Source organism: Embleya sp. AB8 (assembly GCF_049739465.1).
GTDB lineage: Bacteria > Actinomycetota > Actinomycetes > Streptomycetales > Streptomycetaceae > Embleya.
On record NZ_JBMHHY010000003.1, the window covers coordinates 115,344 to 173,014 of the forward strand.

Here is a 57,671-nt window from a genome sequence, read left to right on the forward strand (position 1 = left end):
GGCGCGGCAGCAGTACCGTGCCGGCGCGCACCGCGAATTCGGTGCGCCCGGCGGAGAACTCGGCCAACAGCGCCGGCCAGGACGCGTCGTGCTCGTCGACGTCGGCAAGCCCGAATCGTTGCGGGTGCGCGGCCCGGGCCGCGCGGATCAGCCCCCATACCGCCGCCGGGCCCGGGTCCGGTACGGGATCCTCGCCCTGCGCGGACACCGCGTTGCGGGTGACCACGACCAGACGTGCCCCGGCCAGGGCGGTTTCGCTCGGCCAGGCCCGTACGGTCTCGCGCACCGCGTCCAACGCCGCCCGAACCGCCTCGGGGTCGGGCCCGCCGATCGCATCCGCGCCGGTCGGCACCGGCAGGACGACCACGTCCGGCGCCGGCGCGCCCGCCGTGACGGCGGCGATCAGGTCGGTGAAACTCGGGTACACGTCCGCCGCCGCCCACGCCTGCGTCCCCAACACGGCCCACCGCACCCGCCCCGCGGCGAGCAGGTCCGTCGGCTCGGTCGGCGCCCACTCCGCTCGGGTCAACCAGGGCCGGCCACGTCCGGCCGCCCGCACCTGGCCGGCGGACCACGGGCGCAGCGTCACCGCGTCGAGGGTGGCGAGCGAACGGCCGTCCTCGTCGGCCAGTTCGACCGCGACGGTGTCCCCCTCGCCGGGGCGCACCCGGACCCGCACCGCGGCGGCCGTGCTCTCGACCAGCGACACACCTCGCCAGGACGAGGCCAGCCGTACCTCGGTCGGCTCGCCGTCGGTGTCCGCCGGTGCGGACCCGAGCCCGTGCAGCGCCGGTTCGAGGAGCGCCGGATGCAGGCCGAAGCGGGCGGTGCCGCGTTCCGGCTCTGCGGTGAGCGCGATCTCGGCGAACAGCTCGTCGCCGCGGCGCCAGGCGGCGCGCAGTCCGGCGAAGGTCGGGCCGTATTCGATGCCGAGCGCGCGCAGTCGCTCGGGAACATCCGCGACGGACAGCGCCGCCGCCCCGATCGGCGGCCACGGGCCGGGGTCCTGCCGCGGCGGGTGTGCGCCCGGTACGACGCTGCCCGAGGCGTGCCGGACCCACGGGTCGGCGGCGGGCGCGTCCTCGGCGCGGGAGTGCACGGTCAGTGTGCGTGCTCCGGTCGTGTTCGGTGCCGCCACCGTGACCTGGACCCGGACGCCGGTCGCATCCGGCAGCACCAGCGGGGTGTGCAGGGTCAGTTCCTCGACCACCGCGCAGCCCAGCGGGTGGCCGGCGCGCAGCGCCAGGTCGACGAACACGGCGCCCGGGACCAGGACTTCGCCGAGCACGAGGTGATCGGCGAGCCATCCGTGCGACTCGGTGTCCAGGCGCCCGGTGAACACCGTGGCCGACCCGTCGGCCAGGTCCACCCCGGCGCCCAGGATCGGGTGTTCCACCGCGAACTGCCCCCAGCCCACGCCGCCCCGGGCCGCCGGGCCGACGGGCTCCACCCAGTGCCGGCGCCGTTGGAACGCGTAGGTGGGCAGTGCCACCCGCCGTCCCGGGGCCGGCAGCAGGCCCGCCCAGTCCACCGCGACGCCGCGCCCGAATGCCGCGGAAAGCGCGGCGAGCAGCCGGTCGTTGCCGCCGTCGTCGCGCCGCAGGGTCTCCAGCGCGGCACCGGCCACCCCGAGCGAGTCCAGCGTGTCGCCGAGCGGCACCACCAGGCCCGGGTGTGGGCTGCATTCGATGAACACGGTGTGTCCGTCGGCCGCCGCGGCGCCGACCGCGGCCTCGTAGCGCACCGTCCGGCGCATGTTCTCGAACCAGTAGTCGGTGTCGAGTTCGGCGCCTTCGGCGAGCAGTTCGCCGGTCACCGTGGAGTACATCGGCAGCCGGCCCGGGGTGGGTTCGAGGCCGGCGAGCAGGCGTTCCAGGTCGTCCCGGACGGCGTCCATCTGCGGGGAGTGCGAGGAGTAGGCCGCCGGGATCCAGCGGGCCCGCACGCCCTGCCGCTCGCAGTCCGCCACTATCTCGGCCAGTACCTCGAGGTCGCCGGAAAGCACCGTGTTGGTCGGGCTGTTGATGCCGCCGATGGTGACCAGGTCGTGCGTCCCGGTGCGGGCGATCAGTTCCTCGGCCTGCGCGGCGGAGATCGCCACCGCGATCATCCCGCCGCCGCAGACCCCGGCGGCCTGGACCGATCGGGTGCGCATCACCGCGACCCGGGCGGCGTCCGGCAGGGACAGGAAGCCGGCGATGTGGGCGGCGGCGATCTCCCCCTGCGAGTGGCCGATCACCGCGGCCGGTCGCACCCCTCGGGATTCCCACCAGCGGGCCAGACCCACCATCACCGCGAACAGGACGGGTTGTACCACCTCGACCCTGGCCAGCAGTGCGGCCGTGGCCTCGTCGGTGCCGCGCAGCACGTCTAGCAGCGACCAGTCCGAGAGCAGCGGGTCCATCACCGCCGCGCACTCCGTCACGGCGTCGGCGAACACCGGGCAGGTGTCCAGGAGTTCCACGGCCATGCCGAGCCACTGCGAGCCCTGTCCCGGGAAGACGAACACCGGGCCGGGTCCGATCGCCGTCGGCGGTTCGCCGGTCGTCGGCGAGTCGGCCAACTCGGCCAGTCCCGCGACCAGTTCGGCGGCGTTTCGGCCCCGGACCACCGCGCGCCGCTCGAACAGCGCCCGTCCGGTCAGCAACGACGTGGCCACGTCCGCCGGTTCGAGCTCGGGCCGGGCCGCGGCCCAGTCCCGCAGCCGGGCCGCCTGCGCCCGCAATCCGGCCTCGGAGCGCGCGGAGAGCACCCACGGCACCGGCTCGCCCGTGCTCGGCGGCGCGGGGGCGTCCATCGGGTCGACGGGCGGGCCCTCGGGGGCCTCCTCGATGATCACGTGCGCGTTGGTCCCGCTCACCCCGAACGAGGAGATCCCGGCCCGGCGCACCCGATCCCCCTCGGGCCAGGCCACCGGTTCGGTGAGCAGCGCCACCCGCCCGGCGGCCCAGTCCACATGCGGGGTCGGCGCGTCCACGTGCAGCGTCGGCGGCAACACACCGTGGCGCAGCGCGAGCACCATCTTGATCACGCCCGCGACGCCGGCGGCGGCCTGGGTGTGGCCGATGTTGGACTTGACCGACCCCAGCCACAGCGGCCGATCCGCCGGCCGGTCCTGCCCGTAGGTCGCCAACAGCGCCTGGGCCTCGATCGGATCGCCCAGCGTGGTCCCGGTGCCGTGCGCCTCGACCGCGTCCACGTCGGTCGGGGCCAGGCCCGCGTTGTGCAACGCCTGCCGGATCACCCGCTGTTGGGACGGCCCGTTGGGCGCGGTCAGGCCGTTGGAGGCGCCGTCCTGGTTGACCGCGGAGCCGCGGACCACGGCGAGCACCGGATGCCCGTTGCGGCGCGCGTCGGACAGCCGCTCGACCAGCAACATGCCGACGCCCTCGCCCCACCCGGTGCCGTCGGCCGCCGCCGCGAAGGGTTTGCATCGGCCGTCCACGGACAGTCCGCGCTGCCGGCTGAACTCGATGAACGCCTGCGGCGAGGTGAGCACCGCGACGCCGCCCGCGAGCGCGAGGTCGCACTCTCCCGAGCGCAGCGCGTTGGCCGCCAGATGCAGCGCCACCAGCGAGGACGAGCACGCGGTGTCCACGGTCACCGCCGGCCCCTCCAGGCCGAGCACGTAGGAGACCCGTCCGGAGATCACGCTGGTCGCGGTCCCGGTCAGCAGATAGCCCTCCTGTCCCTCGGCCATCGCCTGCGAAGTGCCGTGGTAGTCCTGGGCCATCGCGCCGACGAACACCCCGGTGCTGCTCCCGCGCAGCGCCGTGGGGTCGATGCCGGCCTGCTCGAAGGTCTCCCACGCGGTCTCCAGGAGCAGCCGCTGCTGCGGATCCATCGAGGTCGCCTCGCGCGGCGAGATGCCGAAGAACTCGGCGTCGAAGTGCACCGCGTCGGCGACGAAACCGCCCTCGCGGACATACGACTTGCCCGCCCGATCCGGGTCCGGGTCGAAGAGCGAGTCGAGGTCCCAGCCCCGGTCCCGGGGGAAGGGTCCGATCGTGTCGGTGCCCTCGGCGAGCATCCGCCACATCTCGTCCTGGCCGGCCACCCCGCCCGGGTAGCGGCAGCCGACGCTCACCACCACGATCGGGTCCCGGTCGAGGTCGTGATCCGGGGTGCGCGGTCCGGGAATCGCCGGTGCGGCCGAGTGGCCGATCAGCTCGATGCCCAGGTGCTCGGCCAGCGCCTCCGGGGTGGGGTGGTCGAAGACCAGGGTGACCGGGAGCCGCAGACCGGTCGCCAGGCCGATCCGGTTGCGCAGTTCGACCGAGGTGAGCGAGTCGAAGCCGAGCGCCTTGAACGGGCGCAGCGGGCCGATCGCCTCCGGCGTGGCGTGGCCGAGCACGGCGGCGGTCTCCTTGCGGACCAGGGTCAGCAGCGTCTGCCGGCGCCGTTCCTCGGGCATCCGGGCCAGTCGTTCGGCGAGCGAGGTCGGGTCGGCGCTCGCCTCGGCGGCGACCCGGCGACCGCGCGGCCGGACCAGGTCGCGCAGCAGTGCGGGTACCGCGCCGGTGGCTCCGCGCAGTACGTCCAGGTCCAGGTGGGCGGGCACGATCGTGGGTCGGTCGGCCACGCGCAGCGCGTCGTACAGGGCCAGCGCCCGATCGGTGGCCAGTGCCGCGACCCCGGTGCGGGCGATCCGGTCCAGTTCGTCGGCGGCCAGGTGCCCGGTCATCCCACTGGCCTGCGCCCACAGGCCCCAGGCCGCCGAGGTGCCGGCCAGGCCGCGGGCTCGGCGGTGCTGGGCGAGCGCGTCCAGGAAGGTGTTCGCGGCGGCGTAGTTGGCCTGCCCGGCGCCGCCGAACGTGCCCGCCATCGAGGAGAACAACACGAACTCGGCCAGATCCAGTTCGCGGGTCAGCTCGTGCAGGTGCCAGGCGGCGGCCAGTTTCGGACGCAGTACCCGGTCGAGTTGCTCGTGGGTGAGCGCGGGCAGCGCGGCGTCGTCGATGGCGCCGGCGGCGTGTACGACCGAGGTCAGCGGGTGCTCGTCGGGGATCGTGGCGAGCAGCGCGGCCAGTGCCGCCCGATCGGCGGTGTCGCAGGCCGCGATGGTCACCCGGGCGCCGAGTGCGCCCAGTTCGGCAGCCAGTTCGGCGGCACCCTCGGCGTCCGGGCCGCGCCGCCCGACCAGGAGCAGGTGTCGGGCGCCGCCGGCGGTGACCAGGTGGCGGGCCAGCAGTCCGCCGAGGGTGCCGGTGCCGCCGGTGATCAGTACGGTGCCGGCGGGGTCGGGCGCGGCGCCCAGGGTAGGGGGCAGGGTCAGCACGATCTTGCCGGTGTGCCGGGCCTGGCTCAGATGCCGGAAGGCGCCCACCGCGTCCCGGACATCCCACGTGGTCACCGGCAGCGGGTCGAGCACACCGGTCTCGAACAGCTCGTACAGCTCGGCCAGGATCTCCTTGATCCGGTCCGGGCCTGCGTCCATCAGGTCGAACGCGCGGTAGTCCCGCCCCGGATGCGCGGCCCGCACCTCGTCCCGATCGCGAATGTCGGTCTTGCCCATCTCCAGGAACCGGCCGCCGGGCGCGAGCAGCCGCAGCGACGCGTCCACGTACTCGTGCGCGAGCGAGTTGAGCACCACGTCCACGCCGTCGAACCGGTCGGCGAAGCCCAGGTCGCGCGAGGAGGCCAGGTGCGCGTCGTCCACACCCTGCCCGCGCAACGTCGCCCACTTGCCGGGCGAGGCGGTCCCGAACACCTCGACGCCCCAGTGCCCGGCCAACTGCACGGCGGCCATGCCCACTCCGCCGGTGGCGGCGTGGACGAGCAGTGCTTCGCCCGGACGCAGGTCGGCCAGGTCGACCAGGCCGTAGTAGGCGGTCAGGAACACCACCGGGACGGCCGCGGCCTGGGCGTACGTCCAGCCGGTGGGGATCGGCGCGAGGAGTCGGTGGTCGGCCACGGTGACCGGCCCGGTACCGCCGCCGAACAGGCCCATCACCCGGTCCCCGGGGGCGAGTTCGGGCACGTCCGGCCCGACCTCCAGGACGATGCCGGCGCCCTCGCCGCCGGGCGGGCGGGTGTCGGCGACCATGCCGAGCGCGACCACCACATCGCGGAAGTTCAGGCCGGCGGCCCGGACCGCGACCCGTACCTGTCCGGCGGCCAGGGGTGTTGCCGCCTCGGCGTTGGCGACCAGGGCCAGTCGGTCCAGGGTGCCGCCGCCCAGCAGGTCCAGGCGCCAGTCCGAGGTACCCTCCGGCGGGCTCAGCCGGCCCGCGTTCCCCGTCCCGGTCCGGGTCAGCCGGGGTACGGACACGGTGCCTGCGCGCACCGCCCACTGCGGCTCGCCGGCGCCGACCAGGGTGCGCAGCGTGGCGAACGAGTCGGCGTGGCCGTCCACGTCCACCAGCACGATCCGGTCCGGGTTCTCCGTCTGCGCCGAGCGCACCAGCCCCAGCACCGGCGCGGGGACCAGGTCGGCGACATCCTCGCCGTGGTGTCCCGGTACCGCTCCCCGGGTCAGCACGACCAGGGTCGAGGCGGCGAACCGGGGTGCGGTGAGCCAGGTTTGCAGCTGGTCGAGCACTCGATGGGCGGCGGCCCGAGCCGCCTCCGCGACATCCGCGCCGGGCCGCCCGGCGCAGGTGAGCAGCACGAGGTCGGCGCTGCTCGGATCGATGTCGATATCGGTGTCGGTGTCGGTGTCGGTATCGGTGTCGGTGTCGCTGTCGACGGTTGCCCCCGCGGCCCGCAGTCCCGCGACCGCGCCCAGGTCGTCCGGGCCGAGCAGTGTCCAGCGGGCGGTGGTCGGCTCGCCGGGGGTGGGCAGCACGGTCCAGTCGACGTGGAACAGGTCGTCCGGTGCGGCGGCAGCGGCGGCGGGCAGCAGACTTGCGGCGGCCACCGGCCGACCGACCAGGCCGGCGATCGTCGCCACCAACGCGCCGGTGTGGTCGGTCAGTTCCAAGGCGACGGTGTCCGGGCCGAGCCGGTCGAGGCGCACCCGCAGTGCCGTCGCGCCGACCGCGTACAGTCGCACCTCGGTCCAGGCGAACGGCAGTCCGAGCCCGCCGGCGGCACCGGCCGGCAACGCGCCGGCCGCGTGCAGCGCGGCGTCCAGGAGCGCGGGATGCAGCGCGTAGGCCCGCGCGTCGTGGTCCGTCCCGGTGAGCGCGACCTCGGCAAGCACGCTGTCGCCCAGCCGCCAGGCGGCGCGCACCGCGCGGAACGTGGGCCCGTAGCGGTAGCCGTGCGCGGCCAGTCGGTCGTACAGCTCGTCCGGGTCCAGCGGCTCGGCCCCGGCGGGCGGCCACTCCGGCGCGCCGCCGGCGGCGACCTCGGCCGGATCGCTCGCGGGCGCCAGTACGCCGCTCACGTGTCGGGTCCAGGGCCGCTCGGGCGGTGCGTCGTCGGGTCGGGAGTGGATGGTCAGCGCACGTCGACCGTGCTCGTCCGGGCCGGCCAGGAGCACCTGGAGGTGCACCGCGCCGGTTTCGGTCAGCGCGAGCGGCGCCTCGACGGTGAGTTCCTCGATCAGGTCGCAGCCGGCCCGGTCGCCCGCCTGGAGGGCGAGTTCGACGAATGCGGTGCCCGGCAGGAGCACCGTGTCCAGGACCGCGTGGTCGGCCAGCCACGGGTGGGTGCGCAGCGAGATCCGGCCGGTCAGGATGTGCCGGTCGCCGTCGGCCGGCGCCACGGCGGCGCCGAGCAGCGGGTGGCCGGCCGAACGCAGGCCCAGTCCGGCCGCGTCGGTGGGCGCGCTGCCCGCCTCCAGCCAGTAGCGCTCGCGTTGGAAGGCGTAGGTGGGCAAGGTCACCGGCCGGGGGTGGTGGTCGGCGTAGGTCGCGGACCAGTCCACCTCGACGCCGCGCACCTGCAACCCGGCGGCGGCGGTCAGGACGCGGGCGAGCGTGTCGGTGTCCCGGTTCAACGTGCCGACCACCACCACGTCCGCGCCGGCCGCCGTCGCGCTCTCCTCGAGGGCGGGGGCCAGGACCGGATGCGGGCTGGTCTCGACGAATACCGTGTGGCCGTCGCGCAGCAGCGCGTCGGTGGCCCGGTCGAAGGACACGGTGCTGCGCAGGTTGCGATACCAGTACTCGGCGTCCAGTTCCGTACCGTCGACCGGTTCGCCGGTGACCGAGGAGTAGAACACCGCGTCGCTGCTCGGTGCGGGCACGATCTTGCCGAGTGCGGCGAGCAGTTCGTCCCGGACCTGCTCGACCTGTGCGGAGTGCGAGGCGTAGTCGACCGGCAGGATTCGGGCCCGGATGTCCTCCCCGACACACCTGGCGTGCAGTTCGACCAGCGCGCTTGCCTCGCCGGAAACCACCACGGCGGTGGGGCCGTTGACGGCGGCGATGCCCAACCGGTCGGCCCAGTCGGTCAGCAGGCCCTCGACCCGGGCCGGCGTGGCGGCGACGGACATCATGCCGCCGGCGCCGGTCAGCTCGCGCAGCGCCCGGCTGCGCAGCGCGACGATGCGCGCCGCGTCGCTCAGTGTCAGGGCGCCCGCGACCTGCGCCGCGGCGATCTCGCCCTGCGAGTGGCCGACCACGGCGGCCGGGCGCACCCCCAGCGAACTCCACAGCGCGGTCAGCGAGATCATCACCGCGAACAGGACCGGTTGCACGACGTCGACCCGGTCCAGGGACGGCGCGTCGGGGGCCTGGCGCAGTACGTCGAGCAGCGACCAGTCGGTGAACGGTGCGAGCGCGGCGTCGCAGTCCCGGATCCGGGCGGCGAACACCGGTGACTGGTCCAGGAGTCGGGCGCCCATCGCGGGCCACTGCGCGCCCTGGCCGCCGAATACGAAGGCCACCCGGCCCGGTTCGCCGGCGATTCCGACCGGTACGGCGGTGCCGGGTGTGTCGGCGATCAGCGCGTCGAGGCCGGCCCGGAAGCCGGCCGCGTCCGTCGCGACCAGCACGGCGCGGTGCTCGAAGCACGAGCGGCCGGCGGCGAGCGTGTGGGCGATGTCCACGGGCCGTCGGTCGGGGTGTTCGCTCAGGTGCGCGCGCAGCCGGGCGGCCTGGCCGCGCAGCGCCGCCGCGGTCGTCCCGGACAACGGCCAGGCCAGCGCGGCCGGTTCGGTGGGCGGTGCCGATTCGGTGGGCGCGGTCGGTTCGGTGGGCGGGGTCGGGAGCGGGTCGCCCTGCTCGAGAATGTCGCCCTGTTCGAGAATCACGTGCGCGTTGGTCCCGCTGATCCCGAACGAGGACACCCCCGCGCGGCGCGGTCGGCCGCTGTCCGGCCACGGGGTCGACGCGGTGAGCAGCGCGACGGCGCCCGCCGACCAGTCCACGTGCGGCGAGGGCGCGTCCACGTGCAACGTCCCGGGCAGTTCGGCGTGCCGCATCGCCATGATCATCTTGATCACGCCGGCCACGCCCGCCGCCGCCTGGGTGTGTCCGATGTTGGACTTGACCGAGCCCAGCCACAGCGGCCGATCCGCCACCCGGTCCTGCCCGTAGGTGGCCAGCAGGGCCCGTGCCTCGATCGGGTCGCCCAGCGGCGTCCCGGTCCCGTGCGCCTCCACCGCGTCCACGTCGGCCGGGGTCAGCTCGGCCTGTGCGAGCGCGTCCCGGATCACCCGCTCCTGGGCGAGCCCGTTGGGCGCGGCCAGGCCGTTGCTCGCGCCGTCCTGGTTGATCGCGCTGCCCCGGACCACGGCGAGCACCGGATGGCCCAGGCGGCGTGCGTCGGACAGTCGTTCGAGCAGGAGCAGGCCGATGCCCTCGGACCACGCGGTCCCGTCCGCACCGGCCGCGAACGACTTGCAGCGCCCGTCGGGGGCCAGGCCGCGCTGCCGGGAGAATTCCACGAAGGTGGCCGGGCTGGACATCACCGTGACGCCGCCGGCCAAGGCCAGATCGCACTCGCCCTGGCGCAGTGCCTGCCCGGCCCAGTGCAGCGCGACCAGGGACGACGAGCACGCGGTGTCCACGGTGACCGCGGGGCCCTCCAGGCCCAGCGTGTAGGCCACTCGCCCGGACGCGATGCTGCCCGCGCTGCCGTTGCCGAGGTAGCCGTCCACGCCCTCCGGCGCGCTGGTCAGGCGGGTGGCGTAGTCCGCGTACATCAGGCCGGCGAACACGCCGGTCCGGCTGCCGCGCAAGGACCGGGGATCCAGGCCGGCCCGCTCGATCGCCTCCCAGGACGCCTCCAGGAGCAGCCGCTGCTGGGGGTCCATGGCCAGTGCCTCGCGCGGTGAGATGCCGAAGAACTCCGGGTCGAACTCGGTCGCGTCGTAGAGGAATCCGCCCTCGCGGACATACGAGGTGCCCGGGTGGTCGGGGTCCGGGTGGAACAGTTCGGCCACGTCCCAGCCGCGGTTGTCCGGGAACGCCGAGATGGCGTCGGTGTGTTCGGCCACCAGCCGCCACAGGTCCTCGGGGCCGGTGACGCCGCCGGGGTAACGGCAGCTGATCGCCACCACGGCGATCGGCTCGTCCGAGGCGCGGGCGGGCGCGGCGGCGCGGTGGGGCGTGGGCGCCGGCGCGGGTTCGTCCAGGAGTTGTCCGACCAGGTGGGCGGCCAGCACGCGGGCGGTGGGGTGGTCGAACAACATGGTGGCGGGCAGCGGGAGGCCGACCGCGTCGCTGAGCCGGTTGCGCAGCTCCAGCGCCGCCAGCGAGTCCAGGCCCAGTTCGCCGAAGGCCCGGTCCGGGTCGATCGCGCGCCCGTCGGGGTGGCCGAGGACGCCGGCGGTGTGCGTGCGGACCAGGTCGAGCAGGAGTCGATCCCGTTCGGCCGGCGGGAGTTCGGTGAGCCGGCGGACCAGCGAGCGGGCGGTGTCCGAGGTGCGGGCCGGTCCCCGGCCCGGGCGGGTGGGCAGCAGGGCGCGCAGGATGGGCGCGGCCCGGTCGCCGAGGCCGCGCAGTGCGGGCAGGTCCAGGCGGACCGGGGTGAGCACGGCTTCCGGGCGGCCGGCGGCGGCGTCGAGCAGGGCCAGGCCCTGGTCGAGGGACAGCGGGCGGACGCCGGAGCGGGCCAGGCGGCGGTGGTCGGCGGCGCCCATCGTCTCGGTGAGCGTGCTGCGTTCGGCCCACAGGCCCCACTGGAGCGAAACCGCCGGCAGGCCGAGCGTGTGTCGGTGTCGGGCGAGGGCGTCCAGGACGACGTTGGCCACCGCGTAGTTCGCCTGTCCCGGGTTGCCGATCAGGCCGGCCGCCGAGGAGAACAGTACGAATGCCTGCAATGCGGCGCCGGTGGTCAGTTCGTGCAGGTGCAGGGCGGCGTCGGCCTTGGCGCGCAGGACCCCCGCCAGCCGTTCGGGGGTGAGCGCCTGGAGCAGGCCGTCGTCGGTGACCCCGGCCAGGTGTAGTACGCCGGTCAGCGGGTGCGCCGCCGGGATCGCGGCCAATACGTCGGCCAGCGCGGCCCGATCGGCGGCGTCGCAGGCGGCGAACTCGACGTGCGCGCCTGCTTCGCTCAGCTCGGCCCGCAACTCGGCTGCGCCGGGCGCCTGTTCGCCGCGTCGGGAGAGCAGGAGCAGGCGGCGCACGTCGTGTGTCCGGACCAGGTGGCGGGCGACCTGGGCGCCCAGGGTGCCGGTGCCGCCGGTGAGCAGGACGGTGCCGCCGGGGGCGAAGTCGAACCTGACGGGAGGGGCCGCGGATACCCGGCGCAGCCGGGGGACGAGGACGCGGCCGGCTCGGATGGCGATCTCGGGCTCGGTGGTGATGGCGCCGGCGATCGTGTCGGGCGAGAGGGCGGCGAAGGGGTCGGTTGTTACGGCGGCGGTTGCGGCGGCGGTTGCGGCGGCGGTTGCCGTGCTGCCGGTCGCGTCGGTATCTGCGTCGATGCTTGCGTCCGCGTCTGCGTTCGCGTTCGCGGCTGCGTCCGGGGCCGGCTTCGCGGCTGCTTCCGGAGTTCCCTCCTGAGTTGCCTCCGGAGCCGCGCTCGGGTCCGCGTCCGCGTTGGTGGCTGCCTCCGCGTCCACGAGGGCAAATCGGTCCGGATGCTCCGAGCGGGCCGCGCGGAACATGCCTCGGATTGCGGCGGCAGCCGGGTCGGGGGCGCCAGTGTCGGTCTCGGCACCGGTGTCCGTATCGCTGCCCGCGTCGGTGGCCACCGCGCCGTGGGTGAGGACGACCAGGCGGGCCGTGCCGAAACGTTCGTCGTCGAGCCAGGTTCGGGCCAGGTCGAGGGCCTGTGCGGCGGCCTGGTGGACCGCGCCCGGGTCGAGTGCGGGTTCGGTGGGCATCGAGGGCGTCGGGAGCGTCGAGGGCGTCAGCAGTACCGCGTCCGGTACTGCTGCGCCGGCCTCGATCGCCTCGGCCAGCGCGGCGAGGTCGGCGTAGCGCTCGGCGCCGAAGCGGGCCGCGAGCGGGTCCAGGGCCGCGCTGCCCACCACCGACCAGCCGGCCGGCCCGTCGGCGCCGGCCGACTCGTCCGGCAGCGGCAACCAGGCCGGCTCGTACAGCGCGTCGCCTGCATCCCCGACCGGCAGCCCGTCCCGGGCCGGCTCGCGGACCGCCAGTGCCTCGACGGAGACCACCGGGAGGCCGCTCTCGTCGGTCGCCGTGACGGCGATCGTGTCCGTACCGGTCGGCCGCAACCACACGCGCAGCGCCTGTGCGCCGGGCGTGTGCAGGCGCACGCCACGCCAGGAGAAGGGCAACCGCAGGCGCGGTGAGTCCGCGTCGAGCAGGGTGAGCCCGAGCGGATGCAGGGCCGCGTCGAACAACGCGGGATGCAATGCGAACCGATGATCCGTGGACAGATCATCTTCACCCGGAACAATCTCCGCGAAGACTTCTTCCCCGCGCCGCCAAGCCGCCCGTACACCTTGGAAGCACGGCCCGTAGCTCACCCCGGTCTCGGCGAACCACGGGTACAACTCGGCCGTGTCCACCGCGACCGCATCCACCGGCGGCCACACCTCGAAGGTCGCGGACCCGGCGCCGGTCTCGGCCGGCGCCGACAGGGTCCCGGTGGCATGCAGGGTCCACGACGCCGCTTCGGCCAGGTCGGGCCGGGCGTGAATGGTGATCGCCCGTGTCCCGCCCCCCTCGGCCGCGTCGACCCTGACTTGCACCTGAACACCCCCGGTCGACGGCAGCACCAGCGGCGCGGCCAGGGTCAGTTCGTCCACCCGCGCACAGTCCAGCCGCCGCCCGGCGGACAGCGCCAGCTCCAGGAAGGCCGTGCCGGGCAACAACACCGCGCCCAGCACCGCGTGCTCCGCCAACCACGGATGCGTCTCCAGGGCCAACCGCCCGGTGAACAGGGCGCCCTGCCCGTCGGCCAGTGCCAACTCGGCCCCAAGGAGCGGATGATCGACCATCCCCTGCCCCAGACCGACCGCATCGGCCGCGTCCTGCCCCGCGTCCAGCCAGAACCGCCGCCGATCGAAGGCGTACGTCGGCAGGTCCACCCACCGCCCGGAACCGCCCGAAAGGGCCGCCCAGTCCACCGCCGCACCGTGCACGAACACCCGCGCCAATGCCTCGACGACGGTCGCCACCGCAGCGCGCCCCCGCCGCACCCCGGCCACCGCCACCACGTCGTCCGCGCCGGCCGTACCCTCGGCCACCATCGTGGTCAGCGCCGCGTCCGGCCCCAACTCGACGAAGGTACGCACCCCTTCGTCGTACAGCGTGCCGACCGCGTCCCCGAAGCGAACCGTCCGACGCACGTGCCGCACCCAATACTCCGGATCGCACACCTCGTCCGGACCCACCACCCGCCCGGTGGTGTCCGAAACCAATGCGACGCCGCTCGGCGCGGCCAACGACAACCCGCCCAGCATCTCGCGCAGTTCGCCCAACATCGGTTCCATCAGCGCCGAATGGAACGCGTGCGACACCCGCAACCGGGAGATTCGCCAGCCGCGCGCCGCGCATTCCGGCTCCAGCCCGGCGATCAGGTCCGCCGGCCCGGAAACCACCACACTGGCCGGGCCGTTCACCGCCGCGATATCCACGCCCGGCGGGCACAGCGCCGCCACCTCCGGCTCGCTCGCCCCCACCGCGAGCATCGCACCACCGGCGGGCAACGCACCCATCAGCCGCGCCCGCGCCGCGACGAACGTCACCGCGTCCGCGAGCGAGAACACGCCCGCCACATACGCCGCGACGATCTCCCCCAGCGAATGCCCGACCACGAAGTCCGGCGTCTGCCCCCACGAACTCCACAGCCGATACAGCGCCACCTCGAACGCGAACAGCGCCGGCTGCGCCACCCCGGTGTCCTGCGACACCTCGTCGGCGCCGAGCAGCACATCCCGCACCGAGAACGGCGACACCGCGTCGAACGCCGCGCACACCTCGTCCAGCGCGTCCGCGAACACCGGGAAGGCCGCGTACAGTTCCCGCCCGATCCCGTGCGAGCGCACCCCCTGTCCGGTGCACAACACGGCCGTCTTCCCCGGCCCGCGTCGCACCGCACCGGACACCACACCCTCGGCACCCGCCGCGACCGCGGCCAACCCCTCGGCCAACTCGCCCAGTTCGGTGCCCGACACCACCGCCCGGTGCCCGAACAGCGCCCGCCGGGTGGCCAACGACCGCCCCACGTCGCCCGGATCCGACTCCGGCCGCTCGGCCAGCCAATCCCGCAACCGGGCCGCCTGGGCGCGAAGCCCCGCCTCGGACCGCGCGGACAATGCCCACGTACGCAACCCGCCGAGGCCCGAGCCGCCCGCGCCATCGGCCGGTTCGACCGGCGGCGCCTGCTCCAACACCACATGCGCGTTGGTTCCGCTGATCCCGAACGACGACACGCCCGCCCGGCGCACCCGCTCCCCCTCGGGCCACGGCACCGCCTCGGTCAGCAACTCGACCCGGCCGGCCGACCAATCCACGTGCGGCGAGGGTTCGTCGACGTGCAGGGTCCTGGGCAACACCCCGTGCCGCAGCGCCAGCACCATCTTGATCACCCCGGCCACCCCGGCGGCGGCCTGGGTGTGGCCGATGTTGGACTTCACCGACCCCAGCCACAGCGGCCGATCCGCCGGCCGGTCCTGCCCGTAGGTCGCCAACAACGCCTGCGCCTCGATCGGGTCGCCCAACGTCGTCCCGGTGCCGTGCGCCTCCACCGCGTCCACGTCGGCCGCGGTCAGCCCGGCATTGCCCAGCGCCGCCCGGATCACCCGCTGCTGCGCGGGTCCGTTCGGCGCGGTCAGGCCGTTGGAAGCGCCGTCCTGGTTGACCGCCGACCCACGCAGCACGGCCAGTACCGGGTGCCCGTTGCGCCGCGCGTCCGACAACCGCTCCACCAGGAGCAGCCCGATGCCTTCCCCCCACCCGGTACCATCCGCCGCCGCCGCGAACGACCGGCACCGACCGTCCGTCGACAACCCGCGCTGCCGGGAGAAGTCCAGGAACACGCTCGGCGTGGACATCACCGTGACCCCGCCGGCCAGGGCCAGGTCACACTCCCCCGACCGCACCGCGTTCGCCGCCAGATGCAGCGCCACCAGCGACGACGAGCACGCCGTATCCACGGTCACCGCCGGCCCCTCCAGGCCGAACGTGTAGGCCACCCGGCCCGACGCGACGCTGCCCACGTTGCCGTTGCCGAGGTACCCCTCCAGCTCGTCCGGCACCTTCCGCAGCCGGCCGCCCGCGTAGTCGTAGTAGATGGCGCCCGCGAAGACCCCGGTCCGACTGCCGCGCAACGAACTCGGATCGATGCCGGCCCGCTCGAACGTCTCCCACGCCGTTTCCAGCAACAACCGCTGCTGCGGGTCCATCGCCAACGCCTCGCGCGGCGAGATGCCGAAGAAGTCCGGGTCGAACTCGGCCGCGCCGTCCACGAATCCGCCGGTCCGCACATAGGTGCTGCCCGGCCGGTCCGGATCCGGGTCGAAGATCCGTTCGATGTCCCAGCCACGATCGGTGGGGAAGTCGGTGAGCGCGTCCACCCCGCCGGCCACCAGGTCCCACAGTTGCTCGGGCGAGCCGATCCCGCCCGGGAACCGGCAGCCCATGCCGACGATCACGATCGCATCGCCCGCCGCGGGCGCCGCCACGACCGGCACCGCGACCGCCGCTCCGGCGTCCGAGTCGGCCGCCAGTCGATCGCGCAACCGGCGGGCGAGCAACACCGGGGTGGGGTAGTCGAAGACCGAAGTGGCGGGCAGCCGCAGGCCGGTGGCCGCGTTGAGTCGATTGCGCAGTTCGAGACCGGTCAGGGAGTCGAAGCCCAGGTCCCGAAAGGCGCGCGCCTCGTCGATCTCGGCCGCGTCGGCATGGCCGAGCACGGCCGCCGCCTGCCCGCACACCGTACGGATCAGGGTCTGCTCCCACTCCGCCGCCGAGACACCCGCCGGTCGGCGCCGCAGGCCGGTCGGCGCCGCGCCGCGCCGACCGGGCATCCGCGCCAGGTCACGCAGCAGCGCCGGCACGGCGGACCCGGCGGTGCGCAGTACGGAGAGGTCGAGCCGGACCACGGTCGGCGTCGGCTCGGCATGCCCGATCGCCGCGTCGAACAGCGCCAGGCCCTGCGCCGACTCCAGGGGCAGTACCCCGAGGCGGGTCATCCGCTGCCGGTCGGCGGCGCCGAGTCCGGCGGTCATCTCGCTGGTCTGCGCCCACCAGCCCCACGCGAGCGAACTCGCCGGCAGCCCGGCGGCGCGCCGATGCCACGCGAGCGCGTCGAGGAAGGCGTTGGCGGCGGCATAGTTGCCCTGCCCCGGGTTGCCCAGCACCCCCGCCGCCGACGAGAACAGCACGAACGCCGTCAACTCCAGATGCCGGGTGGCCTCGTGCAGGTGCCAGGCCGCGTCCACCTTGGGCCGCAGTACCGCCGCCAGCCGCTCGCGGGTCAGCGCCTGCACGACGCCGTCATCCACGACCCCCGCCGCATGGATCACCGCGGTCAGCGGGTGCTCGGCCGGGATCGCCGCCAACACCCGGTCCAGCACGGCCCGATCCGCCGCGTCGCCGGTCGCACAGGTCACCTCGGCGTCCAACGCGGCGAGTTCGGCGACCAGCTCCGCCGCGCCCGGCGCGTCGGCGCCCCGGCGACTGAGCAGAAGCAGGTGGCGGACACCGTGTTCGGCCACGAGGTGCCGGGCCACCAGCGCGCCGAGGGTGCCGGTCCCTCCGGTGATCAGTACGGTGCCCTCCGGCGCGGGCCCGAACCCGACCGCACCACCGTCCCCGGCGGCAACCCGAACCAGCCTCGGCGTCAGCGCCGTTCCGGCCCGCAGCGCGAGCTGCTCGGCTCCCGATCGCACGGCCGCCGCGAACTCGGCAGCCGGCGGCCCATCGGTGTCCACCAGGACGAATCGCCCCGGATGCTCCGACTGGGCCGACCGGACCAACCCCCACACCGCCGCCGCGACCGGATCGGCGACGTCTCGCGCGGCGTCCACCGTAACCGCGCCGGTCGTCACGAACACCAGCCGGGAGTCGGCGAACCGCTCGTCCGCCAACCACTCCTGAAGCACAGTCAACACATCGCGGGTCACCGCGTGCGTGGCCGCGACCGGGTCCGCACCGGTGACCAGCACGGGCAGGACCACCGGACCCGACCGGGCCGTGCCGGCCTCGATCGCCGCGCCCAACGCGGCAAGATCGGCGAACCTGGCACCGTCGCAGGCATCGGCAAAGCCACCGTCGTCGGAGCCGAGCACGCTCAGCCGTACCGCGTCCGGCTCGTCACCCGCAGTCGACTCACCCGCAGTCGACTCACCCGCAGCCAACGCGGTCCAGGCCGGCGCGAACAGCGAGTCCCGCACCAGCGCGTCGGGCGTACGCAACCGATCGGCATCGACCGGACGGATCGTCAGCGACTCGATGGCCAGCACCCGTCGACCCGACTCGTCCCGTGCCTCGATCGACACCTCGCCCGCCGCCGACCGTCCGAGCCGAACCCGCAACTCCCGGGCACCCGCCGCCCCCGGCCGAATGCCCCGCCACGCGAACGGCAGCCCGGCCACGACCGGCGCATCCGGGTCCGCCGCGACGATCAGCGGATGCAGCGCGGCGTCCAACAGCGCCGGGTGCAGCGCAAATCGATCCGCGTCGGCGTGCCCCACCTCCGGCAACGCCACCTCGGCGAACAACTCCGCGCCCCGACGCCAGACGGCCCGCAACCCCTGGAAGGTCGGCCCGTAGTCGAACCCGGCCACCGCCAACCGCTCATAGGCGTCGCCGACCGCGACCGCCGTCGCCCCGGCCGGCGGCCACTGCTCCGCGGCCGGCTCCTCGATCGCCCGCTCGGCCGCCGCGACCAGCAGCCCCGACGCATGCCGGGTCCACGGCCGGTCGGCCGGCCCGTCCTCCGGCCGGGAGTGCACGTCGACCGTCCGGGCCCCGGCCGCGTCGGGCGCGCCGACCACGACCTGTACCAGCACACCACCGGCGTCCGGCAGCACCAGCGGGGTGTGCAGGGTCAGTTCCTCGACCTCGGCACAGCCCACCTCGGCGCCGGCCCGCAACACCAGGTCCAGGAACGCCGTACCGGGCACGATCACCGTGTCGAGCACCGCGTGGTCCGCGAGCCAGGCGTGGGTACTCGTCGCCAGCCGCCCGGTGAACACCGTCCCCGCGTCATCGGCCAGTTCCACGGCGGCGCCGAGCACCGGATGCACCACCGCGCGCTGTCCCCAGGCGACCCCACCGCCGACCGGGGTCTCCGCGTCGGCCCAGTAGCGCCGGGGCTGGAAGGCATACGTGGGCAGTTCGACCCGTCGACCCGGCAACATCGCGGCCCAGTCCACCGGGACGCCCGCGACAAACGCCGCGGCCAGCGCGGCGAGCAGCCGATCGGGGCCACCCTCGTCGCGTCGGAGGGTCTCCAGGACCGTCCCGTCGTCGACCCCCAGGGTCTCCAGGGTGTCCGCGAGCGGCACCACCAGTCCGGGATGCGGGCTGCACTCGACGAAGGCCACATGTCCGTCGGCGACCGCCGCGCCCACCGCGGTGACCAGGTGTACGGTCCGGCGCAGATTCTCGAACCAGTACGCGCCGCCGAGCGCGGCCGGATCGGTGACCTGCTCGCCGGTGAGCGTCGAGTACATCGGCACCCGACCCGGCCTCGGCGTGATCTCCGCCGACAGCCGCTCGACCTCGTCCCGAACCGCCTCCATGTGCGCGGAGTGCGACGCGTAGTCCACCGGAATCCACCGCGCCCGCACACCGTCACGCGCGCACCCGGCCAACACCTCGGCCAGCGCCGCACGATCCCCGGAAAGCACCACGCTGTCCGGCCCGTTCACCGCGGCCAGCGACAACCGGTCGTCGTCGTCGACCAGTTCGCGGGCACGCTCGGCGGACACCCCCACCGACACCATCCCGCCGCCCGAACCCGCGACCCCGCGCAGCGCCCGACTGCGGAAGACGACCACCCGTACCGCGTCCTCAAGGGACAGGAAGCCCGCGACATGCGCGGCTGCGATCTCCCCCTGCGAATGGCCGATGACCGCACCCGGCCGTACCCCGACCGACTCCCACCACCGCGCCAGACCGACCATCACGGCGAACAACACCGGCTGGACCACGTCCACCCGCTCCGCCGACTCCTCGGCCTCACCGCGCAACACTTCGAGCAGCGACCAATCGGTCAGCAGCGGATCCATCACCGCCGCACACTCGGCGATCGCCTCGGCGAACACCGGGCAGGTGTCCAGCAGTTCCGCCGCCATCCCGACCCACTGCGACCCCTGTCCCGGGAACACGAACACTGGACCGGGGCCCGTGAACATCGGCCGACCGACACCCGGCGCCTCGCCCGCCGCCAACTCGGCCAGGGCCGCGTCCAGTTCGCCCAGGTCGCGCCCCCGCGCCACGGCCCGACGGACCATCACCGCGCGCCCGGACACCAGCGACCGGCCCACGTCGACCGGGTCCGCGTCCGGGTGTTCGGCCAGCCAGTCCCGCAACCGCGCGGCCTGGCCGCGCAATCCGGCCTCGGAGCGCGCCGACAACACCCACGGCAGCACCCCGCCCAGGCCCGCGTCCGCATCCCGCGTGGTCGGCGCGTCCGGCGTGGCCGGTTCGGCGTCGGCGTCCGCCGGCGCCTCCTCCAGGACCACGTGCGCATTCGTCCCACTCGCCCCGAACGACGAGACGCCGGCCCGCCGCGGGCGGTCCGACCTCGGCCACGGCACCGGCTCGGTGAGCAGTTCGACCCGCCCGGCGGACCAGTCGATGTGCGGCGAGGGCGCGTCCACGTGCAACGTGCGGGGCAGTACGCCGTGTTGCATCGCCTGCACCATCTTGATCAGCCCGGCCACGCCGGCCGCCGCCTGGGTGTGTCCGATGTTGGACTTGATCGAGCCCAGCCACAGTGGCCGATCCGCCGGGCGGTCCTGCCCGTACGTCGCCAACAGTGCGTGCGCCTCGATCGGGTCGCCCAGTGTCGTTCCGGTGCCGTGCGCCTCCACCACGTCCACGTCCGCCGTGGTCAACCGGGCGTTGGCCAACGCCTCCCGGATCACCCCCTCCTGGGCCGGCCCGTTCGGCGCGGTCAGCCCGTTCGAGGCGCCGTCCTGGTTGATCGCCGAACCGCGCAACACCGCCAGGACCGGATGCCCGTCGCGGCGCGCGTCGGAGAGCCGTTCGAGCACGAACAGGCCCGCGCCGTCGGCCAGGATGAAGCCGTCGGCCGCCGCCGCGAACGGCTTGCACCGGCCGTCCCGGGCCAGGCCGCGCTGGCGGCTGAAGTTGACGAAGATCTCCGGGGTGCACATCACCGTCGCCCCGCCGGCCAGCGCGAGTTCACACTCCCCCGAGCGCAGCGCGTTCGCGGCCAGGTGCAGCGCCACCAGGGACGACGAGCACGCGGTGTCCACGGTCACCGCCGGCCCCTCCAGGCCGAGGATGTAGGCGACCCGACCGGCCAGCAGGCTGGCTCCGTTCGCCATGCCGAGCGTGCCGTCCCGGCCCTTGGCGGTCCGGGCCAGTACGGCGGTGTAGTCCAGGCCGTTGATCCCGGTGTAGATCCCGGTCCGGCTGTGCCGCAGCGACGTGGGGTCGATGCCGGCCCGCTCGACCGCCTCCCACGAGGTTTCCAGGAGCAGCCGCTGCTGCGGATCCATCGCCGCCGCCTCGCGCGGCGAGATGCCGAAGAACTCGGCGTCGAAGTCCGCGACGTCGTACAGGAATCCGCCCTCGCGGACGTACGACTTGCCGAGTCGGTCCGGGTCCGGGTCGTACAGGTCGTCCAGGTCCCAGCCCCGGTCGGTCGGGAAGTCGCCGATGGCGTCGCCACCTTCGGTGACGAACCGCCACAGATCCTCGGGCGTGCGCAGCCCGCCGGGGAACCGGCAGGCCATGCCGACGATCGCGATCGGCTCGTGCTGCCGGTCCTCCAGTTCGCGGACCCGGCGATGCGCGTCGCGCGCGTCGGTGATCGCCTTCTTCAGATACGAGCGCAGTTTCTCTTCCGACTCAGCCACGTTGCCTGTACTCCTTGCCGAAACGGTCGGGTCGTTGCCGGGCCGGGTCACTCGAACCCCTGGTCGACGAGCGAGAACAGCTCGTCGTCGGTGGCCGACTGCACGTCCGAGACGTCGGCGGCGACGTCCGAACCGGCGGCGGGGGTGGTCTCTTCCGGCGGGGTACAGCGGGACAGCAGCCGGCGCAGCCGCTCGGCCACTCGGTCGCGGGCCTCGACCCCGATCAGGGCCGCGTCCAACTCGGTTTCCAGTCGGTCGAGTTCGGCCAGCAGCGGGCCGGCCGGGGAGGCTGCCTCGGCGAGCCGCCCGTTCAGGTGGCGGGCCAGGCTCCGGGGGGTCGGGAAGTCGAAGACCAGGGTCGAGCGCAGGCCGACCCCGGTGCCGCGGCTCAGCCGGTTGCGCAGCTCCACGGCGGTGAGCGAGTCGAACCCGACCTCCTTGAAGGCCCGTTCGGGTCCGATCTCCGAGGTGCCGGGGTGCCCGAGCACGGCCGCCGCCTGGGTCCGGACCAGGCCGACCAGTTCCCGCTCACGTTCGTCCTCGGACAACGCCGCCAACCGGCGGAGCAGCAGTTCCCCATCGGCGGCGGGCTCGGCGGGTGGCGGTGACGGATGTCCGTTCCGGGCCCGCAAGCGGTCGCGCAGCAGCGGCCCACCCGATCCGTTCCGCACGTCCCGCCCGCCGCCGGCCAAACGCAGCTGGTCGGCCGAGATCGGCCGCACGGTCAGCGACTCGATCGAGGCGACCACGCGCCCCGCCTCGTCCGTCGCCCGCAGCGCCACCGCGTCCTCGCCCGCAGGCACCGCCGACACCCGCAGCCGGCTTGCGCCCGGCGCGAACAGCCGTACCCCGTGCCACGAGAAGGCCACCCGAATCTCGTCGGGGTCGGCCCGCTCGGGATCCACCCGCAGGGTCTGTACGCCCGCGTCGAGCAGCGCCGGATGCACACCGAACCGATGCGCGTCCCGCTCCTCCTCGGCCGTCAGCCCGACCTCGGCGAACAACTCCTCGCCGCGCCGCCACGCGGCCCGCATCCCGCGAAACGCCGGTCCGTAGTCGACCCCGGATTCCGCCAACCGGGCATAGAAGTCGCCCACGTCGATCGGCTCGGCCCCCGCCGGTGGCCAGGAATGCGCGTCGGTGCCGCCGCAGTCGCCGCCGTCCACGCCGAGTGTCCCGACGGCATGCCGGGTCCACGCCTCGTCGGCCGGCCCGTCCTCCGACCGGGAGTACACCGCGACCGCCCGCCCGCCGCCGGCATCGGGCCCGTCCACGGTGACCTGTACCTGAACCCCGCCGCTCTCGGGCAACACCAACGGCGTGTGCAGCGTCAGTTCCTCCACGGCCGCACATCCGACCTCGGCCCCGACCCACAGCGCCAGCTCCACAAACAGGGTGCCGGGCACGATCATCGAGCCGAGGACCACGTGATCCGCGAGCCACGGATGGGTCGCCCCCGCCAATCGCCCGGTGAACAACCGCCCCCGCCCGTCCGCCGGGCTGACCGCCGCGCCGAGTAGCGGATGCCCGACCGGGGTCAACCCGAGTCCGCCCGGATCCCCCGGCCGTACCCCCTCGTCCAGCCAGTAGCGCCGGCGCTGGAAGGCATAGGTCGGCAGTTCGACGCGCGGCCCCGACAACAACCCGGCCCAGTCCACCGACAACCCGCGCCCGAACGCCGCGGACAACGCGGCGACCAGCCGATCGGGTCCGCCCTCACCCCGGCGCAGCGTCTCCAACACCGCACCTTCCGCGCCCAGTCCCTCCACGGTGTCACCGATCGGCACCACCAGGCCCGGATGCGGACTGCACTCGACGAACACCGCGTGCCCGTCCGCGACCGCCGCACCGACCGCCGTCTCCAACTCGACCGTGCGGCGCAGATTCTCGAACCAGTACGCCCCACCGAGCAGCGCCGGATCGGTGACCAGCGCACCGGTCAGCGTCGAGTACATCGGCACCCGGCCCGGTCGTGGCGTCACCTCCGCCGACAACCGCTCGACCTCGTCCCGGACCTCGTCCATCCACGCCGAGTGCGACGCGTAGTCCACCGGGATCCACCGCGCCCGCACACCGTCGCGCTCACCCTCGGCGACCACCACGGCCAGCGCCTCGACATCGCCCGAAAGCACCACGCTGCCCGGCCCGTTCACCGCAGCCAACGACAACCGCTCGTCACCGGCCACCAGTTCACGAGCCCGCTCGGCGGACACCCCCACCGACACCATCCCGCCACCCGAAGCCGCAACCCCACGCAACGCCCGACTCCGCAGCACCACGACCCGCACCGCATCCTCCAGCGACAGGAAACCCGCGACATGCGCAGCCGCGATCTCCCCCTGCGAATGCCCGATCACCGCACCCGGCCGCACCCCACACGACTCCCACCACCGCGCCAAACCCACCATCACCGCAAACAACACCGGCTGGACCACATCCACCCGCTCCAACACCTCGGCCGACCCATCGCGCAGTACGTCGAGCAGCGACCAATCGCTCGACAACGGATCCATCACCGCCGCGCACTCGGCCATCGCGTCCGCGAACACCGAGCTGGTGACCAGGAGTTCGGCCGCCATCCCGACCCACTGTGATCCCTGCCCCGGGAACACGAACACCGGATCCGCGCCCGCCCCGGCCGGACCACCGAGCGCCGCCGCCGTTTCACCTCGTGCCAACTCGTCAAGCCCGGCGGCCAGTTGCGCCGTATCCCGGCCCCGCAGCACCGCGCGGTGGTCGAACGCCGTGCGGCCCACGATCAACGACCTGGCCACGCCGGCCGGGTCGATCTCCGGATACTCGGCGACCCAGTCGCGCAACCGAGCCGCCTGCGCCCGCAATCCGGCCTCGGACCGCGCCGAGACCACCCAGGGCAACACCCCGCCGACCCCCGGCGCGTCCGGCGCCACGACCGCCTGCACCGTCTCCGCCGCCTCCCGAGGCGCCTCCTCAAGCACCACGTGCACATTCGTCCCGCTGATTCCGAACGACGAGACGCCGGCCCGACGCACCCGCTCCCCCTCGGGCCACGGCCGCTCCTGGGCCAACAACTCGACGCGGCCGGCCGACCAATCCACGTGCGGCGTGGGCGCATCCACGTGCAACGTGCGCGGCAACATCCCGTGCCGCAGCGCCAGCACCATCTTGATCACCCCCGCGACGCCCGCCGCCGCCTGGGTGTGCCCGATATTCGACTTCACCGACCCCAACCACAACGGCCGATCCACCGCCCGATCCCGCCCATACGTCGCCAACAACGCCTGCGCCTCGATCGGATCACCCAATGTCGTGCCGGTCCCGTGCGCCTCCACCGCGTCCACATCCGCCGCCACCAGGCCGGCGCTCGCCAACGCCCCACGGATCACCCGCTGTTGGGCCGGCCCATTGGGCGCGGTCAGCCCGTTCGACGCGCCGTCCTGGTTCACCGCCGAACCACGCACCACCGCCAACACCGGATGGCCGTTGCGCCGCGCATCCGACAACCGCTCGACCAGGAGCAGGCCGATGCCCTCGGCCGCGCCCATCCCGTCCGCGCCCGCCGCGAACGCCTTGCACCGGCCGTCCGGCGACAGGCCACGCTGCCGGGAGAACTCGACGAAGAACTCGGTCGTCGCCATCGCCGTCACCCCGCCGGCCAGAGCCAGGTCACACTCCCCGGACCGCAGCGCCTGCATCGCGAGATGCAGCGCGACCAGCGAGGACGAGCACGCGGTGTCGATGCTGACCGCCGGCCCCTCCAGGCCCAGCACATACGACACCCGGCCGGACGCGATACTCGCCGAACTGCCGTAGCCGAGATATCCCTCGACCTCGTCCGGCACGTCGTGCAGCCGCGAGCCGTAGTCGTTGTCGATCACCCCGGCGAACACCCCGGTCCGGCTGCCGCGCAGCGAGGTCGGATCGATGCCCGCCCGCTCGAACGTCTCCCACGCGGTTTCCAGCAGCAGCCGCTGTTGCGGGTCCATCGCCAACGCCTCACGCGGCGAGATCCCGAAGAACTCGGCGTCGAAGTCGCCGATTCCGTAGAGGAATCCGCCCGAGGCGACATAACTCTTCCCGGGCCGCTCCGGGTCCGGGTCGAACAAACCCGCCAGGTCCCAGCCGCGATCCACCGGGAAGTCCCCGATCGCATCGCCGCCCGCCGCAAGCAGCCGCCACAGTTCCTCCGGCGAGGCCACTCCGCCCGGAAACCGGCAGCCCATCCCGACGATCACGATCGGGTCGTCGGCCGCCGCGACCGGCGCCCCGGCCACCGCCACGGAGGCACCGACCGTTGTCTCCGCCGACCGGCCGACCAGCTCGCCGACCAGGAATCCGGCCAGGCCGGCCGGTGTCGGGTAGTCGAAGACCAGCGTCGACGGCAACCGCAGACCCGTCGCGCCGTTCAGTCGGTTGCGCAGTTCCACACCGGTCAGCGAGTCGAACCCCAGCTCCTTGAACGCACGGGTGGCCGCCACCGCCGCCGCCGAGTCGTGGCCCAGGGCGCCCGCCGCCTCGGTGCGCACCACGTCGAGCACCGCCTGCTGCCGCTCGGCCGGGGACAGCCCGGCCAGCCGCCGGGCCAGTGCCGGTCCGGCCGCACCGGTCGCCGCCCGCCGCGTGCCGGTCCCGAGGAGTTCCCGGAACAGCGCGGGCCGCGTCGCCGCGTCGGCCCGCATCGCCGGGATGTCCAGGTGGGCCGGCACCAAGCCGGCATCGGGCAGCCCCAGGGCGAGGTCGAACAGGCGCAGCGCCTCGTCGGCCGGCATCGCCAGCGCACCGGTCCGCGCCCAGCGGGCCAGGTCGGCCTCGTCCAGTCGCCCGCCCATGCCCTGCGTACCCGCCCACAGACCCCAGGCCAGCGACACGGCCGGCAGGCCGAGGGCCCGGCGGTGCTGGGCCAGTCCGTCCAGGAACGCGTTGGCCGCCGCGTAGCCGCCCTGGCCCGGTCCGCCGAAGGTGGTGGCCCCCGAGGAGAACAGCACGAATGCGGTCAGCTCCGCGTCCCGGGTCAGTTCGTGCAGGTACAGCGCGCCGTCCGCCTTGGGCCGCAGTGCGTGGTCGATCAGTTCGTCGGTCAGGTTGGCGATCGTGGCGTCGGCCACCACGCCGGCGGTATGGATCACCGCGGTCAGCGCATGCTCGGCCGGGATCCGGGCCAACTCGTGGGCGAGCGCGTCCCGATCGCCCAGGTCGCAGGCTACGAGCCGGACCTGTGCGCCCTGCTCGGTCAGTGCGGCGACCAACTCGGTCGCGCCAGGTGCGGCGGCACCGCGCCGGGACAGCAGCAACAACCGCCGAACTCCGTGCTCGGCGACCAGATGCCGAGCCACCAGCGCCCCCAGGCCACCGGTGGCGCCGGTGACCAACACGGTCCCGTCGGGGGCGAACCCGACCGGCTCCCGGTACACCCCGGAGGGAACCATCCGCGCCAATCGAGGCACCCGCAGATCGCCCGCCCTGACCGCGAGTTGCGGCTCGGTCGAGGCCACGATCGTGGGCCAGACCGCCGCCGAGGCGGGCTCCCGGTCCAGGTCGACGAGCGTGTACCGCCCCGGATGCTCGGACTGGGCCGACCGCAGCAGCCCCCACACCGCAGCCGCCGCGAGGTCGGAGACGGCTTCCTCGGCCTCGACGGCAAGCGCGCCGGACGTGACCACGATCAGCCGCGTGTCCGCGCACCGGGAATCACCGAGCAACTCCCGCGTCACCGCCAACACATCCGCCAACACCCGCCGGGTACGCCCGACCGGTGCGTCCGAATCCTCCGGTACGCCGATCACCACCACGTCGACCCCGGCCGCAGCCGCCGCACTCGGGCTCCCGTACACCGGCACATCCGGATGCGCCACAGCCAATCGCGCCACCGCACCGGATCCGACAGGACCGGCGAACGCCCAACGCGGCACGGCACCGCCACCCACGTCCGCCGCCGAGTCCCGCCACTCCACCCGGAACAACGAGTCACGCCGGGGCACACCCGCCGGCCGCAGCAACTCCGCCGAAACCGGACGCACCGTCAGCGCTCGGATCACGCCGATCGTCCGACCACCGTCATCGGTCAACCGCAACGACACCGTGTCCTCGCCCGCCGGCGCCAACCACACCCGCAGCCGCGTCGCGCCCGACCCGAACCGTCGAACCCCACGCCAGGAAAAGGCGATCCGGGCCTGATCGACCGACCCCGACCCCGATCCCGAGTCCGACGCCACGCCCAGCGCATGCACCGCCGCATCGAGCAGGGCCGGGTGCAGGTCGAAGCCCTCGGCGTCGGGGCGTGCCTCGTCGGCGAGTTCGACCTCCGCGAACAACTCGCCCGCCCGCCGCCACAGGGCTCGCAGGCCCTGGAAGGTGGGACCGTACTCGAACCCGGCCGAGGCCAGTCGGTCATACGCCTCGGCGACATCCACCGGCTCGCTGCCCGCCGGCGGCCAGATCGGCGATTCCGGGCCCGGTTCGTCGACGTCCACATCGCCGGTCAGCATCCCGGTGGCATGCCGCGTCCACGGTTCGTCCGACGGCGCGTCCTCGGGCCGCGAGTGGATCGCCACCGCACGAGTGCCGGCCGGGTCGGGCGAGCCGACGGTCACCTGCACCCGGACGCCGAGGGCATCGGGCAGCACCAGTGGGGCATGCAGGGTCAGTTCCTCGATCGCCGCACAGCCGACCGCGTCCCCGGCACGCAGCGCCAGGTCGACGAATACCGTGCCCGGCACGATCACCGAGCCGAGCACCACATGTTCGGCCAGCCAGGTATGCGAGGCCGCCGACAACCGCCCGGTGAACACCGTCCCGGCCGCACCGGCCAGATCGACCCCGGCACCCAACACCGGATGTGCCACCGCGAACTGCCCCCAGCCCACCCCGCCGGCGGCCGTCGTCGGCTCGGCCCAGTGCCGGCGCCGCTGGAACGCGTAGGTCGGCAACTCGACCCGCCGGCCCGGCAACATCCCGGCCCAGTCCACCGGCAGGCCGCGCACAAACGCCGCCGACAATGCGGCAAGCAGCCGATCGGGGCCACCCGCACCCCGCCGGAGCGTCTCCAGGACCACGCCGTGCGGAACGTCGAGGCCCTCCAGCGTGTCACCGATCGGCACCACCAGGCCCGGATGCGGACTGCACTCGACGAACACCGCATGCCCGTCCGCGACCGCCGCACCGACCGCCGTCTCCAACTCGACCGTGCGGCGCAGATTCTCGAACCAGTACGCCCCACCGAGCAGCGCCGGATCAGTGACCTGCGCACCGGTGAGCGTCGAGTACATCGGCACCCGACCGGTCTGCGGCGCGACGTCTGCCAACAGCCGCTCGATCTCGTCCCGTACGACCTCCATCCGCGCCGAGTGCGACGCGTAGTCCACCGGGATCCACCGCGCCCGCACACCGTCGCGCTCACCCTCGGCCACCACCACGGCCAGCGCCTCGACATCGCCCGAAAGCACCACACTTCCCGGCCCGTTCACCGCAGCCAACGACAACCGCTCGTCATCCGCCACCAGTTCACGAGCCCGCTCGGCGGACACCCCCACCGACACCATCCCGCCACCCGACGCCGCAACCCCACGCAACGCCCGACTCCGCAGCACCACGATCCGTACGGCGTCCTCCAGCGACAGGAACCCGGCGACATGCGCGGCGGCGATCTCCCCCTGCGAATGCCCGATCACCGCACCCGGCCGCACCCCACACGACTCCCACCACCGCGCCAAACCCACCATCACCGCAAACAACACCGGCTGGACCACATCCACCCGCTCCGCCGACTCCCCGCCCTCGCCGCGCAACACCTCAAGGAGCGACCAATCCGCCACCAACGGATCCAGCGCTGCCGCACACTCGGCCATCGCATCCGCGAACACCGGGCAGGTGTCCAGCAGTTCCGCCGCCATTCCCACCCACTGCGACCCCTGCCCGGGAAATACGAACACCGGACCCGTCGCCGCGACGGCACCGATCGTCGGCGGGCCGTCGACCACGTCGGCGGCGGCCAACTCCGCGACCGCACGGCCCAGTTCCGTCGCGTTTCGCCCCCGGACCACCGCCCGGTGGTCGAGCGCCGCCCGGCCCGTCGCCAACGACCAGCCCACGTCGATCGGATCGGCGTCCGGGTGCGCGGCCAGCCAGTCCCGCAACCGCGTCGCCTGGGCCCGCAGACCGGCCCCGGAGCGCGCCGACAACACCCACGGCAACACGCCGCCGAGTCCCGGGGCGACTGTCGGGGGCACGGGATCCGGTGTGTCGGGACCCTGTTCCAGGATCACGTGCGCGTTCGTCCCGCTGATCCCGAACGACGACACCGCCGCCCGCCGCGCCCGCTCGGTCTCCGGCCACGGCCGCTCGTCGGTCAACAATTCGACCCGGCCGGACGTCCAATCCACGTGCGGCGTCGGCGCGTCCACGTGCAACGTGCGCGGCAACACCCCGTGCCGCAGCGCCGACACCATCTTGATCACGCCCGCGACCCCGGCCGCCGCCTGGGTGTGCCCGATGTTCGACTTCACCGATCCCAGCCACAACGGTCGATCCGCCGCCCGATCCTGCCCATACGTCGCCAACAACGCCTGCGCCTCGATCGGATCACCCAGCGCCGTGCCGGTCCCGTGCGCCTCCACCGCATCCACGTCCGCCGCCGTCAGGCCCGCGTTGCGCAGCGCTTCGCGGATCACCCGCTGCTGGGACGGGCCGTTCGGCGCGGTCAGGCCGTTCGACGCGCCGTCCTGGTTCACCGCCGAACCGCGCACCACGGCAAGGACCGGATGGCCATTGCGCCGCGCGTCCGACAACCGCTCGATCAGCAGCAGGCCGACCCCTTCGGCCGCGCCCATCCCGTCCGCGCCCGCCGCGAACGCCTTGCACCGGCCGTCCGGCGACAGGCCGCGCTGCCGGGAGAACTCGACAAAGAAGTCCGGCGTGGACATCGCCGTCACGCCACCCGCCAGGGCCAGATCACACTCCCCGGACCGCAGCGCGTTCGCCGCCAGATGCAGTGCCACCAGCGACGACGAGCACGCCGTATCCACCGTCACCGCCGGCCCCTCCAGGCCGAACGTGTAGGCCACCCGACCCGACGCGACGCTGGCCGCGTTCCCGGTCAGGAGGTGGCCCTCCAGACCGGCGGGCATCCGGGATCCGGTGGGCGCGTAGTCGTGTCCGCTCATCCCGGCGAAGACGCCGGTTCGGCTGCCGCGCAGCGAGGTGGGATCGATGCCGGCCTGTTCGAATGTCTCCCACGCGGTTTCCAGCAGAAGCCGCTGCTGTGGATCCATCGCCAGCGCCTCGCGCGGCGAGATGCCGAAGAACTCGGCGTCGAACTCGGCCGCGCCGGCCAGGAATCCGCCGGTCCGGACATAGCTCTTGCCGGCCCGTTCGGGATCGGGATCGAACAACGACTCGACGTCCCAGCCGCGATCGGTCGGGAAGGCGCCGACCGTGTCCCCGCCGGCCGTCACCAGGTCCCACAACTGCGCCGCCGAGCCGACCCCGCCCGGGAAGCGGCAGCCCATCCCCACGATCACCACGGGATCCGCGGTGGTCGGCAACGCGACACCGGCGGCCGTGGGCGCTCCGGTGGGCGCCGCCCCGACCACCTCGGTGACCAGGAACCCGGCCAGCGCGAGCGGTGTCGGGAAGTCGAAGACCAGTGTCGACGGCAGTCGCGAACCGATCGCCCCGGCCAGCCGGTTGCGCAGTTCCACGCCCGTCAGCGAGTCGAAGCCGAGGTCGCGGAAACCGGCCTCGGCCCGGACCGCCTCGGTCGAGTCGTGGCCGAGCACCACGGCCGCCTCGGCCCGGACCAGACGCAGCGCCAGGCCCAGCCGCTCGGGCGGCGTGGCGGCGGCCAGTCGGCGGGCCCACGGCAGCGCGCCGGTCCCCGCCGACCGCGCCCGGTCGGGCGCCGTGCCGACCAGGTCGCGCAGCAGCGGATGTACGGGCTGCGTCGCGGCCTGGGCGCGCAGTGTGGGCAGGTCCAGGCGAGCCGGGATCAGCGCGGCCTCGTCCGCCTGCCAGGCCGCGTCGAACAGGGCCAGGCCCTGGGCGGTCGGGATGGGCGCCAGGCCGGCCCGGGCCAGCCGCTTCAGCTCGCCGGCGCCCAGGTGTTCGGTCAGCCCGCTGCGTTCGGCCCACAGGCCCCAGGCGAGCGCCGTGGTCGGGATGCCCCGGGACCGCTGCTGCCGGGCGAAGCCGTCCAGGAACGCGTTCGCCGCCGCGTATCCGGCCTGGCCGGCCACGCCGAGTACGCCGGCCACCGAGGAGAACAGCACGAACGCGGACAGGTCCGCGTCCCGGGTCAGTTCGCCCAGGTTGATCGCGGCATCCACCTTGGCCCGCAGTACGTGGTCGACCCGGTCGGGGGTGAGCGCGTCCAGCGGCGCGTCGTCGAGCGTGCCGGCGGCGTGGATGACTGCGGTGAGCGGGTGTTCGGCGGGGATCGCGGCCAACACCCGGGCCATCCCCGGGCGATCCGCCGCGTCGACGGCCACGATCGCCGTCCGGGCGCCCGACTCGGCCAGTTCGGCGATGAGTTCGTCGGAACCCGGCGCCTGCGCACCGGAGCGGCTGGTCAGCAGCAGCCGACGCACCCCCCAGCGGGTGACCAGGTGCCGGGCCAGCCGGCGGCCCAGGGTCCCGGTGCCGCCGGTGATCAACACCGTGCCGTCGGCCGCGAGCGGTTGCGGCAGGGTCAGCACCACCTTGCCCACGTGCCGGGCCCGGCCCAGGAAGCGGAACGCGTCGCGGGCCCGGCGGATGTCCCAGGTGCGGATCGGCAGCGGGTGCAGGGCGCCACGCTCGAACAGGTCGACCAGTTCGGCGAACAGTTCGGCGATCCGGTCCGGTCCGGCCTCGATCAGGTCGAAGGCCCGATAGTGCACGTCGGCCGGAATGCCGTCGGTGCGGATGTCGGTCTTGCCCATCTCGACGAACCGGCCGCCCCCGGGCAGCAGACGCAGCGAGGCGTCCACGAACTCACCCGTGAGCGAGTTCAGCACCACGTCCACCCCACGGCCCTCGGTGGCCCGCGCGAAGCGCTGCTCGAAGGCCAGGTCCCGGGACGAGGCGAGTCGCTCGTCCGGGATGCCGAGCCCGCGGACGGTGGCCCACTTGGCCGGGCTCGCGGTCGCGTACACCTCGGCACCCCAGTGCCGGGCCAGTTGCACGGCGGCCATCCCGACCCCGCCCGAGGCGGCGTGTACCAGGACGGATTCGCCGGACCGCAGCCCGGCCAGGTCGCGCAGCCCGTAGAGCGCGGTCAGGAACACCACCGGCACCGATGCGGCCCGGGCAAACGACCAGCCGGCCGGAATCCGGGCCAACATCCGCCGATCCGCGACCGCGACCGGTCCGAACGCACCGTCGAACAGGCCCATCACCCGGTCGCCCGGAGTCAACGTCTCGACGTCCGGCGCGACCTCGATCACCACGCCGGCCGCCTCCGCGCCGATCACCGCCCGGCCCGGATACATGCCCAGCGTGATCAGCACATCGCGGAAGTTGACCCCCGCCGCCCGCACCGCGACCCGTACCTGCCCGGGAGCCAGCGGCGCGCGGGCCGGCGGATAGGGCGTCACCGCGAGGTCGTCCAGGGTGCCGGCCGCCCCGGACTCGAGCCGCCACGGGTCCGCCGAGGTCGGCGCGGGTGGCGTCAACTCGGGCTCGGTGTGCGCCAATCGGGGCACCAATGGCACGCCGTCCCGAATCGCCGTCTGTGGCAGGCCGGTTGCCAGCGCGGCGGGCAACGCCCCGACCGAGCCGGGGTGGTCGAGGTCGACCAGCACGAACCGCCCCGGATACTCGGTCTGGGCGACCCGGACCAGTCCCCAGATCGCCGCGTGCGCCGGGGCGGTGACCTCGTCCTGCGCATCGGTGTCGACCGCGCCGTGGGTGAGGATCACCAGGCGCGACTCGGCGAACCGTTCCTCGGCCGCCCAAGACCGCAGCACGTCCAGCACCGCGTGCACCGCACCGGCCACCTCGGCGGGCGCTTCGCCGACCACCGGCGGGCACTCGAACAGGACCACCTCCGGCGCCGGTTGGGCCGGGTCGATCGCGGCAGGATCGGCATACTCGGCGAGCCGAACCCCGGTCGCCGCGAGCGCCACGCCCGACGCCGAATCGCCGAGCACCGCCCAGCGCGGGTCCGGGCCGGGGGCGGGCTCCGGGGCCGCCTCCCAGAGCAGCCGATACAGCCACTCGCGTCCCGGGTCACCGGCCGGTGCCAACTGCTCGGCGGCCACCGGCCGCAGCGCCAACGACGCGACATCGAGCACCGGCCGGCCCGCGTCGTCGGCGATCTCGACCGACAGCGCCGCAGACCCGATCCGCCGCAGCCGAACCCGCAATACGGCCGAGCCGGTGCCGTGCAGTGCCACGCCGGTCCAGGCGAACGGCAGCAGTGTCGTCCCCGACTCGGCGACCGCGTCGGCGGCGGCCACGTGCAACGCGGCGTCCAGCAGCGCCGGATGCAGCTCGAAGCCGTGCGCGTCCCGGCCGGCCTCCTCGGGCAGCGCGACCTCGGCGAAGAACTCGCCGCCGGCACCCCGCCACGCGGCCCGCAGCCCCCGGAAGATCGGCCCGTACCGGTAGCCGTGCTCGGTGAGCCGGTCGTAGACGGCGGCCGGATCGACCACCTCGGCCTCCGTCGGCGGCCAGTCGGCCCAGGCCCGCGGCCCGGCCGACGCGGCGGGCGGGTTGGTCCCGAGCGCGCCGGTGGCATGCCGGGTCCAAGATTGCTCGGCGGGTGCGTGCTCCGGCCGGGAGTGGATCTCCAGCATCCGCTGCCCGGCCGAATCGACCGCGCCGACCGTGACCTGGAGCCGGACACCGGCGTCCTCGGGCAACACCAGCGGCGCCTGCAAGGTCAGTTCGTCCACGATCGGCGCGCCGACCTCGGCGCCGACCCACGCCGCCAGCTCCACGAGCGCCGTGCCCGGCACGAGCACCGAGCCGAACACCGCGTGGTCCACGAGCCACCCATGGGTGGCCGCGCTCAATCGCCCGGTGTACAGCAGATCCCCACCGCGCGCCGAGCCGACCGCCGCGCCGAGCAGCGGGTGGTCGACCGCGACGAGCCCCAACCCGGCCGGATCGCCCGCCTGTTGCCCGTCGAGCAGCCAATAGTGGCGACGCTGGAAGGCATACGTCGGCAGTGCCACGTGCCGCCCCGGCAGCAGCCCGGCCCAGTCCACCGGGACACCGGCCACAAACGCCGCCGAGAGCGCGGCGACCAGCCGATCGGAGCCACCCTCGTCCCGCCGCAGGGTCTCCAACACCACGCCGTTGGAGCCGAGTTCCGCCAACGTGTCACCGATCGGCACCACCAGACCGGGGTGCGGACTGCACTCGACGAACACCGCGTGCCCGCCCGCGACCGCCGCACCGACCGCCGTCTCCAACTCCACGGTCCGGCGCAGATTCTCGAACCAGTACGCCCCACCGAGCTCGGCCGGATCGGCGACCAACGCCCCGCCGACCGTCGAGTACATCGGCACCCGACCATCGAGCGGCTCGACCCCGGCCAACGCCCGGGCCAACTCGTCCCGAACCACGTCCATCCGCGCCGAGTGCGACGCGTAGTCGACCGGGATCCACCGGGCCCGCACACCATCGTGCTCGCACCCGGCCACCACGTCGGCCAGTGCCTCGGTGTCGCCCGAAAGCACCACACTCCAAGGCCCGTTCACCGCCGCCAGGGACAGCCGTTCGTCACCCGAGACCAACTCCCGGGCCCGCTCGGCGGACACCCCGATCGACACCATCCCGCCGCCGCCCGACCGCGCGATCTCCCGAAGCGCCCGACTCCGCAGCACCACGATCCGAACCGCGTCCGCCAACGAAAGGAACCCGGCGACATGCGCAGCCGCGATCTCCCCCTGCGAATGACCGATCACCGCACCCGGCCGCACCCCGACCGACTCCCACCACCGGGCCAGCCCCACCATCACCGCAAACAACACCGGCTGCACGACGTCCACCCGCTCCAACAGCGCGGGGGACCCACCGGCCAACACCTCGAGCAGCGACCAGTCCGCCACCAACGGATCCAGCAGCGCCGCACACTCCGCCACCGCAGCCGCGAACACCGGGCAGGTGTCGAGGAGTTCCGCCGCCATCCCCACCCACTGCGACCCCTGCCCCGGGAACACGAACACCGGACCGACACCCGAGAGCATCGGTCGGCCATCCGTCTCGGCGGTCCCGGCAGTCTCTGAGGCCGCCAACTCCGCCAATCCGGCGGTGAGTTCGGGAAGATCGCGACCACTCACCACGGCCCGCCGCTCGAACACCGACCGCTCCCGGGCCAGCGACCACCCCACATCGACCGGGTCGACGTCCGGGTGCGCGGCCACCCACTCCCGCAACCGCGCCGCCTGCGCCCGCAGGCCGGCCCCGGACCGTGCCGACAACACCCACGGCAGCACGCCGCCGACTCCGGGAACGACCGTCGCACGCACGGGATCCGGCGCGTCCGGACCCTGCTCCAGAATCACGTGCGCGTTCGTCCCGCTGATCCCGAACGAGGACACCGCCGCCCGCCGCACCCGGCCCACCTCGGGCCACGCCCGGCGCTCCGCCAGCAGTTCGACCCGGCCTGCGGTCCAATCCACATGCGGCGACGGCGCGTCCAGGTGCAACGTCTCGGGCAGTACGCCGTGCCGCATCGCCAGGACCATCTTGATGATTCCGGCGACCCCGGCGGCGGCCTGAGTGTGTCCGATGTTGGACTTGATCGAACCCAGCCACAGCGGCCGATCCGCCGCCCGATCCTGCCCGTAGGTCGCCGACAACGCCTGCGCCTCGATCGGATCGCCCAACGTGGTGCCGGTCCCGTGTGCCTCCACCGCGTCCACATCCGCCGCCGTCAGGCCCGCGTTGCGCAGCGCTTCGCGGATCACCCGCTCCTGGGACGGGCCGTTCGGCGCGGTCAGACCGTTGGAGGCGCCGTCCTGGTTGACCGCCGAACCCCGCAGCACCGCCAACACAGGGTGTCCGTTGCGCCGCGCGTCGGACAGCCGTTCGACCACCAACAGGCCGACGCCCTCCCCCCATCCGGTGCCATCCGCCGCCGCCGCGAACGGCTTGCACCGGCCGTCCGCCGACAAACCGCGCTGCCGGGAGAACTCGACGAAGACGTTCGGTGTCGACATCACCGTCACGCCGCCGGCCAGGGCCAGGTCACACTCCCCCGAGCGCAGCGCGTTCGCCGCCAGGTGTAAAGCCACCAAGGACGACGAGCACGCGGTGTCCACGCTGACCGCGGGACCCTCCAGGCCCAGCGCGTAGGACACCCGACCGGACACGACACTGCCCACGTTGCCGGCCAGCAACAGCCCCTCGAAGCCGTCGGGGGCGCGGCGTAGCCGGGTGGCGTAGTCGTTGTACATCACGCCGGCGAATACGCCGGTCCGGCTGCCGCGCAGCGACCTCGGATCCAGGCCCGCGTGCTCGAACGCCTCCCACGAGGTCTCCAGGAGCAGCCGCTGCTGCGGGTCCATCGCCGCCGCCTCGCGCGGCGAGATGCCGAAGAACTCGGCGTCGAACTCGCCGGACGGGTAGAGGAATCCGCCCTGGCGGGTGTACACCTTGCCCACCTTCGCCGGGTCCGGGTCGTAGAGGTTCGCCAGGTCCCATCCTCGGTCGCCCGGGAAGTCGCCGACGGCGTCGGTACCGGACTCGACCAGTCGCCACAGGTCGTCGGGGCCGGCCACGCCGCCCGGATAGCGGCAGCCGATCCCGACGATGGCGATCGGTTCGTCGGTGGCCACTGCCGAAGCCGTACTCACCACCGCCCGGGCCGGTTCGGCGCCGACCACGTCGCGCGTCATCCGGGCCACCAGGGCGGTTCCGGTGGGGTGGTCGAAGACGACGGTCGCGGGCAGCCGCAGGCCGGTGAACGCGTTGATCCGGTTGCGCAGTTCGAGGGCGGTCAGCGAGTCGACGCCCAGTTCGCGAAACGCCCGTTCCAGGTCCAGCTGTTCGGGTTCGTCGTGGCCCAACACGGCGGCGAGTTGCCCGCGCACCAGGTCGGTGAGGGCCCGCTGTCGCTGCTCGGCCGGGAGTTCGCGGATTCGCCGGGTCCACGAGGGCACGTCGTCCGCTCCGGTCGGCGTCGCGGCGCGTCGTGGCGGGGTGGGTACCAGGCCACGCAGTACGGCCGGCACCAGGCCGGTCGCGGCGGGGGTACGCAGGGCGCGCCGGTCCAGTCGGGCCGGGATGGTGTACGGCCGGTCCCGGTCCAACGCGGCGTCGAACAGGGCGAGTCCGGTATCGGTGGCCAGCGCCGCGACGCCGGCTCGGGTCATCCGGGCCCGGTCGGTGTCGTCCAGGTGCCGGGTCATCCCGCTGCCCTGCGCCCACAATCCCCAGGCCAGCGCGTTGGCGGGCAGCCCGGCGGCGCGGCGGTGTGCGGCGAGGGCGTCGAGGAAGGTGTTGGCGGCCGTGTAGGCACCCTGGCCGGCGTTGCCGGTGATCGCGGTGATCGAGGAGAACAGCACGAATGCGGCCGGGTTCGCCTGCCGGGTGAGTTCGTGCAGATGCCAGGCCGCATCCGCCTTGGGCCGCAGTACCGCGTCGAGCCGGTCCGGGGTCAACGATTGCAGCGTGCCGTCGTCCAACACGCCGGCGGTGTGCACCACGATGGTCGGCGGGTGCTCGGCGGGGATGCCGGCGAGCACCTCACCCAGCGCCTCCCGGTCGGCCACGTCGCACGCGGCGATCCGCACCCGGGCGCCGAGCGCGGTGAGTTCGGCCGTCAGGGCCTGCGCGCCGGTGGCGTCGCGACCCGCGCGGCTGAGCAGCAGCAGGTGCCGGATGCCGTGTTCGGTGACCAGTCGGCGGGCGATCAGGGCGCCCAGCGTGCCGGTGCCGCCGGTGATCAGCGCGGTCCCGTCCGGGTCGAGCGGCCGACGGGTGGTCGGGGTGTCGGTCCCGGCGGGCGGGTCGGTGGCGGGCACGACGCGGGGCAGCAGCACGGTGCCGTCGCGCAGCGCGAGTTGGGCCTCGCCGCCGAGGGCCGCGCCGAGCAGCGCGGGGCCGGAGCGGGCCGGGTCGTCCAGGTCGATCAGGACGAATCGGTCCGGGTGTTCGGATTGTGCGGTACGCAGCAGGCCCCAGACGGGCGCGGCGGCCAGGTCCGGGACCAGATCGCCGGGCCGCGCGGCGACCGCGCCACGGGTGACCACGACCAGCCTCGACTCGACCGGCCGATCGCCGGCCAACCACCGCCGCACCAGGTCCAGGGCCCACCGGGCACTGTCGTGGGCGGCCGACAACACGTCGCCGTCGGTCCGGGTGGGCACGGCGGCGAACACCAGTTCGGGCGAGGGCGCATCGCTGGCGTCGAGATCGGCCAGGCTCGCGTACACCTCGGCGCCGCCCGACCCGAAGTCGTCGCCGATGAACGCGTGGCCGGGCACGGTACGCCCGGGGCGGGCCGAGCCGGTGAGCCAGCGCAGGTCGAACATGGCCCCGCGCGCGCCGGAGTCCGCCGAGACGAGTCGATCGGCGGGCAGTTCGCGCAGCGTCAGCGCGCCGATCGACAACACCGGCGCGCCGAGGCCGTCGGCAACGGCCAGTGCCGTGGCCCCGTCGGCGGTCGGCCGCAGCCGAACCCGAAGTGTGGTCGCCCCGGTGGCGTACAGCCGCACGTCGGCCAGTGCGAACGGGATGCGCGGGCCCTCGGCGGATCGCTCCGCGCCGGTCAGCAGCGGGTGCAGCGCCGCGTCCAGGAGCGCGGGATGGATCCGGAACTCCGGGTCGGTCGGGTCGTTTTCGCGCAGTTCGTCGGGGAGCCGGACCTCGGCGTAGAGGTCGCCCCCGGAGCCACGCCATGCCGCCCGCAGGCCCCGGAAGGCCGGGCCGTAGCCGTAGCCCAGCCCGGCCAGCGTCGGGTACGCGTCGGCAAGCTCGACCGGGGTCGCGCCGGCCGGCGGCCAGACGGCGAACTCGGGCGATTCGAAGGCGGGTTCCTCGACCGTCGAATCCGCGAGCACGCCACCCGCGTGCCGAACCCAGGTCGGCCGGTTCCCGTCTCCCCCGCCGCTTCGGGAGTGGATCGTCACCGCTCGCTTGCCGGCCTGGTCGGCCGCGGCCACCGCGACTCGTACGTGTATCTCGCCCGGGTCGGGCAGGACGAGCGGGGTTTCCAGGGTCAGTTCGTCCAGGTACGGCACACCGGCCGCCTCGCCCACCCGCAGGGCCAGGTCCAGGAACGCGGTGCCGGGCAACACCACGGTGTCCGCGACGGCGTGATCGGCCAGCCACGGCCGGGTCGCCAGGGACAGCCGGCCGGTCGCGATCAGCGTGCCGTCGGGGTCCACCGCCACGGCGTCGAGGAGCGGATGCACGATCGGCTCCAGGCCCGGATCGTCCGCCCCACCGGCCACCGGTCGGGGCGGCGTGAGCCAGTAGTGGCGGCGCTGGAAGGCGTAGGTGGGCAGTGCGATGGTGCGGACGCCGCGCTCGGGGGCGGCGAACAGCGCGTCGGCGTCGGGGCGGGCGCCGTGCACGATCGCCTCGGCCACGGAGCGCGCGAACCGGTCCCGGCCGCCGTGGTCGCGGGCCAGGGTGCCGATCGCGATGCCGCCGGTGCCGCACGCGTCCAGCGTCTCCTGGGTGCCGATCTTGAGCACGGGGTGCGGGCCGACCTCGACGAAGAGCCGGTAGCCGTCCTCGTTCAGGGCCCGAACGGCCGGTTCGAAGCGGACCGTTCGGCGCAGGTTGCGATACCAGTAGTCGGCGTCGAGGACGCCGGTATCGGCCAGTCGGCCACCGGTGAGGGTGGAGTAGAACGCAATCGAGGCGGTGCGCGGGGTCAGGTCGGCCAGCTCGGTCCGGAGCCGGTCCCGAATGCCCTCGATGTGCGCGGAGTGCGACGCGTAGTCGACCGGGATCCGCCGGGCCCGCAGGTCGTCCGCCGCGCAGCGGGCCAGGAACGTGTCCAGCGCCTCGGTGTCGCCGGAGACGACCGTGGCGCTGGGCCCGTTGACGGCGGCCACGCCCAGCCGGCCGGCCCAGGGCGCGAGCAGCGCGGCCACCTGTTCGGCGGGCAGCGGTACCGAGGCCATGCCACCGCTGCCGGCCACCGCGACCAGGGCCCGGCTGCGCAGCGCGACCACCTTGGCGGCGTCGGCCAGGGACAACGCACCCGCGACGTACGCGGCGGCGATCTCGCCCTGCGAGTGGCCGACCACGGCCTGCGGTTCGATGCCGACCGAGCGCCACAGCTCGGCCAGCGAGACCATCACCGCGAACAGCGCGGGTTGCACGATGTCGACGCGCGTCAACCCCGGCACGCCGGGTTCACGCAGCACGTCGAGGAGATCCCAGTCCACATGCGGCGCCAGCGCCTGGGCACACGCGCGCATCGACGCCGCGAACGGCGGTGCGGTGTCCAGGAGTTCCAGCGCCATTCCGGGCCACTGGGTGCCCTGCCCGGGGAAGACGAACACGGTCGCGCCGCGTCCCGAGGCCTGGGCGCGGACCAGCTCGGCGGCGGGCTCCCCGGCGGCGAGCGCGGTCAACCCGAGCCGGGCATCGGCGCCCGTACGGGCCAGCACCACGGCCGTGTGTTCGAACCCGCTCCGGCTCCGCAACAGCGAATACCCGAGGTCCCGCACGTCCGGCGCGTCGTCCCGCGCCAACACCCGAACCAGCCGGTCGGCCTGGCCCCGCAGTGCGGCCTCGCTGCGCCCGGAGACAACCAGCGGCACCACATCGAGCCCGCGGGCCGGGCCGGACCGCTCGGCAGCGGGCTCCCCCGCCTCCGCGCCGGCCGCGACCGTGCCGCCGCCCGCCCCGGAAACATCGACCCGATCGGCGCCGAACTCGGCCAGCGGATCCTCGGCGAGCCGCAACGCCACCTCGTCCGGCGCCTGTTCGACGATCACATGTGCGTTCGTCCCGCTGATCCCGAACGACGACACGGCGGCCCGGCGCGGGCGGTCGGTCGTGGGCCAGGGTGTGGTGGCCGTCGGCAGCGTGATCGCACCGTCCGTCCAGCGCACGTGTGGGGACGGTTCGCGCAGGTGCGGGGTGCCGGGCACGGCGCCGTGGCGCAGCGCGAGCACCGTCTTGATCAGCCCGGCCACACCGGCGGCGGCCTGTGTGTGACCGATGTTGGCCTTCAGCGAGCCGAGCAGCAGCGGCCGGTCGGCCGCGCGGTCCCGGCCGTATGTCGCGAGCAGCGCGTGTGCCTCGATCGGGTCGCCGAGCGGTGTCCCGGTGCCGTGCGCCTCGACCACGTCGACGTCCTCGGGCCCAAGCCCGGCGGCGGCCAGGGCGTCCCGGATCACCCGTTGTTGCGCGGCCCCATTGGGCGCGCTGAGGCCGTTGCTGGCCCCGTCCTGGTTGATCGCGGAGCCGCGCAGCAGCGCGAGCACCGGGTGTCCGTTCCGGCGCGCGTCGGACAGTCGTTCGAGGACGACCATGCCGACGCCCTCGGCCCACGCCGTACCGTCCGCGTCCGCCGAGAACGGTTTGCACCGACCGTCGGGGGCCAGCCCGCGCTGCCGGGCGAACTCGACGAACATCCCGGGCCCGGCCATCACGGTGGCGCCGCCGGCCAGCGCGAGGGTGCATTCCCCGCTCGCCAACGAGCGGGCCGCCAGGTGGATCGCCACCAGCGAGGACGAGCACGCGGTGTCCACCGTCAGCGCGGGCCCTTCGAGCCCGAGCGTGTAGGCGATCCGTCCCGACGCCACACTCGTGGTGTTGCCGGTGAGCAGGAACCCCGCGAAGCCGTCGGTGGATTCGTGCATCCGCGGCCCGTACTCCTGCGCGGTGGCGCCGACGAACACGCCCACCGGATCGCCGCGCAGCGCCGTCGGGTCCAGGCCGGCCCGCTCCAGTGCCTCCCACGAGGTCTCCAGGAGCAACCGCTGCTGGGGATCCATGGCCAGTGCCTCACGCGGGCTGATCCCGAAGAACTCGGCGTCGAACTCGCCCGCCCCGGCCAGGAATCCGCCCGCCCGTACGTAGCTCGCACCCGGCCGGTCCGGATCCGCGTGGAAAAGCCGGTCCAGGTCCCAGCCCCGATCGGTCGGGAACGGGGTGATCGCGTCCACCCCGTCCGCCGCGAGCCGCCACAGGTCCTCGGGGGAGCACACCTCGCCGGGCAGTCGGCAGCCCATCGCCACGATGGCGATCGGCTCGTCGGCGCCGGCCGCGACCGGCGCCGGCCGGGCGGCCCGCGGCGCGGGCAGGTCGAGCAGGCGCACCCGCAGGTGTTCGGCCAGTGCGGCGGGTGTCGGGTGGTCGAAGACGGTGGTCGCGGGCAGATCCAGGCCGATCTCCCGGGCCAGCCGGGAGATCAGTTCGACCGCGCCCAGCGAGTCCAGGCCGGATGCGCGGTAGGTGCGCTCGGGTTCGATCACGGTCGTCGCGCCGGGCCCGAGGGCGGCCGTCGCGTGTGCCCGGACCAGGTCGAGCAACACCCGCCGCTGCTCGGCCGCGGCCAGTCCGGCGAGCCGCTCCGCCCACGCCGGCGGCCGAACCTCCGACCCCGGCGCGACCTGGATCGCCGCGCCCGGCCAGTAGCGCTCGCGCTGGAACGCGTACGTCGGCAGCACCACCCGCCGCGCCTGCCGGCCCTCGAACACCCGCTCCCAGTCCGGGTCCACACCTTCGACGTACAGCCGGCCCACCGCGGCCGTGAGCGTGTCGTCCTCGGACCGGTCGGCCCGCAGGGTCGGGATCGTCGCCACGTCGTCCCGCTCGGCGCCGGCCAGGCAGTCCCGGGCCAGTGCGGACAGGCTGCCGTCCGGGCCCAGTTCCACCAGGATCGTTACGCCGTCCGCGCGCAGCCGCCGGACACCGTCGTGGAAACGCACCGTCCGGCGGACCTGCTCGACCCAGTAGTCCGGGGAGCCCGCCTCCTCGGCGGTCAGCGGTCGTCCGGTCACGTTGGACACGACGGGGATCGTCGGTGCCCGATGGGCGAGTTGCCGGGCCACGTCGGCGAACGCCGCCGTCATCGGGTCCATCCGCGGCGAGTGGAACGCGTGCCCCACCCGCAGCCGGGTGACCTTGCGACCGCGGTCCCGCCATCCGGCGGCCACGTCCAGGACCGCGTCCTCGTCCCCGGAAATCACCGTGGCCAGCGGCCCGTTGACCGCGGCGATCGAGACCCGGTCACCAACCTGCTCCAGGGAGGCGAGCACCTCGTCCTCGGCCACCCGCAGCGACACCATCGCCCCACCGCCGGGCAGCGCCTGCATGAGCCGCCCCCGAGCCGCGACCAGGGCACACGCGTCCGGCAGCGACCACACGCCGGCCACATAGGCCGCGCACAGTTCGCCGATCGAGTGCCCGAGCAGCAGATCCGGTGTCACCCCCCAGTGCGTGAACAGCCGGTACAGCGCCGACTCCACCGCGAACAGCGCGGGTTGGGTGTACTCGGTGCGCTGTACCAGCGCCGCGTCCGGGGTGTCGGCCGCCGCGAACAGCACGTCGCGCAGCGGCCGTTCCAGATGCGCGTCCATCCCGTCGCAGACCGCGTCGAGGGCCGCCGCGAACACCGGGTGCCGGGCGTACAGTTCGCGGCCCATCCCGGGTCGCTGGCTGCCCTGCCCGGTGAACAGGAAGGCGGTCCGCCCGGGCCGGGCGTCGGTGCGCAGCACTTTCGGGTCGAGCCCGGATCCGCGCAACGTGTCGAGTCCGGCGAGGAGTTCGGGGTGATCGTGGGCGAGTACGACCGCGCGGGTGTCGAAGGTGGTCCGGGTGGTGGCCGCCGAATAGCCCAGGTCCAGCGCGGCGGCGTCCGGATGGTGCCGCAGGTGCGCATGCAGACGCGCGGCCTGGTCGCGAAGCGCCTCGGGCGTGGCACCGGACACCGGAACGAGCACCGCGCCCGGGCCGATCGACGGCACCGGCTCGGCCACGGGCTCCGGCGGCGAAGTCGGCAACGCCGGCATTGCGAGCAATGCGGGCAATGCGGGCAATGGGGGCAACGCCGGCGAAGTCGCCGACGTCGACTCGACCCGGTCGCCCACGAGCGGCGCCTGCGCCACCACCACATGGCAGTTCGTTCCGCCCATCCCGAACGAACTCACCCCGGCGATCAACGGCTGGTCCGGCCGAGGCCAGTCCCCCGCGACGTCCTGCACCCGCAACCGCAGTTCGGCGAGCGGGATGTCCGGGTTCGGCGTCGCGAAGTTCAGGCTGGCCGGCAGCCGCCGATGGCCGATCGCCAGCACCGTCTTGAGCAGCCCGACGATGCCCGCCGCGCCCTCCAGGTGGCCGATGTTGGTCTTCACCGAGCCGACGGCCAACGCCGGTTCCTCGACCGGCCGGTCCGCGCCCAGTGCCGCACCCAGCGCGGCGGCCTCGATCGGATCGCCGACGGGGGTGCCGGTGCCGTGCAGTTCGACGTATTGCACGGCGCTCGCGGTGATCCCGGCCCGCCGGCAGGCCAGTCGGATCACCTCGGCCTGGGCCTGCGGATCGGGGGCGGTGAGCCCCGCGCCGCCACCGTCGTTGTTCATCGCGCTGCCGCGGATCACGCCGTACACCACGTGGCCCTCGGCCAGTGCCCGGGACAGCGGTGCCAGTACCAGTACCGCGCCGCCCTCGCCGCGTACGTAGCCGTTGGCGCGGGCGTCGAACGTGAAGCAGCGCCCGTCGGGCGACAGACCGCCGAACTTGGCCGCGTCGCCGTCCTGGTCGGGTACCAGGTCGAGGTTGACCCCGCCGACCAGGGCCACTGCGCACTCGCCCCGACGCAGACTCTCGCCGGCCAGGTGTACCGCGACCAGCGACGAGGACTGCGCCGCGTCCACGGTCATGCTCGGTCCGCGCAGGCCCAGCGTGTACGAGACCCGGTTGGCGATCATGCTGCGATGCAGGCCGGTGGCGTACCGGGGGCCGGCCGCGACCCCGGCCCGGCGCAGCAGTGTGGCGTAGTCGTCCCAGATCGCGCCGGCGAACACTCCGGTTCCGCTGCCTCGGAGCCGGGCCGGCGGCAGGCCCGCGTGTTCCAGTGCCTCCCAGCACAGTTCGAGCATCAGCCGCTGCTGGGGATCGATCAGCGTGGCCTCGCCCGGCGTGATGCCGAAGAACGCCGGGTCGAACCGGTCCACCGCGTCGAGGAATCCGCCCCTGCGCGGTCCGCGCGCCGTTCGGGCGCCGGCCTCGATCGGGTTAACGCGCTGCCGCGGCACCTCGGTGATCGTGTCCCGCCCGGCGCACAGCAGATCCCAGAACTCGGCCGGCCCGTCGGCCCCGGGGACCCGACACGACATGCCGACGATCGCCACGGCGTCTTCCGGGTTCGGGCGCGCGGGATGGCCGTCGATGTCGAACTCAGTCATTCCCCGCTCCATGACCTGCATACGTTGGGTACACGGATGAACACGGATCAACACACTGGGGTAACGGGTCGACAGGACGCAAGAGACGAATTCCGGCCCAAGACCCTCGAACGGAAGGCTCCGGTTGAATCGGGCACGCCCGGTGGTGTATTGGCCCGGCGGCCTTTCCCGCAGCCGACCCGGACCTGCCTGTTCACCGACCCGAAAGGGTTAATCACACCGTCCACACACCGAGCGCGCACGCCTTGTCACGCCGGCGCGTGGGCCGTGCCGTGAACCCGCTCGATGCTTCCGATACTTCGGCCCTACGCCGTCCTTCACCTGTGTCTTACCTGCCGGTTACACGCATCGCGGCACCCGAGCGCATCGTTTCGGCCGATTTTTGGTGTGCGATCCGATCATCGGAAATGCGACCGGGCGGCGTCGCTGCCTGCTCGACGCCGCCCGGTCGTTGTGGTGTTCGATTCCGTTGGTCCGCGCGACTGTTCCGGGCCGATCCGCACCCGGTGTCGCCGCCCGCTCGGCCGCGCCTCAGCAGCAGCGGGTCTGCGGGTTCGCCTCCCGGCGGCCGGCCCGCCATCGTTCGTAGGCCCGCCGGGACGGGACCGGTTCGTCCGGGTGTTCGGCCAGGTGCCGCAGGCAGTGCCGGTCGTAGTCCGCGTCGCCGGACACCTCGCGCAGGTACCACCGGATCCAGCGGAACACGCGGGTCACGACCGACCCGCCTCGTCCCCGGACCCGGCCCCGGCACCCGCGAGTTCGCGGGCCCGCGACACCTCGGCCGGCGATGCGATCTCCAGCGTCGATTCGACCCATGGCGTCTCCGTCGTCGGCAACGACCCACCGGCGCGGATCGCCCGTACGCACACCACCGCCGCGTTCGCCATCACCACCGCGATCAGCACCAGGAACACCGCGATCAGCACGCCGTCGACGGTGGAGTTCAGTACCACCGTGTGCATGTCGTCCATGTTCTTCGCCGGACCCAACACCTTGCCCGCGTCGATCGCGTCGGCGTAGCGGTCGCGTTGGGCGAAGAAGCCGATCCGGGGGTCGGCGGAGAAGATCTTCTGCAGCCCGGCCGTGTACGTCACCGCGACGTCCCAGGCCAGCGGGACGCCGGTGACCCAGGCCCAGCGCAGCTTGCCGGACTTGATCAGCACGGTGGTGGCCACGGTCAACGCGACTGCGGCGAGCAGCTGGTTGGCGATGCCGAACAGCGGGAAGAGCTGGTTGATCCCGCCGAGCGGATCGGTGGCCCCGGCATGCAGGAAGTAGCCCCACAGCCCGACCACGATCGCACTGGTGAACCAGATGCCGGGCTTCCAGTCGACTCGGCCGATCGGCTTCCAGACGTTGCCGAGCATGTCCTGGAGCATGAACCGGCCGACCCGGGTGCCGGCATCCACGGTGGTCAGGATGAACAGCGCCTCGAACATGATCGCGAAGTGGTACCAGAACGCCTTCATCCCGGAGCCGCCGAACACGTCGGCGAAGATCTCCGACATGCCCACCGCCAAGGTCGGCGCCCCGCCGGAGCGGGCGATCAGCGTCTTCTCCTCCACCGCCGAGGCCGCCGCGCGCAGATCCTCGGGACTGATCGTGAAGCCCAGACCCGCGACCGCGTGCGAAGCACTCTCGGCGGTCGCGCCGAGCACGCCGGCGGGCGCGTTCATCGCGTAGTACAGGCCGGGGTCGATCACGCAGGCCGCGATCAGCGCCATGATCGCCACGAACGACTCCATCAGCATGGCGCCGTAGCCGATCATCCGGACCTGGGATTCCTTCTGGATCAGCTTCGGCGTGGTACCGGAGGCGACCAGGGCATGGAACCCGGACAGTGCGCCGCACGCGATGGTGATGAACAGGAACGGGAACATCGATCCGGCGAACACCGGCCCCGAACCCGAACTCGCGAACGAACTGACCGCGTCCGTCTTCAGGTTCGGCGCAGCCGCCAACACACCGACGGCAAGCAGCACGATGGTGCCGACCTTCATGAAGGTGGACAGGTAGTCGCGCGGCGCGAGCAGCAACCAGACCGGCAACACCGAGGCGACGAAGCCGTAGCCGATCAGACACCACACCAGCGTGGTCGGACTCCAGGTGAACGCGTCGCCGAGCGCGGTGTGCTCGATCTGCCCGCCGCCGATGATCGCGGCCAGGAGCAACACCACGCCGATCACGCTGACCTCGAGCACCCGGCCGGGTCGCAGGAAGCGCAGATAGACGCCCATGAACACGGCGATCGGGACGGTCAGCACGATCGAGAAGGTCCCCCACGGCGAGTTCGCAAGCGCGTTGACCACGACCAGCGCGAGTACCGCGAGCAGGATGATCATGATCACGAACACCGCGATCAGCGCGGCGAATCCGCCGACCCGGCCGATCTCCTCCCGGGCCAGCTGGCCCAGGCTCTTGCCGTCGCGGCGCATGGAGAGGAAGAGCACCACCATGTCCTGCACGGCTCCGGCGAAGATCACCCCCACCACGATCCAGATGGTGCCGGGCAGGTAGCCCATCTGCGCGGCGAGCACGGGACCCACCAGGGGCCCGGCGCCGGCGATCGCGGCGAAGTGGTGCCCGAACAGCACCCGGCGGTCGGTGGGTTGGAAGTCCACGCCGTCCTCGAGCCGCTCGGCCGGCGTGGCGCGGGTGTCGTCGGGTTCCAGGACACGCCTGGCGATGAACCGCGAGTAGAAGCGATAGGCGATCGCATACGAGGCGACCGCGGCGAAGATCAGCCAGACGGCGGAGACCTCTTCGCCTCGGGCCAGGGCGACCACGCCCCAGCCGGCCGCCCCGATCAGGGCGACGACGGTCCAGATCAGGATCGACCTGGGCCGATACGAGCGGGGACGGCGGGTGCCGGTGGTGGTGGGCACGCGTACTCCTCATCGGGAGGGGACAAAAGCACAACGGATGACAAGGGCCCGGCCGGGCGAGCCGGTACCGGTAGCAGCACGGGACGCCGGCCAACTCCGGGTCCCGGCGGGCGTACCCGGGCACCCGTCGGAGCGCGACGATCCGGCGCGGCGCGCGCGGCCGGCGGCGGGCGGGGATCGATCTCCGGTCATGACGCCTCCTCCGGTCGGAATCCGGGACCGTCGGTCGGCGGCCCTGTGGAAGAGTTGCCCGTGCCGGCCCTTTGGTTGACACCCGATGTCCGGCGGATTTCCGTGCGGTTGCCGATCCGGGGTCGGGTACATGCGCGCAACCTGTGTACGGCCCGGCACACCCGTTCGACCCGCGAGGGCAGACGACCCGCCACTCGCTCGTGTCCACCTGAGGTCTTGTTAGTAAAGTTTCCTAACAAGTCTTGACGGCGGGTGCGCGGCCTTGGGATGGTCGGGCCGCACCATCCTGCCCGGCTCAGGCACGACGACGATCGGCTCCTCAACGCTGGAGGACGACGTGCACCTGCCCCTGCCCTCACCACGCCCGACCCGGCGAGGTTCGCCGGCCCGCGTCTTGCGAACCGCACTGCGCGGCCGGTCCCGAACCCGCGGCTGGCCCGCCGTGGTCGCGGTACTCGCCCTGCTCGCCACCGTGCTGACGTTCGGTCGCACCGCCTCCGCCGCCGAGGTGTTGCTCTCCCGGGGCAAGCCCGCCTCGGCCTCCTCCAGCGAGAGCTCGGCGCTGGGCCCGGCCAAGGCCGTGGACGGCAAGGCCGATACCCGCTGGGCCAGCAAGGAGGGCGCCGGCGCCCAGTGGTTGAGCGTCGACCTCGGCGCCGACGTGTCCATCTCCCGGGTGCGGCTGACCTGGGAGGCCGCCTACGCGAAGGCGTACCGGATCGAGGTCTCGCCGGACGGCGCGTCCTGGACGAAGGTCTACTCCACCTCGGCCGGGAACGGCGGCGTCGAGGACCTCGGCGGACTGGCCACGCACGGCCGCCACGTACGCGTATACGCGAGCACCCGGGCCACCGAATACGGCTACTCGCTCTGGGAGTTCGAGGTCTTCGGCGCGGGCGGCCCGGACACCACCCCGCCGAGTGCGCCGACCGCTCTGCGGGTGACCGGCACCACCCCGACCGGGGTCTCGCTGAGCTGGACCGCGTCCACCGACAATGTCGGCGTCACCGGATACGACGTGCTGCGCGACGGCGTCCGGGTCGGCACCAGCACCGGCACCACCTATACCGACACCGGCCTGACCACCGGCGTCGCCTACTCGTACACGGTCCGCGCCCGGGACGCGGCGGGCAACGTCTCGGCGCCCAGCGCGGCGGTCATCGGCAGGCCGCAGGCCGGGAGTTCGTCCTTCACGGTGGTCGCCGCCGGGGACATCTCCGACCCGGGCTGCACGTCGGCGCAGCAGTGCGGGGCCGAACAGACCGCGCGCCGGATCGAGGCGATCGACCCGGACGAGGTGCTCACCCTCGGGGACAACCAATACGACACCGGCAGTCTGGCCGACTACCGCAACTACTACGACACCACGTGGGGCCGGTTCAAGGCCAAGACCCGTCCCTCGCCCGGGAATCACGAGTTCGACGACAGCACGCCGGAGGCCGGCTACAAGGCCTACTTCGGCGACCGGGCCACCCCCGCCGGGACCACCTGGTACAGCTGGGATCGTGGCGGCTGGCACTTCATCGCGCTCGACTCGGAACAGCCGATGACCGACGACTCGGACCAACTCCAGTGGTTGCGCAGCGACTTGGCGAACAACGCGCAAGGTTGTGTGGCCGCCTACTGGCATCGTCCGCTGTACAGCTCGGGGCCGCAGGCGGACAAGGTCAGCCAGACCGCCTGGCAGGTGCTCTACGACGCGCACACCGATCTGGTCCTCAACGGGCACGACCACCTCTACGAGCGCTACGCGCCGCAAAACCCCAAGGCCAAGGCCGATCCGGCCGGGATCCGCGAGCTGATCGTGGGCACCGGCGGCGCGGATCCCTACGACTTCGAGAGTCCGCAGCCCAACAGCGAGAAGCGGGTGACCGGTTCGCCGGCCGTACTCAAGCTGACCCTCACCCCGGGCACCTACTCCGGCCAGTTGATCCGCTACGACGGCAGCCAGCTCGACTCCTTCGGGCCGGTCGCCTGTCACTGAGCGCGCACTCGGACCGGGCCGGTCGGCGAACCACCCGCCGACCGGCCCGGGTTCGACCCGGCGCACCCGACGGATCGAGGAGGGATCGCCCGTGTACATCGCCGCCACCCGGCAAGCGGATCGGGCCGGTGGGATCGCCGCCACCGGGGCCTCGCGCGGATTCGTCCGCAACGTCCCGGCCAATGTGCTCGCCCTGGGCGCGGTCAGCCTGGTCACCGACGTCTCCGCCGAGATGGTCACCGCCGTACTACCCACCTACTTCGTCCTCACCCTGGGCCTGAGCCCGCTGCAATACGGCCTCCTGGACGGCACCTACTTCGGCGTCACCGCGTTCGTCCGGCTGCTCGGCGGGCAGATCGCCGACCGCACCCGGCGCCGCAAGCTGGTCGCGGGCACCGGGTACGGGCTGTCCGCCGTGTGCAAACTCGCCCTGCCGCTGGCCGGTTCCTCGGTCACCGGCCTCGGTCTGGCCCTGGCGGCGGACCGGACCGGCAAGGGCCTGCGGACCGCGCCACGCGACGCGCTGATCTCGCTGAGCACGCCGACCGCCGACCTGGGCCGGGCGTTCGGCGTCCATCGCGCGATGGACACGGTCGGCGCCTTCCTCGGCCCGCTCGCCGCCTTCGCGGTGTTGTGGGCCACGCACGACGCGTACGACGCGGTGTTCGTGGTCAGCTTCTGCGTGGCCATGTTCGCCGTGTTGCTGATGGCGCTGTACGTGCGCGACCATCGCGAACCGGCGCCGAGGCGCGGCGCGGCCTCGTTGCGGGCCGCGTTCGGGCTGTTGCGGCTGCGGCAGTTCCGGCGCACCTGCGTGGCGGCGACGCTGCTCGGCCTGCTCACCGTCGGCGACACCTTCGTCTACCTGGTGCTCCAACACGGATTCGCCATCCCGCTGCGCTACTTCCCGCTGCTCCCGCTCGGTACGGCCGGGGCCTTCCTGCTGCTTGCGATGCCGCTCGGCCGGCTGGCCGATCGGGTCGGCCGCTTCCGGGTCTTCCTGGGCGGCCATCTCGCGCTGCTCGCCGCCTACGCGGTGGCCGCCGCGCCCACCGGCGGCCGGGCCCCGGGGACGGTGTCGACCTGGGCGGTGCTCGGGCTTGTGCTCGGCCTCCAGGGTCTGTTCTACGCGGCCACCGACGGCGTGTTGATGGCCGCCACCGGGCCGCTGCTCCCGGTGCATCTGCGCACCAGCGGCCTGGCCCTGCTGCAGACCGGACAGGCCGGCGCCCGGCTGGTGTCCTCGGTGCTCTTCGGCGCGGCCTGGACGCTGTACGGCCCGGGGCCCGCGCTGCTCGTGATGGGGGCCGGGCTGGCCGGCTGCCTGCTCTTGGCCCGGCGGCTGCTGCCGGGGCGGTCCCCGACGGATTCGGCATGTGCGGAGGTGACCGGATGAAGCGCGTACTCGCCTTGGCGCTCGGCCTGTTGGTGCTGGTGGGGGTGGGGGTCGGCTATTCGACCTTCGCGGCCGATCGCAACGACGACTCGGCGGTCGAGCGGCGTGCGCTGGACCTGACCGCGGGCGGACGCCTGGTGTTCGTGGACACCTCACGCGCGGGCGGGCACCGTACGGTGGCCGCGACCGGGCTCGGCGAGCCGCCCGGCTCGGCGCGCACCGACAGTGGGCTGCGCTGCGAGCGCTTCGCGGTCGGCGCGGGCACCGGGGTATGCCTGCAGACCCGCGGCGGCCCGCTCCCCGGCACCGACGCGCTGATCGTCGACCGAACGACCAACGTACGCCGCCGCGTCGAACTCGCCGGCACCCCGAGCCGGGCCCGGGTCTCGGCGAGCGGCCGGATGGTGTCCTGGACCGTGTTCGTCACCGGCGACTCGTACAACAAGACCGGCTTCTCCACCTGGACCGGCATCCTGGACACCCGCACCGACTACACGCTGCTCAACATCGAGGCCATCCCGCTGACCGTGGACGGCAAACGTTACCGCTCCCCCGACGTCAACTATTGGGGCGTCAGCTTCGCCGCCGACGACAACCGCTTCTACGCCACGGTCGGCACGAAGGGACACACCTACCTGGTCGAGGGCGACTACGCCAAGTGGGAGGCGCACACGATCCGAGACGGCGTGGAATGCCCGTCGTTGTCCCCCGACGGCACCCGGATCGCCTTCAAGAAACGCTCCGGGAACGGCACTTGGCGCCTGCATGTGCTCGACCTGGCCACCCTGCACGAGACCCCGCTGGCCGAACGGGCGAACGTGGACGACCAGGCGGCCTGGCTGGACGACGCCACGGTGATGTACGGCCGAGGCCACGACGTCTACGCCACCCCCGCCGACGGCGGCGGCACCCCGAGGCTGCTCGCCACGAAGGCGGCCTCCCCGACGGCACTGCGCTGACCTCACCCGACCGGCAACGCCCGCACCCACGTACGCGCGTCGTCCAGGTAGGCGTCCACCGCCAACCCAGACTCGGCCAGAATCGCCTCGAACCGCGCCTCGCTCAGCTGCCGGGACCGAAACTCGTGCACCCACCGCGCGTCCGGGAACTCGTACGCGATCCGCACCGCGTGCACATCCTCGGCCACCGATTCCGAACTCAGGAACCGCAACACCCCACCGGCATGCTCCCGTGCCGGCGGCAGCTCGTCATACCAACCGGCCCCCTCCCGCTGGATCAACACCACACCCCCGTCGGCCACATGCGCCCGACAGGTGTCCAACAACGCCCGGCACACCTCGGGGTCGGGCGCGTGCACGAGATACGACCCCAACACCACGACGTCGAACCGCTCGCCCAACCGCAGTTCCTCGATCGTCGACGCCACGGTGGTCGCCCCGCGCACCCGCGCGAGCATCTCCACCGACTCGTCCACCGCGGTCACGACCCACTCACGCTCGACCAACGCATGGGTGACCCGCCCGACCCCGCACCCGAGTTCGAGCAACGTCCGAGCCCCCTCCCGAGCGCCCGCCGCGATCACCTCGGGCTCGTCCCGCACCGGCAGCCGCGCATACAACTCCACGGCACACCCATCCGGCGTGAACGCCCCGGGCCCCGCCCCGCGATACCCCTCCCGTACCCGTCCCATCAACCGCTCCCGCCACGAAGATCACCACACATTCCCCCCACCCAAACCGCCAACTCCCGAGTCTGTCAAGGCCATCGCCGCGATCACCGCCATCCCGCGGGTGTACCCGGAGCCCTCGACACCGGACGTAGCCGAGGGCTCACCGAGAGGTCCGGTACCGCGTGGGACGGCGGCTGCGAACGCGCTTGCGGGCCGATGTACGGGGCCTGCGAAACGGCGAGCGTAGGGGCCATGCGACCAACGAGGAAGAACCGAACCGGGCGGCGTCCGGGCGCGCTGATCGCCGCCGCCGGCCTCACCGCCGTAGCCGTACTGGCCGTGCCGTCGACCGCGACGGCGACCCCCGTCGGCCCCCTGGGCGCCGACCTGACCGCCGTCGTCGACGCCGGGGCCACCGCCGCGCTGCTGCGCCTGGACGGGGACGACATCCATCGCGGACTCGCCGCGGGGCAGGCCGACGTGCCGCGCGGCGTCCCGATGCGTCCGGACGCGACGTTCCGGATCGGCAGCACCACCAAGACGTTCGTGGCGACGGTGGTGCTGCAACTGGTGGGTGAGGGCCGGATCGGCCTGGACGTACCGATCGAGCGCTACCTGCCGGGCCTCATCCCCGGCGGTGCGCAAACGACCGTCCGACAGATCCTGGATCACCGCTCCGGTCTGCACGACTACGTCTACGCCCTCGGCATCGGCAGCGAGGACTGGTTCCGGACCGGTCGGTGGCAGACCTGGACGGCGGACCGGATGGTCGCCGCCGGGGTCCGGCAGCCGCCCTACTTCACCCCGCCCGGCAGCGGCTTCCACTACTCCAACACGGATTACGTCGTCGCGGGCATGCTGATCGAGAAGGTCACCGGCCGCTCCTACGCCGACGAGGTCACCCGTCGCGTACTGCGCCCACTCGGCCTGACCGACACCCGCTTCCCGGGCAGCTCACCCGCGATCCCCGGACCACACGCGCACGCCTACGCGGAACTGACCCCGACGCCCATCGACGTGACCGAGTTCAACCCGTCCCAGGCCGGCGCCTCCGGCGAAATGCTCTCCACGGGCCGAGACCTGACCCGCTTCATCCGCGCCCTCCTGGCCGGCCGCCTACTCGCACCGACCCAGCTGCGCGAGATGACCACGACACTCGACACCGGCCTGCCCTACCGCTACGGCCTGGGCCTGGAATCCGAGGTCCTGCCCTGCGGCACAACCATCTGGGGCCACCCGGGCGGCAGCCCGGGCTTCATCACGGAACCATGGACCACCGACGACGGCCGACGCGCAGCGGTGGACAAGGTGTTGGCCCGCGCCTTGTGCCCGTGAAGGTGGAGTGCGGTCATGGCGGTCAGACGATCCACGAGCGAATGCGACCGGCCATCTCGAAGACGTCGGCAGCGCCGTTGTCCACATCGCGTACGAGTCCGTTGAGGTCGCCGTACTTGGGATCGATGGCCGACCCGGCGGCCGCCATGCAGGAGAAGACCGCGCACGCGGCGAAGAGGCCATTCCGGGACTCCATCGGCCGCAGCTTCACGATCGTATGGCCGACGGCCGCCGCTATCCATGCGGCGTCGATCGTGTACCCGACATGCGGACCATCGGCCAACTGGCGGGCGACGACGGCCTTGAGGGCGGTGAAGTCCCGGAGGCGGGACTCTTCCGGAACGTACCGCTCCTGGATTTCCAGGAGCCATCGCTCGTCGATGCGGACGATCACAAAGAACCCCCGCCGGTCGGCGGGAAATCGCGGTCGAAGTCGCGGCGGAAGCGGGTCATGAAGTCGTCCGCAGCCTCGAAGAACCGCGTACGGGGCCCGCCCAGGTCGCGTTCGATCGCCTCGGCGACGTATTCCTGTATCGACTGCCCCGACTCGGCGGCGCGGGCCTTCGCCTTCTCCGCGATCTCTTCGTCCACCCGGACATTCAGCTGCGTCTTGGCCATGCCGCAAAGCTAGCACCGTCGGCTAGCAAGGAGGGCGACGAGTCGGGAAGCCGGCCTTGGTTCCGAGGTTGGCCGGACCCCACCCGGCGCATCCGGTGTTCGTAAGTCGTTCTAGCGGCCGGGTTCCTCGTCCTTCAGCAACTTGCGCAGCTCCTCGCGCAACTCGGGCGAATCGGTGTGCCCGTGTACGGCCTGGGCATGCTGGGCGGCGGCGACGAGGACTTCCTCCTCGGAACCGGCGATGGTGAGTGTGCAGCCGGACTCGCTGGGGTATTCCCGGCAATCGGCGACCTTGCGCATGGTGTCCTCCCGGACTGGGTTCATCCCCGAGTCCCCGCCCCCTGCGGGGCACGGCCTCGGGCATGGCACTGCGCGAGGCCATATGTCCAGTTTAGAGCGGTTCGGGAGCGGTGCGGTGCGCGGATCGACGTGCTGTTGGTGAAGGGCGCCGAGCGGGGCTGGAGCGTCCCTGCTCGGCGCGCCGGGCGTCAGCCGTTGGAGAACTCGTGTACGCCCCACCAACCGCTGTCGTCGTGGTAGAGGCCGATGCCGACCTCGGTGTGCGTCGGGTCGGTCTGGTTGCGGTAGTGACCGGGGCTGTGCCGCCACATGTCCTGGAACTTCTCGGCGGCCTGACGGGCCGTCATGGCCGGATCGCCCCACCACACGATGTTCTCCGCCACGCCGGTGCGCCTCCCGGTGACCAGTGCGTCGGACTCGCGGCCGGAGTGGGCGAAGCCGGTGCGGCGCATGTGCTCGGCCCAGGTGCGGGCGAAGTCGCTCAGGTCGGTGCTTGCCCGCAGCGGGGCCAGGCCGACCTTCGCGCGTTCGGCGTTGAGGAGTTCGAGGGACATCGCCTCGGCGTCGGTGATCGACTGGGACGGCGGGCGGTTGCCGCGCACGGTGGGGTTGGCACCGGGCGGGCCGTCGGCCGCCGGCGGCGCGGTGGTGGTTCGGGTGCTCTTCGTCGCCGGGGACCGGCCGTCGCTCCCGGCGCGGCCGGTGGGGGCGGACGAGGTCGGCTTGGTCGTCGCGGCGGCAGAGCCCGTGCTCGGGGCGGTGCTCGGGCCTGCGGTGCCGCCGGACGGCGTCGGTGTGGCGGCGGTCGACGCCGCCGACGTGGACGCCGCCGATGCGGCGTCGGTCGAGGTGACCGATCGGGCCGCGCCGTCGTGCTGCTCGGCGGGTGAGCCGCAGCCGGCCACCACGAGCGCGGCCAGCGCGGCGGCCAGGGTGGTGGACACGGCCCGGTGGTGTCGGTACAGCCGGTGGTGTCGGTACTGCACGATGCGCAACTCCTCGAAAGATACGGCTGGTCGCCCGGCACGGTCGTCGGGGACACCTGGGAGAGCCGAGGGGCGCGCACGGATAACGAAAAGGGAGCGGGTGATGTCACGCCGGCGCGGCGAACACCTGGGTCCACCACGTCGTCCCGCCCGGGCCGATCGTGGCGCCGACGCCGATGTCGGTGAAGCCGCAATCCAGGATGTTGTCCCGGTGCACCGGGTCGGCCAGCCACTCCGCGACCACGTGCGCGGCGTCCGACCGGCCCCGATCGAGGTTCTCGCCCCACAGCCGCCAGTGGTAGCCGGCGGCGGTGATCCGGCCGTCGGCGCGTATCCCGTCCGGGTTGAGGTGGTCGTAGAACCGCCGGGCGAGCATGTCGTCGGAGTGCTTGCGCGCGGCGGCCCGCAGCCGATCGTCGACCCTGACCGAGGCGCAACCGTGCTCGACCCGGGCGGAGTTGACCAACTCGACGACGGCCCGTTCGAGCCGGGCCCGGGGGTCGGCGGGGGCGGTGGTACGGGTGGCCGGCGGCTCCGTCGACGGCGGTGACGTGGTGAGAGGTGACGTGGTGGGCGGCAACTCGCTCGGCGGCGCCGAGGTCGGGATCCGTACCGCGTCGACCGCCGGCGGGATCGGCGCGGGGACGGGCGCACTTCGCGGCGGCGGGTCGTGGTGGGGCCGGTCCACCAGGACGACCACGCCCAGTACGACGATCCCGACCGCGACGGCGGCCCCGGCCAAGAGCCGCCGAGA

The 57,671-nt window shown here is 73.4% G+C and carries 14 protein-coding genes (2 of these 14 cut by a window edge); 4 read left to right on the top strand and 10 right to left on the bottom strand.

The genetic code is table 11. From position 1 onward, the window contains the following. From ABIA38_RS05500 to ABIA38_RS05515, 4 genes are all read right to left on the bottom strand, one after another. Positions 1-21,310, bottom strand: the 5' portion of a protein-coding gene (locus ABIA38_RS05500; RefSeq protein ID WP_424637266.1) for an SDR family NAD(P)-dependent oxidoreductase. The gene continues 1,322 nt to the left of window position 1, outside the view; 21,310 of the gene's 22,632 nt are visible here — the first part of the coding sequence; its start codon is at positions 21,308-21,310; its stop codon lies beyond the left edge, outside the window. 47 nt (positions 21,311-21,357) lie between these two features. Next, complete coding sequence (locus ABIA38_RS05505) at positions 21,358-45,591, bottom strand: SDR family NAD(P)-dependent oxidoreductase (RefSeq protein WP_424637267.1); 24,234 nt, start codon at positions 45,589-45,591, stop codon at positions 21,358-21,360. Between the two features lie 531 nt (positions 45,592-46,122). Then, the gene (locus tag ABIA38_RS05510; RefSeq protein WP_424637268.1) at positions 46,123-46,305 is read right to left on the bottom strand and encodes a CstA-like transporter-associated (seleno)protein; all 183 of its coding nucleotides are present in this window, start codon (positions 46,303-46,305) and stop codon (positions 46,123-46,125) included. Continuing rightward, positions 46,302-48,476 (bottom strand): carbon starvation CstA family protein, encoded by a 2,175-nt coding sequence (locus tag ABIA38_RS05515; protein WP_424637269.1) that lies wholly within the window; start codon positions 48,474-48,476, stop codon positions 46,302-46,304. The genes ABIA38_RS05510 and ABIA38_RS05515 overlap by 4 nt, the downstream gene beginning before the upstream one ends. A 586-nt stretch (positions 48,477-49,062) precedes the next feature. Here ABIA38_RS05515 and ABIA38_RS05520 point away from each other — a divergent pair. The 3 genes from ABIA38_RS05520 (at position 49,063) to ABIA38_RS05530 (ending at position 53,007) form a co-directional block, all read left to right on the top strand. Beyond that, on the top strand, positions 49,063-50,652 hold the full coding sequence (locus ABIA38_RS05520) for a discoidin domain-containing protein (protein ID WP_424637270.1): 1,590 nt from the start codon (positions 49,063-49,065) through the stop codon (positions 50,650-50,652). A gap of 91 nt (positions 50,653-50,743) precedes the next feature. After that, positions 50,744-52,048: an MFS transporter gene (locus ABIA38_RS05525; protein WP_424637271.1), complete on the top strand. Its 1,305-nt coding sequence runs from the start codon at positions 50,744-50,746 to the stop codon at positions 52,046-52,048. Beyond that, a complete protein-coding gene (locus ABIA38_RS05530) occupies positions 52,045-53,007 on the top strand; it encodes a hypothetical protein (protein ID WP_424637272.1) in 963 nt (320 codons plus the stop codon). The genes ABIA38_RS05525 and ABIA38_RS05530 overlap by 4 nt, the downstream gene beginning before the upstream one ends. Positions 53,008-53,009: 2 nt before the next feature. On the opposite strand, the gene ABIA38_RS05535 is transcribed toward ABIA38_RS05530, so the two are convergent. Next, positions 53,010-53,699, bottom strand: a complete 690-nt coding sequence (locus tag ABIA38_RS05535; RefSeq protein ID WP_424637274.1) for a class I SAM-dependent methyltransferase — start codon at positions 53,697-53,699, stop codon at positions 53,010-53,012. 231 nt (positions 53,700-53,930) lie between these two features. Between ABIA38_RS05535 and ABIA38_RS05540 the strand changes: the two genes are divergently transcribed. After that, the gene (locus ABIA38_RS05540; RefSeq protein ID WP_424637275.1) at positions 53,931-55,013 is read left to right on the top strand and encodes a serine hydrolase domain-containing protein; all 1,083 of its coding nucleotides are present in this window, start codon (positions 53,931-53,933) and stop codon (positions 55,011-55,013) included. A gap of 22 nt (positions 55,014-55,035) precedes the next feature. Here the strand turns inward: ABIA38_RS05540 and ABIA38_RS05545 are convergent, their stop codons facing one another. The 5 genes from ABIA38_RS05545 to ABIA38_RS05565 form a co-directional block, all read right to left on the bottom strand. Then, positions 55,036-55,407, bottom strand: a complete 372-nt coding sequence (locus tag ABIA38_RS05545; RefSeq protein ID WP_424637276.1) for a toxin Doc — start codon at positions 55,405-55,407, stop codon at positions 55,036-55,038. Next, the gene (locus ABIA38_RS05550; RefSeq protein ID WP_424637277.1) at positions 55,404-55,631 is read right to left on the bottom strand and encodes a toxin-antitoxin system HicB family antitoxin; all 228 of its coding nucleotides are present in this window, start codon (positions 55,629-55,631) and stop codon (positions 55,404-55,406) included. The genes ABIA38_RS05545 and ABIA38_RS05550 overlap by 4 nt, the downstream gene beginning before the upstream one ends. 111 nt (positions 55,632-55,742) lie before the next feature. After that, entirely contained in the window at positions 55,743-55,931 is a 189-nt protein-coding gene (locus ABIA38_RS05555; protein WP_424637495.1) for a DUF1059 domain-containing protein, read from the bottom strand. A 188-nt stretch (positions 55,932-56,119) separates the two neighbouring features. Continuing rightward, the gene (locus ABIA38_RS05560; RefSeq protein WP_424637278.1) at positions 56,120-56,917 is read right to left on the bottom strand and encodes a CAP domain-containing protein; all 798 of its coding nucleotides are present in this window, start codon (positions 56,915-56,917) and stop codon (positions 56,120-56,122) included. A gap of 106 nt (positions 56,918-57,023) precedes the next feature. After that, positions 57,024-57,671, bottom strand: the 3' end of a protein-coding gene (locus ABIA38_RS05565; protein ID WP_424637279.1) for a sigma-70 family RNA polymerase sigma factor. 1,101 nt of this gene lie beyond the right edge of the window; 648 of the gene's 1,749 nt are visible here — the last part of the coding sequence; its start codon lies beyond the right edge, outside the window; its stop codon occupies positions 57,024-57,026.

Excerpts from the sequence above, each read along its gene's own strand:
- ABIA38_RS05505 (WP_424637267.1), bottom strand. The coding sequence starts at position 45,591 with ATGACTGAGTTCGACATCGACGGCCATCCCGCGCGCCCGAACCCGGAA.
- ABIA38_RS05530 (WP_424637272.1), top strand. The coding sequence starts at position 52,045 with ATGAAGCGCGTACTCGCCTTGGCGCTCGGCCTGTTGGTGCTGGTGGGG.
- ABIA38_RS05535 (WP_424637274.1), bottom strand. The coding sequence starts at position 53,699 with ATGGGACGGGTACGGGAGGGGTATCGCGGGGCGGGGCCCGGGGCGTTC.
- ABIA38_RS05540 (WP_424637275.1), top strand. The coding sequence starts at position 53,931 with ATGCGACCAACGAGGAAGAACCGAACCGGGCGGCGTCCGGGCGCGCTG.
- ABIA38_RS05550 (WP_424637277.1), bottom strand. The coding sequence starts at position 55,631 with ATGGCCAAGACGCAGCTGAATGTCCGGGTGGACGAAGAGATCGCGGAG.
- ABIA38_RS05555 (WP_424637495.1), bottom strand. The coding sequence starts at position 55,931 with ATGCGCAAGGTCGCCGATTGCCGGGAATACCCCAGCGAGTCCGGCTGC.